Here is a 56,214-nt window from a genome sequence, read left to right on the forward strand (position 1 = left end):
GACGAGTCGACCTATCAGCAGGCCGACATCACCCGCAAGGAAGACCTGGAGCGCATCATGGCCGACCCGGGCGACCGCCTGGCCATGTACTTCGCGGTTCCGCCGGCGGTCGCGGCATCCGCGTGCGACGCCCTCGCGGACGTGAAGATCCCGGAAGGCACCGTCCTCGCGCTGGAGAAGCCCTTCGGCGTCGACCAGGCGGGCGCGCGCGACCTCAACGACCGCCTGGCCAGACTCGTCCCCGAGAGCCAGGTCTTCCGCGTCGACCACTTCCTCGGGCGCTCGACGACCCTCAACGTCCTCGGCGTGCGGTTCGCGAACCGCGTCATCGCGTCCGTCTGGAGCGCACAGGAGATCGAGTCGGTCGTCATCCGCTACGACGAGACGCTCGGCCTCGAAGGTCGCGCCGGTTACTACGACCACGCCGGCGCGCTCGTCGACATGATCCAAAGCCACCTGCTGCAGGTGATGGCGGTCGTCGCGATGGAGCCCCCGGCGACGTTGCACGAACGCGACTTCCCGCGACGCGACCACGGCCGTCCTGCGCGCGAACCCGCGTCTGGGAGGACGACCCTGCCACGGCATCGCGCCGTGCGCGGTACAACCGCGGGCGAGGTCGCCGGCCGCGCACTCCCGTCGTACGTGGACGAGCCGGGGCGTGGATCCCGCCCTCGACACCGAGACGCTCGCCGAGGTCGTCTGCGAGGTGCGCAACGAACGATGGGCCGGCGTGCTCTTCCGGCTGCGCTCGGGCAAGGCGCTCGGCGGCAAGGACGGGGAGATCGTGGTGACGTTCCGGAAGGCCAACCACGTTCCCGACGGCCTCGTGGGGGCCGGCTCCCGGTTCGGTGCTGCGCTTCTCACTGGGGCCCGGACCACATGGACGTCGAGCTGAACGTCAACGGCGGGGACGACCCGTTCGAGCTCGAAAGGGCGACGATCGCGCCGACCTCGGCGAAGGCGCGCTGAAGGCCTACGGCGAGGTGCTCTCGGGGATCCTCGACGCCGACGCGACGCTCGCGGTCCGCGGCGACGCGGCTGAGGAGTCCTGGCGCATCGTCGACCCGGTGCTCGCCTCGTGGCGCGCGGGCGAAGTGCCCCTGGACGAGTACCCGGCGGGGGTCGCTCGGTCCCGACCACTGGCCGGCGCTCCCCTGATCGTCCGGGACGCCGGTCGTCGCTGCGAGGGCGCGCAGGGTCGCGCGGCGTAGACGGCGAGCGCGAGCGTGGTGAAGAGGTAGATCACGATGGCCTGCAGCGCGTACGCCGGGTAGTCGATCACCCACAGCGGCGCGGAGGGGTCGCCGGCCGCCTGCGGGTTGTCACGCAACGTAGGGCACCGCCTCGCCCAGCGCGTAGCCGACGACCTGTCCGGTGACGTAGACCAGCGCGAAACAGGCCGAGCGCGAGCCAGGACTGCCCGGCCGCGTGCGCCAGACCCGCCGGGCTGAGCGCAGCGCCGTCCGAGGCTGCCACACGCCTTCCACCGGCGCAGCGAGCGCGCTCATGACCGGCGCGAGAGCCACCGCTGCGGCGAGCACCAGGAACAGCGCGAGCACAGCCGAGGCATCAGCAGCGGTCTCACTGCCGGCGCGACTGCGCATGAGCTGAGGCACGAGCAGCAGAGCGAGAAGCGGAAGGCAGCCCAGCACGACGGCTGCCCAGGTCCGGAGGAGCACGAGGGGGTCGCATGAGCCCAGCCAAGCGGTCCGCGGGCCGCGCCGGTATCGGGTCAGCCCCCGGACGAGGGCAGGGGTGTTCCGCCGGTCACTGCCCCATCATCTGGGGCGTCATCACGCCGACCGAGATGACGTTGCCCGCCGGGTCGCGGAACCACGCCATGTCGGGACCCGCCCATGAACCCGCGCGAGATGCCCTTCTCGTCGGTGCCGTAGTCGGGGTCGGTGTAGATCTTCGTCACGACGCCGCGCGCGTTGAGGTCGTCGACCGCCGCATCGATGTCGTCGACGCCGAAGTTCAGGATCGTGAAGACCGCCGGCTCATGGTCCTCCTTCGGATACACGAACACACTGCCTCCGCCGGGGAGCTTGAAGGTGAACCCTCCGCCCATCTCCTCCCAGACCGTGACCTCGAGTCCCAGGGTATCGCGATAGAAGGCCACGGCTTCGTCGACGTCGGGGACGGCGAAAGCTCGAATATGCCTGTTGTGTGGTGAACATCTCATCCTCCCAGTGATCGTTCCCGGATCCACGATCCTCTTGCGTCGGAGGCTGTCCAGAGGCCTCAGCGTTCGACGAGGATGCCGTCCGCGTCGGCCCACACGTGGCGACCGGGGGCGAAGGTCACGCCCGCGATCGTGACCGGCACATCGACCTCGCCGATGCCCGTCTTCGCGCTCTTGCGCGGGTTCGAGCCGAGCGCCTTGACGCCGAGGTCGAGGCCCGCGAGCGCCTCGCGGTCGCGGATCGCGCCGTGAACGATGAGCCCGGCCCAGCCGTTTGTCGACGGCGGAGCCCGCGATGAGGTCGCCCACGAGCGCGGACTCCAGCGATCCCCCGCCGTCGATCACGAGGACCGCGCCGCCGCCCGGCGTGGCGAGCACGTCTTTGACGAGCGCGTTGTCGCGATGGCATCGCACGGTGCGGATCGGGCCGTCGAAGGCGACGCGGCCGCCGAGGTCGTGGAACTGCAGCGCCGGCGAGTCGAGGTCGTCGCCGCGCTCGTCGTAGAGGTCAGCGGTGGCTGTGGTCATGCGCCCAGGCTACGGCGGGGCGCCACCGGCGCCGGTCCGGGCGGAGGCAGAAGTTCTCGCGACCTTCTGCGGCGGGCAGGTTCAGCGGGACGACGGCGGGTTGTGGTCGGGGTGGAGCGTGCTGAAGAACGAGTACGTGTCGCCGTCGGGGTCGGGGCCGCGCTCCTTGAACTCGTTGACGAGCCGGTAGAGCCGCTCCTGGAACTCCGACTTGTGCTCGGGGGTGAGCTTGAGGCCCAGCCAGGTCGAGTCGAGCTCATCGGGATCCACACCCTGGATCTGCTGCAGGAACGTCTCGATGAGCACCGGCGAGCCCTCGGGCATCGAGGTGCGCCACGACAGCCCGGTCGCGCGGTACGGGACCTCTCGCGCACCCTGGGCGCCGCTGCGCTCGGGCTCGGCCGCGAGATAGCCGGTCTGGACGAGGGTGCGCACGTGGTGCAGCATCGTGCCCGGGTTCACGCCGAGCAGCTCCGCGAGCTCTTTGTTCGTGCGGGACTCGAAGGCGCACAGCCGCAGCACGCGCAGGCGCAGCGGAGAGCTGAGGGCGCGCATGCGCGCCTCCGCCTCGGGGTCGCCGCGGTGCAGCTCGATGCGCTCCTGTCCATCCGTCACAATGTCAGCGTATGCCACTGATTGACAGATCTCAATCAGTGGCGCACACTGATTGACATGTCCCAATCAGACGAGCTCCGCGCCACCGACGCCGCGGGCGAGCTCGGTCCCGAAGCGCTGGCCGACCCCGAGGCGGAGGCGCGCATGCGCGCCCTCAGCTCTCCGCTGCGCCTGCGCGTGCTGCGGCTGTGCGCCTTCGAGTCCAGCACGAACAAAGAGCTCGCGGAGCTGCTCGGCGTGAACCCGGGCACGATTGCTGCACCACGTTGCGCACCCTCGTCCAGACCGGCTATCTCGTCGGCCGAGCCCGAGCGGGGGGGGGGCAGCGGCGCCCAGGGGTGCGCGGAGAGGTCCCGTCCCGCGCGACCGGGCTGTCGTGGCGCACCTCGATGCCCGAGGGACTCGCACGGTGCTCATCGAGACGTTCCTGCAGCAGATCCAGGGTGTGGATCCCGATGAGCTCGACTCGACCTGGCTGGGCCTCAAGCTCACCCCCGAGCCCAAGTCGGAGTTCCAGGAGCGGCTCTACCGGCTCGTCAACGAGTTCAGGAGCGCGGCCCACCCCGACGGCGACACGTACTCGTTCTTCAGCACGCTCCACCCCGACCACAACCGCCGTCGTCCCGCTGAAACCTGCCCGCCGCAGAAGTTCGCGAGAACTTCTGCCTCGCCCGGACCGGCGCCGGTGGCGCCCCGCCGTAGCCTGGGCGCATGACCACAGCCACCGCTGACCTCTACGACGAGCGCGGCGACGACCTCGACTCGCCGGCGCTGCAGTTCCACGACCTCGGCGGCCGCGTCGCCTTCGACGGCCCGATCCGCACCGTGCGATGCCATCGCGACAACGCGCTCGTCAAAGACGTGCTCGCCACGCCGGGCGGCGGCGCGGTCCTCGTGATCGACGGCGGGGGATCGCTGGAGTCCGCGCTCGTGGGCGACCTCATCGCGGGCTCCGCCGTCGACAACGGCTGGGCCGGGCTCATCGTTCACGGCGCGATCCGCGACCGCGAGGCGCTCGCGGGCCTCGACCTCGGCGTCAAGGCGCTCGGCTCGAACCCGCGCAAGAGCGCGAAGACGGGCATCGGCGAGGTCGATGTGCCGGTCACGATCGCGGGCGTGACCTTCGCCCCCGGTCGCCACGTGTGGGCCGACGCGGACGGCATCCTCGTCGAACGCTGAGGCCTCTGGACAGCCTCCCGACGCAAGAGGATCGTGGATCCGGGAACGATCACTGGGAGGATGAGATGTTCACCACACAACAGGCATATTCGAGCTTCGCCGTCCCCGACCGTCGACGAAGCCGTGGCCTTCTATCGCGATACCCTGGGACTCGAGGTCACGGTCTGGGAGGAGATGGGCGGAGGGTTCACCTTCAAGCTCCCCGGCGGAGGCAGTGTGTTCGTGTATCCGAAGGAGGACCATGAGCCGGCGGTCTTCACGATCCTGAACTTCGGCGTCGACGACATCGATGCGGCGGTCGACGACCTCAACGCGCGCGGCGTCGTGACGAAGATCTACACCGACCCCGACTACGGCACCGACGAGAAGGGCATCTCGCGCGGGTTCATGGGCGGTCCCGACATGGCGTGGTTCCGCGACCCGGCGGGCAACGTCATCTCGGTCGGCGTGATGACGCCCCAGATGATGGGGCAGTGACCGGCGGAACACCCCTGCCCTCGTCCGGGGGCTGACCCGATACCGGCGCGGCCCGCGGACCGCTTGGCTGGGCTCATGCGACCCCTCGTGCTCCTCCGGACCTGGGCAGCCGTCGTGCTGGGCTGCCTTCCGCTTCTCGCTCTGCTGCTCGTGCCTCAGCTCATGCGCAGTCGCGCCGGCAGTGAGACGCTGCTGATGCTCGGCGTGCTCGCGCTGTTCCTGGTGCTCGCCGCAGCGGTGGCTCTCGCGCCGGTCATGAGCGCGCTCGCTGCGCCGGTGGAAGGCGTGTGGCAGCCTCGGACGGCGCTGCGCTCAGCCCGGCGGGTCTGGCGCACGCGGCCGGGGCAGTCCTGGCTCGCGCTCGGCCTGTTCGCGCTGGTCTACGTCACCGGACAGGTCGTCGGCTACGCGCTGGGCGAGGCGGTGCCCTACGTGCGTGACAACCCGCAGGCGGCCGGCGACCCCTCCGCGCCGCTGTGGGTGATCGACTACCCGGCGTACGCGCTGCAGGCCATCGTGATCTACCTCTTCACCACGCTCGCGCTCGCCGTCTACGCCGCGCGACTGCGCGCCCTCGCAGCGACGACCGGCGTCCCGGACGATCAGGGGAGCGCCGGCCAGTGGTCGGGACCGAGCGACCCCGCCGGGTACTCGTCCAGGGGCACTTCGCCCGCGCGCCACGAGGCGAGCACCGGGTCGACGATGCGCCAGGACTCCTCAGCCGCGTCGCCGCGGACCGCGAGCGTCGCGTCGGCGTCGAGGATCCCCGAGAGCACCTCGCCGTAGGCCTTCAGCGCGCCTTCGCCGAGGTCGGCGCCGATCGTCGCCCTTTCGAGCTCGAACGGGTCGTCCCCGCCGTTGACGTTCAGCTCGACGTCCATGTGGTCCGGCCCCAGTGAGAAGCGCAGCACCGAACCGGGAGCCGGCCCCACGAGGCCGTCGGGAACGTGGTTGGCCTTCCGGAACGTCACCACGATCTCCCCGTCCTTGCCGCCGAGCGCCTTGCCCGAGCGCAGCCGGAAGAGCACGCCGGCCCATCGTTCGTTGCGCACCTCGCAGACGACCTCGGCGAGCGTCTCGGTGTCGAGGGCGGGATCCACGCCCGGCTCGTCCACGTACGACGGGAGTGCGCGGCCGGCGACCTCGCCCGCGGTGTACCGCGCACGGCGCGATGCCGTGGCAGGGTCGTCCTCCCAGACGCGGGTCGCGCGCAGGACGGCCGTGGTCGCGTCGCGGAAGTCGCGTTCGTGCAACGTCGCCGGGGGCTCCATCGCGACGACCGCCATCACCTGCAGCAGGTGGCTTTGGATCATGTCGACGAGCGCGCCGGCGTGGTCGTAGTAACCGGCGCGACCTTCGAGGCCGAGCGTCTCGTCGTAGCGGATGACGACCGACTCGATCTCCTGTGCGCTCCAGACGGACGCGATGACGCGGTTCGCGAACCGCACGCCGAGGACGTTGAGGGTCGTCGAGCGCCCGAGGAAGTGGTCGACGCGGAAGACCTGGCTCTCGGGGACGAGTCTGGCCAGGCGGTCGTTGAGGTCGCGCGCGCCCGCCTGGTCGACGCCGAAGGGCTTCTCCAGCGCGAGGACGGTGCCTTCCGGGATCTTCACGTCCGCGAGGGCGTCGCACGCGGATGCCGCGACCGCCGGCGGAACCGCGAAGTACATGGCCAGGCGGTCGCCCGGGTCGGCCATGATGCGCTCCAGGTCTTCCTTGCGGGTGATGTCGGCCTGCTGATAGGTCGACTCGTCGACGGCGTCGAACGCCTTCTCGAAGCCGCCGGACGCGAACGATTCGCGCACGACCTGCCGCCAGTGCTCGTCGTCCCAGTCCTCCATGCCGGCGCCGCGCAGCCGTACGCGTCGGTGCGGCTCGCGAGCCAGCAGCTGCCCGAGTGCCGGCAGCAGCAGCCGCGAGGTCAGGTCGCCGGTGGCGCCCAGGATCAGGAGAGTGGTCTCAGCAGCCATGCGGCCCAAGCTAGACCGGCGGGGTCGTGTGCGTGAGGGGCTGTCGCGCGGCGGTCGGGTTTGCGACAATCGGCCGATGCCCGCACCGATCGAGGACTACGCCCTCCTGAGCAGCTGTCGCACGGCGGCGCTCGTCTCTCGTGACGGGAGCATCGATTGGCTCTGCGTGCCGCGCTTCGACTCGCCCTCCGTCTTGGGTGCCCTCCTGGGCGACGAGGACCACGGATGCTGGAGCCTGCGGCCGACGGACCCCGGCGCGGTGGCGACACGCCGCTACGACGGCGACACCTTCGTCCTGGTCACCACATGGCGCTGCGCGACGGGCGTTGCCGAGGTACATGACTTCATGCCGATCGACGGGCACCGCGTCGACGTGGTGCGCCGCATCGTCGGCGTCTCGGGCGCGGTGGAGTTCCAGGACGAGCTGCGGGTGCGCCTGGACTACGCGAGGGCCCTGCCCTGGATGCGGAAGGTCGCGGCCGAGACCCCCACGATGCTCGCCGTCGCCGGGCCGGACGCGCTCGTGCTGCGCGGACTGGCGCGCGACGCGGCGGACCACGCGCACGTCGGCCGGATCGTGGTGGCCGCGGGTGACACGGCAGACCTGAGTCTCACCTGGTTCAAGTCGCACCACGATGTTCCCGCGCCACTGGATGTCGACGCCTCCTTCGAGGCGACGAGGGCGTGGTGGCAGGAGTGGGCCGACCGTATCGATCACCACGGGCCCCACCACGCGGCCGTCGTACGCTCGCTCCTCCTGCTGCGAGCCCTGACGCACGAGAGCACGGGAGGGATCGTCGCGGCGGCGACCACGTCGCTGCCCGAGGAGTTCGGCGGTTCGCGCAACTGGGACTACCGCTACGTCTGGCTCCGCGATGCGGCGTGGACGCTCGAGACGCTGCTGGAGCACGGCTTCACACGCACCGCCGAACGCTGGAGGGCGTGGCTGCTGCGCGCGATCGCGGGCGATCCGGCTGATGTGCAGATCATGTACGGAGCGGCAGGCGAGCGTGAACTCTCGGAGCGGGTGCTCGACAGTCTGCCCGGGTATCTCGGGGCCGCGCCGGTGCGCGTCGGCAACGGCGCCGTCTCGCAGTACCAGGCCGACGTCATCGGCGAGGTGCTCGTGGCGCTGGAGGCCACACGCGCTGCGGGCATCACCGAGGACGCGTTCTCGTGGCCGCTGCAACGCGCGCTCCTCGGCCAGATGCTGCAGTGGCGCGACCGGCCTGACCGGGGCATCTGGGAGATCCGCGCCGAGGAGCGGATGTTCACGCACTCGCGCGCGATGGTGTGGGCCGCGCTGGATCGCGGCGTGCGTGCGGTCCGCGAGTCCGGCCTCGACGGTGACGCCGACGCCTGGGAGCGGGCGCGCGACGAGATCCGGGATGAGGTCGACCGCCATGGCTTCGACGCCGGCCGCGGTCACTTCGTCCAGCATTACGGCTCTGTCGAGGTGGATGCCTCCCTGCTGCTGCTCGCGCAGGTCGGGTTCTGCGCCTACGACGATCCGCGCATGCTCGGCACGGTCGCCGAGATCGAGCGAACCCTGATGCGCGACGGCCTCGTACGCCGCTACCGCACCGAGACGGATGTCGATGGACTCGCCGGCGGTGAGCATCCGTTCCTCGCCTGCTCGTTCTGGCTGGTCGAGCAGTACGCGAACAGCGGCCGGAAGCAGGATGCCGCGGCGCTCATGGACCGGCTCTGCGGCCTGGCCAACGACGTCGGCATGCTGTCTGAGGAGTACGACGTCGAATCCGCCCGCCACGCCGGCAACACTCCTCAGGCGCTGACGCATCTCGCACTCGTGCGGGCCGCCGACGCCCTCGTCGGGCATCACGGCCGGGCCGCGCTCCGCCGCTGACGGCGCGCCTCCGCGGCGCCGGCGGGTACCGCGGCCCGGCCGATCCCGGACCTCGTCGCGATCAGCCGGCGAGGGCCTCGGCGAGCTTCACGCGGCCGCCCATGCGCAGCAGCGAGTTCTGGTAGATGCGCGCGGCGACGAGGATCGCGGCCACGCACGTGGCGACCAGGATCACGAGCGACACCAGCGGCTCCCACCACTGCGCTTGTCCCAGGAAGATGCGCATCGGCATCCCCACCGGGGCCGAGAACGGCACGTACGACATGATCGTCAGCACCAGCGGGTTGTCGTTGAAGAAGATGACCAGGAAGTACGGCGCCATGATCAGCATCGTGATCGGCATGGTCGTCGAGCCGATGTCCTCCTGACGCGAGACCATCGAGGCCGCGGCGGCGAACAGCGACGCCAGCAGGATGAACCCGAAGAGGAAGAAGATCGCGAACCAGGCGATCGGCGCCCCGAGCCCCTGCAGCAGGGCGGTCTGATCGGTGACGGTCAGACCGATGACGGCGATCGCCGCGAGCACCAGGATCTGACCCATCGCCAGGATGGTGTTGCCGATCACTTTGCCCGCCAGCAGCGCCCGCACGGGGATCGCCGAGATCAGCAGCTCCACCACACGCGTCTGCTTCTCTTCGACGACGCTCTGCGCGATGGTGCTCCCGAACAGCGACGCGGCCAGCAGGAACACGATGCCGAAGCCGATCGCGGCGATGTAGCCGAGCGCGGCGGCCTGGCCGCCTTCGGGGTTCAGCAGCTCGACCGGCGGAAGCTGCGCGAGCGACAGCAGCAGCTGCGTCGGCGCGGAGTCGTCGGCGATCACGACGAATCCCATCGGCGACGCACTGTCGCCGACGATCGCGGCGTCGACCGTGCCGTCCTCGACGAGCGCCTCGGCTGCGGGCTTGTCGGCCACGTCGGTGACGTCCAGGCCGGGCAGCCCACTCACGTACTCCTGCGCGTCCGCGGTGACGGCGACCGGCGTGCCGGTCTGGTTCGACGCCGCGAAGCCGGCCCAGATCACGCCGGCGAGTGCGACGATCAGCAGCACGGCGGTTGAGATCACAAACGCCTTGCTGCGCAGCTTGGAGGCGATCTCGCGCTCTGCGACGAGCCAGATCGCCTGCGGGTAGCCGAGTCCCTGCGTCGCGGGGTGCGGTGCGGTGCTCACTGGATGACCTCCTTGAAGATCTGGGCGAGGGAGGGATGCTGCGGCGCGAAGCTGGCGACATCCCCCTGGGCGACGGCTCGGCGCAGCACGCGCTGCGCGGTCTCGTCGCTGTCGGCGTCGAACACGGCGTACCCGCCGTCGAAGTCGAGCACCTCGACCCCCGGCTCGGAACGCAGCCAGCCGGCGTCGCCCGCCGAGACGAGCTCGAACCGGCGGGTGGAGTGCTGGGCGCGCAGCGCGTCACGGGCCCCCGCGGCCCGGATCGTCCCGCCGGCGATGATGACGAGGTCGTCGCACAGGCGCTCGACGACGTCGAGCTGGTGCGACGAGAACAGCACGGCCGCGCCGGCCTGGGCGCGCTCCTGCAGCACGCCGGCGACGACGTCGACCGCGAGGGGGTCCAGGCCCGAGAAGGGCTCATCGAGGATCAGCACCTCGGGGTCGTGCACGAGGGCGGCGGCGATCTGCGCACGCTGCTGATTGCCCAGCGACAGCGTCTCGACGTTGTCGTCCAGCCGCTCGCCGAGACCGAGCTGCTCCAGCAGCGCGCGGGCGCGGGCCGTGGCATCCGCCTTCGAGAAGCCGTGCAGCCGTGCGAGGTACACGATGTGCTCGAGCACCTTCATCTTCGGGTACAGCCCGCGCTCCTCGGGCATGTAGCCGAAACGGCGGCGATCGGATGCCGTCACGTCGGCGCCCTCCAGCGTCACGGTCCCGGCATCCTTCGCCAGCACACCCAGCACGATGCGCATGGTCGTGGTCTTGCCGGCGCCGTTCCCGCCGACGAAGCCCGTGAGCCGCCCCGGCCGGACGTCGAACGACACGCCGTCGAGCACGCGGCGACCGCCGTAGCTCTTGGTGACACCGCTCAGCTGCAGCATCTGATCCCCTTTCGTTGCCTCCTCAACCGAGGCTAGGCAAGCGCGAGGTCCACGTCCTCCCCCCTGCGGGGGATCCTGCACCGTCCGCCGTGCGGGGGATTGCATACGACGGAATAGATCCAAGGTTCATGTGCTTGCATGGATGTGGAACGTCCACGGTGGATCCGCCGCGGACGCCTTTTTTGTTGTGAAGGAGCAGGACACATGACCGACCGGAAAATCGGCTACATCGTCGGCAGCATCTCGTCGACCTCGATCAACCGCCGCCTCGCCAAGGCGCTGGAGCGTCTCGCCCCCGAAGGCACCGCGCTCGTGGAGATCCCCATCGAGGACCTGCCCTTCTACTCGCCCGACCACGACGCCGACTACCCGCAGGTCGCCCGCGACTTCAAGAAGGCGATCGAGGACGTCGACGGCGTCATCATCGTGACTCCGGAGTACAGCCGCTCCATCCCCGGCGTCCTCAAGAACGCGCTCGACTGGGCCGCCCGTCCGTGGGGCCAGGGGTCGTTCGACGGAAAGCCGACGGCCGTCATCGGCACGTCGGGCGGCGGGATCGCGACCGCGGCCGCGCAGCAGCACCTCAAGGCGATCCTCAGCCACTACAACGCCCCGACGCTCGGTCAGCCCGAGGGTTACGTGCAGACGACGCCCGGCCTGTTCACCGAGACCGGCGAGGTCACCAACGAGCAGACCGCCGAGTTCCTCACGGCCTACCTCGAGGCGTTCGGCGCCCTCATCGAGCGTTACGCCCCGGTCGCCGTCGCGGCCTGACCCCCTCGTGGCCGGCTGCGCGCCGGCCTCGTTCCAGCCGATGGATGCCTCGGCCCTGGAGTCCCCGCGGACTCGGGCCGAGGCATCCGTCGTTTCATCCCCTCCGCATCATGTGCTCTCGCCGAACGCACATGATCCAGGCGCGCACAACGTGGGTTCTCGGCGAGAGCACATGATCCGTACGGGGGTGCGGCGCGACCGGGGTCAGGCCAGGCCGTGGCGGTGCGCGTAGACCACGGCGGCGACGCGGTCGCGGGCGCCGAGCTTCTGGAGCACGTTCGAGACATGCGTCTTGACGGTCGCCTCGCCGATGTACAGGCGCTGGGCGATCTCGGCGTTGCTCATCGCCTGCGACACCAGGCGCAGCACCTCGGCCTCGCGGTCGGTGAGCTCGAGCGCAGCGCGCGCTTCGACGGGCTCAGCGACCGGCCGTGGCGCCGGAGCCCCCGGCCCCTGAGCCTGTCCATGCGATACGTGCGCCGAAGCCCCCGGCCCCTGCCCCGGAGCCCCCGGCGCCTGCGCCGGTGCCCCCGGCACCTGCCCCGAAGCCCCTGGCCCCTGCGCCGGAGCTCGCGGTCCCTCAGCCTGCCGATGGGCGGGCACTGCGGCGAAGCGCGCGATCACGCGGCGTGTCACCTCGGGCGCGAGCAGCGCGTCGCCGGCGGCGGCGACGCGCACGGCCGAGATGAGCTCCTCGGGTCCGGCGTTCTTGAGCAGGAACCCGCTGGCCCCCGCGGCGAGAGCGTCGAAGAGGTAGTCGTCGCGATCGAACGTCGTGACGACGACGACCGCCGCGTCGACACCGGCATCTGCGACGATCCGCCGCGTGGCCTCGAGGCCGTCCATGTCGGGCATCTGCACGTCCATGCAGATCACATCGGGGCGGAGAGTGGATGCCGCCACCACCGCCTCGACCCCGTTCGAGGCCTCGCCGACCACGGCGACATCACCCGCGGATTCGAGGATCATCCGGAAGCCCGCGCGCATCACGGCGTGATCGTCCACCAGCAGGACGCGGATCGGCGCGCTCACGCGACAGCCCCGACGTGCGTGTCGAGGGGCACGCGCAGCCGCACGAGGAACCCGCCGCGCGACCGCTGCCCGGTCTCGAGCTCGCCCCCCGATGCCGCGGCGCGTTCGCGCATGCCGACCAGGCCCAGTCCGGGCCGCATGGGCGCGGTCACCGCCCGGCCGGTGTTGACCACTTCGAGCTCGACCGCGTCGTCGCTGTAGCGCAGGCGCACATCGGCGGCGGCATCCGGTCCGCCGTGACGGCGGGCGTTCGTGAGCGCCTCCTGGGCGATGCGGTACACGTTCACCTGCACGAGGTCGGGGAGCGGCACCGGGTCGCCGACGACCGTCAGCGTCGTGCGAAGTCCGTTGCCGTTGGCGTGCGCGACGAGGTCGGGCAGGGCGGAAAGGTGCAGCGTGGACGCGCCGTCCGGGTCGCCGGCGGGCGTGCGCAGCGTCTCGAGCAGCTGCCGCAGCTCACCCAGCGCCGAGCGCGCGGACACCTCGACGCCGAGGAGCGCCGAGCGGGCGGCATCCGGATCCTGCTCGAGCACCGCGCGGGCAGCGCCCGCCTGCACGCCCATCGCCGAGACGTGGTGGGCGACGACGTCGTGCAACTCGCGCGCGATGCGCACGCGGTCGAGGGCCACCGCCTGCGCCGCGGTCACCTCGCGCTCGCGTTCGAGTTCGTGCGTGCGCTGCTCGAGGGCGCCGCGTTCCATCGCCGCGGCGTACGCGCGATCGCCCATGTAGTACGCGCCGCCGAAGAACGCCGCGTTGATCAGCAGCTGGATGAGCAGCATCGCCGCGAACGGGGAGAACAGCCCTGCCTTCGACAGGGCGTCGTCGGAAGGATCGATCGCCGCCTCGAACATCGTGACGATCAGCCAGATGAACATGCCCACGATGACCGCCGCGCGCACCCACATCGCGCGGCGTCGGTCGTCGACCCACGCGCCGACCGTGTACATCGCGATGAACATCGAGACGTTCGCGACGTACAGGTCGGGGATGCGGAAGGTCACTCCCACGAAGAAGACGACCGCGACGGCCACCACGACGATCTCGGGGTACCGGCGCCGGACGGCCAGGGGCGCGGTGAGGCCCGCCGAGTACAGCAGCGCCCACTGCGTGCCGTGTGCGGCGTCGTCGCCGTAAACGCCGGCGACCGATCCGAGGGCGGTGCTGAGCACCGCCGTGACGAACAGCGCGGCGGCGAGCCAGAGGTCTCCCCGAAGCTCGCGCGGGGTGGGCGGCGTGCGCCCGGGCGGGGTCGCGGGTGGCGGGACGGACATGACTCCACGGTACGGATCCCGCGAGGCCGCGGCATCCGCCTCACGGGGGAGACGGGCGACGCTACTTGCTATTGACAAGCAAGCTTGTTTTTTGCAACCATGGTTCGACAAGCTCACCAACCATGGTTCGACAAGCTCACCAACCGGGCGACAAGCTCACCAACCCGCCGGGGGACCCCGGCATCGCACACAAGGAGCACGGCAATGACGCACATCTTCGTCAACATCCCGACGAGCGACCTCGAGCGCTCCAAGGCCTTCTACACGGCCCTCGGCGCCAGCCTCAATCCGACGTTCACCGACGACAACGCCGCGTGCATCGTGTGGGACGACAATGTGTACTTCATGGCGGTGACGAACGAGTACTTCGCGACGTTCACCGACAAGAAGACCGTCGATCCGCGCACTCACGCGCAGGTGCTCATCGCGCTCAGCCGAGAATCGCGCGCCGCCGTCGACGAGATCATCGCCGCGGGCGTGGCCGCCGGCGGCAGCGAGCCCACCGAGCCCAAGGGACTACGGCTTCATGTACAGCCGCGACCTCGACGACCCCGACGGCAACGGCGTCGAGTTCTTCTTCATGGAGCCGGCGGCCGTCGACCAGGGTCCCGACGCCTACCTGGCGGAGCAGGCGAAGGCGTAAGTGGCGTCCCGCAGCTACGGGCAGTACTGCGGGGTCACGACCGCCGTCGAGCTGATCGGGGAGCGGTGGGGCGCTGCTCATCGTCCGCGATCTGCTCGTCGGCCCTCGCCGTTACACGACCTCAAGCAGGGACTGCCCAAGATCCCACCAACAACATCCTCTCGACGCGGCTGAAAGAGCTGCAAGAGAGCGGTGTCGTGCGCCGCGTGCCGCTGCTGCACTGCGGCCTCGTGTACGAGCTGACCCCGTACGGGCGCGAGCTTGAGCCGATCGTGCTGGCGCTCGGCCGGTGGGGGTTCGCGCAGATGGGAGACCCGCAGCCCGACGACGTGGTCACGGTCGACTCGCTGACGATCGCGCTGCGCACGGCTTTCCGGGTGGATGCCGCCACCAGCCGTCCCTCCGGCCGACTACGAGCTGCACGTCGGCGACATCGTGCTGCGTGTGCAGGTGTCGGCTGAGGGCCTGCGCGTCGCCCAGGTGCAGCCCGCAGGGCGGCCGGTGGACCCGCGGCTCGGAACCCAGGCCTACGACCGCCGGCGACCCCGACGTGGTGTTCGCCGCGGGTCCCGGCATCCGTCGCGTCATCTCGGGCGAGCTCACCCCTGCCGAGGCGATCGACCAGGATGTGCTGACGGTCGTCGCGGGTGACGCGACGCTTCTGGAGCGGTTCGCTCAGACGTTCCGCATCGAACCGGGGGTCGTGCTCGTCGCATAGCCCCCATGTGGAAGGGAGGCGGCCATGACGGGCCGCATCTACATCGATCCTGTTCACCACGCTCGACGGCGTCGCACAGGCGCCCGGCGGCCCCGAGGAGGACCCATCGGACGGGTTCCCGTTCGGCGGCTGGCAGGCGCCCTTCCCCGACGAAGAGATCGGCGAGGCGATCGGGCAGGGGATCGACGAGCTCGACGCGCTGCTGCTGGGCCGGCGCACCTACGACAATCTTCGCGGGGTACTAGGCCGCACCACACCGACGGCCCCCGAGGGCGGCATCGGGCGCAAGTTCGACGCCGTTCCCAAGTACGTCGCGTCGCGCGGGACGCCGGCGCTGGAGTGGCAGGGGTCGTCGCAGCTCGGACCGGATCTCGCCGCCGAGGTGCGCGCGCTGCGCGAGCGTCATGCCAGCATCCACGTGATCGGCAGCATCGACTTCGCGCAGACGCTGCTGCGCGAGCAGCTGTTCGACGTGCTCACGCTGTGGGTGTACCCGGTCGTGCTCGGCCAGGGCAAGAAGGTCTTCCCCGACGGCGCTGCGCCGGCGAACGTGACGCTGCTCGAGCCCGCGACGTCGGGTCCGCTCGGTGTCGTGCAGCTGCGCTACGGCCCCGCGGCCGGTCCGGTGCAGACCGGCACGATGGGCAGCTGAGCGGGAACGGATGCCGGTGGCCGGCGTGCTCGCGTCCTCGTTTGAGGTGGGTGGATGCCGGTAGCCGGCGTGCTCGCGTCCTCGTGTGAGGAGGGGAGCCGAGATGAGGAGCTGGAGGCCGCGTGGGGTCCGCATCTGGGCAACAGTCCTCAATTGAGGACCTACCATCGCCATGAAGCTTCCTCAATTGAGGACTGTTGCCCAGATGCGGACCCCACGCGGCCTCCAGCTCCTCATCTCGGCTCCCCTCCTCACACGAGGACGCGAGCACGCCGGCTACCGGCATCCACCCACCTCAAACGAGGACGCGAGCACGGCCGGCCACCGGCATCCGTTCCCGCTCAGCTGCCCATCGTGCCGGTCTGCACCGGACCGGCCGCGGGGCCGTAGCGCAGCTGCACGACACCGAGCGGACCCGACGTCGCGGGCTCGAGCAGCGTCACGTTCGCCGGCGCAGCGCCGTCGGGGAAGACCTTCTTGCCCTGGCCGAGCACGACCGGGTACACCCACAGCGTGAGCACGTCGAACAGCTGCTCGCGCAGCAGCGTCTGCGCGAAGTCGATGCTGCCGATCACGTGGATGCTGGCATGACGCTCGCGCAGCGCGCGCACCTCGGCGGCGAGATCCGGTCCGAGCTGCGACGACCCCTGCCACTCCAGCGCCGGCGTCCCGCGCGACGCGACGTACTTGGGAACGGCGTCGAACTTGCGCCCGATGCCGCCCTCGGGGCCGTCGGTGTGGTGCGGCCAGTACCCCGCGAAGATGTCGTAGGTGCGCCGGCCCAGCAGCAGCGCGTCGAGCTCGTCGATCCCCTGCCCGATCGCCTCGCCGATCTCTTCGTCGGGGAAGGGCGCCTGCCAGCCGCCGAACGGGAACCCGTCCGATGGGTCCTCCTCGGGGCCGCCGGGCGCCTGTGCGACGCCGTCGAGCGTGGTGAACAGATCGATGTAGATGCGGCCCGTCATGGCCGCCTCCCTTCCACATGGGGGCTATGCGACGAGCACGACCCCCGGTTCGATGCGGAACGTCTGAGCGAACCGCTCCAGAAGCGTCGCGTCACCCGCGACGACCGTCAGCACATCCTGGTCGATCGCCTCGGCAGGGGTGAGCTCGCCCGAGATGACGCGACGGATGCCGGGACCCGCGGCGAACACCACGTCGGGGTCGCCGGCGGTCGAGGCCTGGGTTCCGAGCCGCGGGTCCACCGGCCGCCCTGCGGGCTGCACCTGGGCGACGCGCAGGCCCTCAGCCGACACCTGCACACGCAGCACGATGTCGCCGACGTGCAGCTCGTAGTCGGCCGGAGGGACGGCGGTGGCGGCATCCACCCGGAAAGCCGTGCGCAGCGCGATCGTCAGCGAGTCGACCGTGACCACGTCGTCGGGCTGCGGGTCTCCCATCTGCGCGAACCCCCACCGGCCGAGCGCCAGCACGATCGGCTCCAGCTCGCGCCCGTACGGGGTCAGCTCGTACACGAGGCCGCAGTGCAGCAGCGGCACGCGGCGCACGACACCGCTCTCTTGCAGCTCTTTCAGCCGCGTCGAGAGGATGTTGGTGGGGATCTTGGGCAGTCCCTGCTTGAGGTCGGTGTAACGGCGAGGGCCGACGAGCAGATCGCGGACGATGAGCAGCGCCCACCGCTCCCCGATCAGCTCGACGGCGGTCGTGACCCCGCAGTACTGCCCGTAGCTGCGGGACGCCACTTACGCCTTCGCCTGCTCCGCCAGGTAGGCGTCGGGACCCTGGTCGACGGCCGCCGGCTCCATGAAGAAGAACTCGACGCCGTTGCCGTCGGGGTCGTCGAGGTCGCGGCTGTACATGAAGCCGTAGTCCTTGGGCTCGGTGGGCTCGCTGCCGCCGGCGGCCACGCCCGCGGCGATGATCTCGTCGACGGCGGCGCGCGATTCTCGGCTGAGCGCGATGAGCACCTGCGCGTGAGTGCGCGGATCGACGGTCTTCTTGTCGGTGAACGTCGCGAAGTACTCGTTCGTCACCGCCATGAAGTACACATTGTCGTCCCACACGATGCACGCGGCGTTGTCGTCGGTGAACGTCGGATTGAGGCTGGCGCCGAGGGCCGTGTAGAAGGCCTTGGAGCGCTCGAGGTCGCTCGTCGGGATGTTGACGAAGATGTGCGTCATTGCCGTGCTCCTTGTGTGCGATGCCGGGGTCCCCCGGCGGGTTGGTGAGCTTGTCGCCCGGTTGGTGAGCTTGTCGAACCATGGTTGGTGAGCTTGTCGAACCATGGTTGCAAAAAACAAGCTTGCTTGTCAATAGCAAGTAGCGTCGCCCGTCTCCCCCGTGAGGCGGATGCCGCGGCCTCGCGGGATCCGTACCGTGGAGTCATGTCCGTCCCGCCACCCGCGACCCCGCCCGGGCGCACGCCGCCCACCCCGCGCGAGCTTCGGGGAGACCTCTGGCTCGCCGCCGCGCTGTTCGTCACGGCGGTGCTCAGCACCGCCCTCGGATCGGTCGCCGGCGTTTACGGCGACGACGCCGCACACGGCACGCAGTGGGCGCTGCTGTACTCGGCGGGCCTCACCGCGCCCCTGGCCGTCCGGCGCCGGTACCCCGAGATCGTCGTGGTGGCCGTCGCGGTCGTCTTCTTCGTGGGAGTGACCTTCCGCATCCCCGACCTGTACGTCGCGAACGTCTCGATGTTCATCGCGATGTACACGGTCGGCGCGTGGGTCGACGACCGACGCCGCGCGATGTGGGTGCGCGCGGCGGTCATCGTGGGCATGTTCATCTGGCTGATCGTCACGATGTTCGAGGCGGCGATCGATCCTTCCGACGACGCCCTGTCGAAGGCAGGGCTGTTCTCCCCGTTCGCGGCGATGCTGCTCATCCAGCTGCTGATCAACGCGGCGTTCTTCGGCGGCGCGTACTACATGGGCGATCGCGCGTACGCCGCGGCGATGGAACGCGGCGCCCTCGAGCAGCGCACGCACGAACTCGAACGCGAGCGCGAGGTGACCGCGGCGCAGGCGGTGGCCCTCGACCGCGTGCGCATCGCGCGCGAGTTGCACGACGTCGTCGCCCACCACGTCTCGGCGATGGGCGTGCAGGCGGGCGCTGCCCGCGCGGTGCTCGAGCAGGATCCGGATGCCGCCCGCTCGGCGCTCCTCGGCGTCGAGGTGTCCGCGCGCTCGGCGCTGGGTGAGCTGCGGCAGCTGCTCGAGACGCTGCGCACGCCCGCCGGCGACCCGGACGGCGCGTCCACGCTGCACCTTTCCGCCCTGCCCGACCTCGTCGCGCACGCCAACGGCAACGGACTTCGCACGACGCTGACGGTCGTCGGCGACCCGGTGCCGCTCCCCGACCTCGTGCAGGTGAACGTGTACCGCATCGCCCAGGAGGCGCTCACGAACGCCCGCCGTCACGGCGGACCGGATGCCGCCGCCGATGTGCGCCTGCGCTACAGCGACGACGCGGTCGAGCTCGAAGTGGTCAACACCGGCCGGGCGGTGACCGCGCCCATGCGGCCCGGACTGGGCCTGGTCGGCATGCGCGAACGCGCCGCGGCATCGGGGGGCGAGCTCGAGACCGGGCAGCGGTCGCGCGGCGGGTTCCTCGTGCGGCTGCGCGTGCCCCTCGACACGCACGTCGGGGCTGTCGCGTGAGCGCGCCGATCCGCGTCCTGCTGGTGGACGATCACGCCGTGATGCGCGCGGGCTTCCGGATGATCCTCGAATCCGCGGGTGATGTCGCCGTGGTCGGCGAGGCCTCGAACGGGGTCGAGGCGGTGGTGGCGGCATCCACTCTCCGCCCCGATGTGATCTGCATGGACGTGCAGATGCCCGACATGGACGGCCTCGAGGCCACGCGGCGGATCGTCGCAGATGCCGGTGTCGACGCGGCGGTCGTCGTCGTCACGACGTTCGATCGCGACGACTACCTCTTCGACGCTCTCGCCGCGGGGGCCAGCGGGTTCCTGCTCAAGAACGCCGGACCCGAGGAGCTCATCTCGGCCGTGCGCGTCGCCGCCGCCGGCGACGCGCTGCTCGCGCCCGAGGTGACACGCCGCGTGATCGCGCGCTTCGCCGCAGTGCCCGCCCATCGGCAGGCTGAGGGACCGCGAGCTCCGGCGCAGGGGCCAGGGGCTTCGGGGCAGGTGCCGGGGGCACCGGCGCAGGCGCCGGGGGCTCCGGGGCAGGGGCCGGGGGCTTCGGCGCACGTATCGCATGGACAGGCTCAGGGGCCGGGGGCTCCGGCGCCACGGCCGGTCGCTGAGCCCGTCGAAGCGCGCGCTGCGCTCGAGCTCACCGACCGCGAGGCCGAGGTGCTGCGCCTGGTGTCGCAGGCGATGAGCAACGCCGAGATCGCCCAGCGCCTGTACATCGGCGAGGCGACCGTCAAGACGCATGTCTCGAACGTGCTCCAGAAGCTCGGCGCCCGCGACCGCGTCGCCGCCGTGGTCTACGCGCACCGCCACGGCCTGGCCTGACCCCGGTCGCGCCGCACCCCCGTACGGATCATGTGCTCTCGCCGAGAACCCACGTTGTGCGCGCCTGGATCATGTGCGTTCGGCGAGAGCACATGATGCGGAGGGGATGAAACGACGGATGCCTCGGCCCGAGTCCGCGGGGACTCCAGGGCCGAGGCATCCATCGGCTGGAACGAGGCCGGCGCGCAGCCGGCCACGAGGGGGTCAGGCCGCGACGGCGACCGGGGCGTAACGCTCGATGAGGGCGCCGAACGCCTCGAGGTAGGCCGTGAGGAACTCGGCGGTCTGCTCGTTGGTGACCTCGCCGGTCTCGGTGAACAGGCCGGGCGTCGTCTGCACGTAACCCTCGGGCTGACCGAGCGTCGGGGCGTTGTAGTGGCTGAGGATCGCCTTGAGGTGCTGCTGCGCGGCCGCGGTCGCGATCCCGCCGCCCGACGTGCCGATGACGGCCGTCGGCTTTCCGTCGAACGACCCCTGGCCCCACGGACGGGCGGCCCAGTCGAGCGCGTTCTTGAGGACGCCGGGGATGGAGCGGCTGTACTCCGGAGTCACGATGATGACGCCGTCGACGTCCTCGATCGCCTTCTTGAAGTCGCGGGCGACCTGCGGGTAGTCGGCGTCGTGGTCGGGCGAGTAGAAGGGCAGGTCCTCGATGGGGATCTCCACGAGCGCGGTGCCTTCGGGGGCGAGACGCTCCAGCGCCTTGGCGAGGCGGCGGTTGATCGAGGTCGACGAGATGCTGCCGACGATGTAGCCGATTTTCCGGTCGGTCATGTGTCCTGCTCCTTCACAACAAAAAAGGCGTCCGCGGCGGATCCACCGTGGACGTTCCACATCCATGCAAGCACATGAACCTTGGATCTATTCCGTCGTATGCAATCCCCCGCACGGCGGACGGTGCAGGATCCCCCGCAGGGGGGAGGACGTGGACCTCGCGCTTGCCTAGCCTCGGTTGAGGAGGCAACGAAAGGGGATCAGATGCTGCAGCTGAGCGGTGTCACCAAGAGCTACGGCGGTCGCCGCGTGCTCGACGGCGTGTCGTTCGACGTCCGGCCGGGGCGGCTCACGGGCTTCGTCGGCGGGAACGGCGCCGGCAAGACCACGACCATGCGCATCGTGCTGGGTGTGCTGGCGAAGGATGCCGGGACCGTGACGCTGGAGGGCGCCGACGTGACGGCATCCGATCGCCGCCGTTTCGGCTACATGCCCGAGGAGCGCGGGCTGTACCCGAAGATGAAGGTGCTCGAGCACATCGTGTACCTCGCACGGCTGCACGGCTTCTCGAAGGCGGATGCCACGGCCCGCGCCCGCGCGCTGCTGGAGCAGCTCGGTCTCGGCGAGCGGCTGGACGACAACGTCGAGACGCTGTCGCTGGGCAATCAGCAGCGTGCGCAGATCGCCGCCGCCCTCGTGCACGACCCCGAGGTGCTGATCCTCGATGAGCCCTTCTCGGGCCTGGACCCCCTCGCGGTCGACGTCGTCGCCGGCGTGCTGCAGGAGCGCGCCCAGGCCGGCGCGGCCGTGCTGTTCTCGTCGCACCAGCTCGACGTCGTCGAGCGCCTGTGCGACGACCTCGTCATCATCGCCGGCGGGACGATCCGGGCCGCGGGGGCCCGTGACGCGCTGCGCGCCCAGCACTCCACCCGCCGGTTCGAGCTCGTCTCGGCGGGCGACGCCGGCTGGCTGCGTTCCGAGCCGGGGGTCGAGGTGCTCGACTTCGACGGCGGGTACGCCGTGTTCGACGCCGACAGCGACGAGACCGCGCAGCGCGTGCTGCGCCGAGCCGTCGCCCAGGGGGATGTCGCCAGCTTCGCGCCGCAGCATCCCTCCCTCGCCCAGATCTTCAAGGAGGTCATCCAGTGAGCACCGCACCGCACCCCGCGACGCAGGGACTCGGCTACCCGCAGGCGATCTGGCTCGTCGCAGAGCGCGAGATCGCCTCCAAGCTGCGCAGCAAGGCGTTTGTGATCTCAACCGCCGTGCTGCTGATCGTCGCACTCGCCGGCGTGATCTGGGCCGGCTTCGCGGCGTCGAACCAGACCGGCACGCCGGTCGCCGTCACCGCGGACGCGCAGGAGTACGTGAGTGGGCTGCCCGGCCTGGACGTCACCGACGTGGCCGACAAGCCCGCAGCCGAGGCGCTCGTCGAGGACGGCACGGTCGACGCCGCGATCGTCGGCGACAGTGCGTCGCCGATGGGATTCGTCGTGATCGCCGACGACTCCGCGCCGACGCAGCTGCTGCTGTCGCTCGCGCAGCTTCCGCCGGTCGAGCTGCTGAACCCCGAAGGCGGCCAGGCCGCCGCGCTCGGCTACATCGCCGCGATCGGCTTCGGCATCGTGTTCCTGCTGGCCGCGTCGCTGTTCGGGAGCACCATCGCGCAGAGCGTCGTCGAAGAGAAGCAGACGCGTGTGGTGGAGCTGCTGATCTCGGCGATCCCCGTGCGGGCGCTGCTGGCGGGCAAAGTGATCGGCAACACCATCCTGGCGATGGGTCAGATCCTGGTGCTCGCGGCGATCGCCGTCATCGGTCTGACCGTCACCGATCAGACCGCCCTGCTGCAGGGGCTCGGGGCGCCGATCGCCTGGTTCGCGATCTTCTTCCTCTTCGGGTTCATCCTGCTGGCGTCGCTGTTCGCCGCCGCGGCCTCGATGGTCTCGCGTCAGGAGGACATCGGCTCGACGACCATGCCGATCACGATGCTGATCATGGCGCCGTACTTCCTGGTCATCTTCTTCAACGACAACCCGCTGGTGCTGACGATCATGTCGTACGTGCCGTTCTCGGCCCCGGTGGGGATGCCGATGCGCATCTTCCTGGGACAAGCGCAGTGGTGGGAGCCGCTGGTGTCGCTCGTGATCCTGGTCGCCACGTGCGTGGCCGCGATCCTCGTCGCCGCGCGCATCTACCAGAACTCGCTGCTGCGCATGGGCGGCCGCGTGAAGCTCGCCGAGGCCCTCGCCGGCTGATCGCGACGAGGTCCGGGATCGGCCGGGCCGCGGTACCCGCCGGCGCCGCGGAGGCGCGCCGTCAGCGGCGGAGCGCGGCCCGGCCGTGATGCCCGACGAGGGCGTCGGCGGCCCGCACGAGTGCGAGATGCGTCAGCGCCTGAGGAGTGTTGCCGGCGTGGCGGGCGGATTCGACGTCGTACTCCTCAGACAGCATGCCGACGTCGTTGGCCAGGCCGCAGAGCCGGTCCATGAGCGCCGCGGCATCCTGCTTCCGGCCGCTGTTCGCGTACTGCTCGACCAGCCAGAACGAGCAGGCGAGGAACGGATGCTCACCGCCGGCGAGTCCATCGACATCCGTCTCGGTGCGGTAGCGGCGTACGAGGCCGTCGCGCATCAGGGTTCGCTCGATCTCGGCGACCGTGCCGAGCATGCGCGGATCGTCGTAGGCGCAGAACCCGACCTGCGCGAGCAGCAGCAGGGAGGCATCCACCTCGACAGAGCCGTAATGCTGGACGAAGTGACCGCGGCCGGCGTCGAAGCCATGGCGGTCGACCTCATCCCGGATCTCGTCGCGCGCCCGCTCCCAGGCGTCGGCGTCACCGTCGAGGCCGGACTCGCGGACCGCACGCACGCCGCGATCCAGCGCGGCCCACACCATCGCGCGCGAGTGCGTGAACATCCGCTCCTCGGCGCGGATCTCCCAGATGCCCCGGTCAGGCCGGTCGCGCCACTGCAGCATCTGGCCGAGGAGCGCGCGTTGCAGCGGCCACGAGAACGCGTCCTCGGTGATGCCCGCAGCGCGTGTGGCCTCCAGCGCCACGAGCACCTCGCCGATGACGTCGGCCTGGTACTGCGAGACGGCGCCGTTGCCGACGCGCACCGGCGCGGCCCCGAGATACCCGGGCAGACTGTCGAGCACCCGCTCCGAGAGTTCACGCTCGCCTGCCGCTCCGTACATGATCTGCACATCAGCCGGATCGCCCGCGATCGCGCGCAGCAGCCACGCCCTCCAGCGTTCGGCGGTGCGTGTGAAGCCGTGCTCCAGCAGCGTCTCGAGCGTCCACGCCGCATCGCGGAGCCAGACGTAGCGGTAGTCCCAGTTGCGCGAACCGCCGAACTCCTCGGGCAGCGACGTGGTCGCCGCCGCGACGATCCCTCCCGTGCTCTCGTGCGTCAGGGCTCGCAGCAGGAGGAGCGAGCGTACGACGGCCGCGTGGTGGGGCCCGTGGTGATCGATACGGTCGGCCCACTCCTGCCACCACGCCCTCGTCGCCTCGAAGGAGGCGTCGACATCCAGTGGCGCGGGAACATCGTGGTGCGACTTGAACCAGGTGAGACTCAGGTCTGCCGTGTCACCCGCGGCCACCACGATCCGGCCGACGTGCGCGTGGTCCGCCGCGTCGCGCGCCAGTCCGCGCAGCACGAGCGCGTCCGGCCCGGCGACGGCGAGCATCGTGGGGGTCTCGGCCGCGACCTTCCGCATCCAGGGCAGGGCCCTCGCGTAGTCCAGGCGCACCCGCAGCTCGTCCTGGAACTCCACCGCGCCCGAGACGCCGACGATGCGGCGCACCACGTCGACGCGGTGCCCGTCGATCGGCATGAAGTCATGTACCTCGGCAACGCCCGTCGCGCAGCGCCATGTGGTGACCAGGACGAAGGTGTCGCCGTCGTAGCGGCGTGTCGCCACCGCGCCGGGGTCCGTCGGCCGCAGGCTCCAGCATCCGTGGTCCTCGTCGCCCAGGAGGGCACCCAAGACGGAGGGCGAGTCGAAGCGCGGCACGCAGAGCCAATCGATGCTCCCGTCACGAGAGACGAGCGCCGCCGTGCGACAGCTGCTCAGGAGGGCGTAGTCCTCGATCGGTGCGGGCATCGGCCGATTGTCGCAAACCCGACCGCCGCGCGACAGCCCCTCACGCACACGACCCCGCCGGTCTAGCTTGGGCCGCATGGCTGCTGAGACCACTCTCCTGATCCTGGGCGCCACCGGCGACCTGACCTCGCGGCTGCTGCTGCCGGCACTCGGGCAGCTGCTGGCTCGCGAGCCGCACCGACGCGTACGGCTGCGCGGCGCCGGCATGGAGGACTGGGACGACGAGCACTGGCGGCAGGTCGTGCGCGAATCGTTCGCGTCCGGCGGCTTCGAGAAGGCGTTCGACGCCGTCGACGAGTCGACCTATCAGCAGGCCGACATCACCCGCAAGGAAGACCTGGAGCGCATCATGGCCGACCCGGGCGACCGCCTGGCCATGTACTTCGCGGTTCCGCCGGCGGTCGCGGCATCCGCGTGCGACGCCCTCGCGGACGTGAAGATCCCGGAAGGCACCGTCCTCGCGCTGGAGAAGCCCTTCGGCGTCGACCAGGCGGGCGCGCGCGACCTCAACGACCGCCTGGCCAGACTCGTCCCCGAGAGCCAGGTCTTCCGCGTCGACCACTTCCTCGGGCGCTCGACGACCCTCAACGTCCTCGGCGTGCGGTTCGCGAACCGCGTCATCGCGTCCGTCTGGAGCGCACAGGAGATCGAGTCGGTCGTCATCCGCTACGACGAGACGCTCGGCCTCGAAGGTCGCGCCGGTTACTACGACCACGCCGGCGCGCTCGTCGACATGATCCAAAGCCACCTGCTGCAGGTGATGGCGGTCGTCGCGATGGAGCCCCCGGCGACGTTGCACGAACGCGACTTCCGCGACGCGACCACGGCCGTCCTGCGCGCGACCCGCGTCTGGGAGGACGACCCTGCCACGGCATCGCGCCGTGCGCGGTACACCGCGGGCGAGGTCGCCGGCCGCGCACTCCCGTCGTACGTGGACGAGCCGGGCGTGGATCCCGCCCTCGACACCGAGACGCTCGCCGAGGTCGTCTGCGAGGTGCGCAACGAACGATGGGCCGGCGTGCTCTTCCGGCTGCGCTCGGGCAAGGCGCTCGGCGGCAAGGACGGGGAGATCGTGGTGACGTTCCGGAAGGCCAACCACGTTCCCGACGGCCTCGTGGGGCCGGCTCCCGGTTCGGTGCTGCGCTTCTCACTGGGGCCGGACCACATGGACGTCGAGCTGAACGTCAACGGCGGGGACGACCCGTTCGAGCTCGAAAGGGCGACGATCGGCGCCGACCTCGGCGAAGGCGCGCTGAAGGCCTACGGCGAGGTGCTCTCGGGGATCCTCGACGCCGACGCGACGCTCGCGGTCCGCGGCGACGCGGCTGAGGAGTCCTGGCGCATCGTCGACCCGGTGCTCGCCTCGTGGCGCGCGGGCGAAGTGCCCCTGGACGAGTACCCGGCGGGGTCGCTCGGTCCCGACCACTGGCCGGCGCTCCCCTGATCGTCCGGGACGCCGGTCGTCGCTGCGAGGGCGCGCAGTCGCGCGGCGTAGACGGCGAGCGCGAGCGTGGTGAAGAGGTAGATCACGATGGCCTGCAGCGCGTACGCCGGGTAGTCGATCACCCACAGCGGCGCGGAGGGGTCGCCGGCCGCCTGCGGGTTGTCACGCACGTAGGGCACCGCCTCGCCCAGCGCGTAGCCGACGACCTGTCCGGTGACGTAGACCAGCGCGAACAGGCCGAGCGCGAGCCAGGACTGCCCCGGCCGCGTGCGCCAGACCCGCCGGGCTGAGCGCAGCGCCGTCCGAGGCTGCCACACGCCTTCCACCGGCGCAGCGAGCGCGCTCATGACCGGCGCGAGAGCCACCGCTGCGGCGAGCACCAGGAACAGCGCGAGCACGCCGAGCATCAGCAGCGTCTCACTGCCGGCGCGACTGCGCATGAGCTGAGGCACGAGCAGCAGAGCGAGAAGCGGAAGGCAGCCCAGCACGACGGCTGCCCAGGTCCGGAGGAGCACGAGGGGTCGCATGAGCCCAGCCAAGCGGTCCGCGGGCCGCGCCGGTATCGGGTCAGCCCCCGGACGAGGGCAGGGGTGTTCCGCCGGTCACTGCCCCATCATCTGGGGCGTCATCACGCCGACCGAGATGACGTTGCCCGCCGGGTCGCGGAACCACGCCATGTCGGGACCGCCCATGAACCCGCGCGAGATGCCCTTCTCGTCGGTGCCGTAGTCGGGGTCGGTGTAGATCTTCGTCACGACGCCGCGCGCGTTGAGGTCGTCGACCGCCGCATCGATGTCGTCGACGCCGAAGTTCAGGATCGTGAAGACCGCCGGCTCATGGTCCTCCTTCGGATACACGAACACACTGCCTCCGCCGGGGAGCTTGAAGGTGAACCCTCCGCCCATCTCCTCCCAGACCGTGACCTCGAGTCCCAGGGTATCGCGATAGAAGGCCACGGCTTCGTCGACGTCGGGGACGGCGAAGCTCGAATATGCCTGTTGTGTGGTGAACATCTCATCCTCCCAGTGATCGTTCCCGGATCCACGATCCTCTTGCGTCGGGAGGCTGTCCAGAGGCCTCAGCGTTCGACGAGGATGCCGTCCGCGTCGGCCCACACGTGGCGACCGGGGGCGAAGGTCACGCCCGCGATCGTGACCGGCACATCGACCTCGCCGATGCCCGTCTTCGCGCTCTTGCGCGGGTTCGAGCCGAGCGCCTTGACGCCGAGGTCGAGGCCCGCGAGCGCCTCGCGGTCGCGGATCGCGCCGTGAACGATGAGCCCGGCCCAGCCGTTGTCGACGGCGGAGCCCGCGATGAGGTCGCCCACGAGCGCGGACTCCAGCGATCCCCCGCCGTCGATCACGAGGACCGCGCCGCCGCCCGGCGTGGCGAGCACGTCTTTGACGAGCGCGTTGTCGCGATGGCATCGCACGGTGCGGATCGGGCCGTCGAAGGCGACGCGGCCGCCGAGGTCGTGGAACTGCAGCGCCGGCGAGTCGAGGTCGTCGCCGCGCTCGTCGTAGAGGTCAGCGGTGGCTGTGGTCATGCGCCCAGGCTACGGCGGGGCGCCACCGGCGCCGGTCCGGGCGGAGGCAGAAGTTCTCGCGACCTTCTGCGGCGGGCAGGTTCAGCGGGACGACGGCGGGTTGTGGTCGGGGTGGAGCGTGCTGAAGAACGAGTACGTGTCGCCGTCGGGGTCGGGGCCGCGCTCCTTGAACTCGTTGACGAGCCGGTAGAGCCGCTCCTGGAACTCCGACTTGTGCTCGGGGGTGAGCTTGAGGCCCAGCCAGGTCGAGTCGAGCTCATCGGGATCCACACCCTGGATCTGCTGCAGGAACGTCTCGATGAGCACCGGCGAGCCCTCGGGCATCGAGGTGCGCCACGACAGCCCGGTCGCGCGGTACGGGACCTCTCGCGCACCCTGGGCGCCGCTGCGCTCGGGCTCGGCCGCGAGATAGCCGGTCTGGACGAGGGTGCGCACGTGGTGCAGCATCGTGCCCGGGTTCACGCCGAGCAGCTCCGCGAGCTCTTTGTTCGTGCGGGACTCGAAGGCGCACAGCCGCAGCACGCGCAGGCGCAGCGGAGAGCTGAGGGCGCGCATGCGCGCCTCCGCCTCGGGGTCGCCGCGGTGCAGCTCGATGCGCTCCTGTCCATCCGTCACAATGTCAGCGTATGCCACTGATTGACAGATCTCAATCAGTGGCGCACACTGATTGACATGTCCCAATCAGACGAGCTCCGCGCCACCGACGCCGCGGGCGAGCTCGGTCCCGAAGCGCTGGCCGAAGCGCGCGCCGAGGCGACGACGCTCACCTCTCGCGCCGGCGCCGACGAGGCCGTGCAGGCGGATCAGGATGCCGCCACTGCCGGCCCGGCTGTCACCCCCGCGCCGAAGGGTTCGCTGTGGCGCGACCGCAACTTCATGACGCTGTGGAGCGGGCAGGCGCTCAGTCAGTTCGGCGCCCAGATCACCGAGCTCGCGATCCCGGTGCTCGCCGTGCTGGCGCTGAACGCGACGGAGTGGGAGGTGGGCGTCCTCAATGCCGCGCAGGTCGCCGCCTTCCTCATCGTCGGTCTCCCCGCGGGCGCATGGATCGACCGCATGCGCAAGCGGCACGTGATGATGGTGGCCGACGCGGTCCGCGCCGTGGCGCTCGCGACGCTGCCGGTGCTGGCCATGCTGGGCGTGCTGCAGATCTGGCACATGATCGTCGTCGCTCTCGTCATGGGCGTCGCGACCGTCTTCTTCGACGTGTCCAACCAGAGCATCGTGCCCTCGCTCGTGCGCACGAACCAGATCGCCGAGGCGAACGGCAAGCTGCAGTCGACCGAGCAGCTGGCGAATCTCGCCGGCCCCGCGGCCGGCGGCTGGCTGATCGGCGTGCTGGCGGCGCCGCTCGCGATCTTCATCACGGTGGGCACCTACCTCGCGTCGTTCGTCGCGCTGACGTTCACGCGCGACCACGAGAAGCTCCGCGCCCCCGAAGACCACAAGCCGCTGCTGCACGAGATCGGGGAGGGCCTGCGCTGGGTGTTCGGCAACCCGCTGCTGCGCCGCATCGTGCTGACCACCGGAACAGCCAACTTCTTCAGCACCATCTCGATGACGCTGCTGCCGATCTTCGTGCTGCGTGAGCTCGGCCTCACGCCGCAGATGCTGGGCGTGGTGTTCTCGCTCTCAGCGGTCGGCGGGCTGCTGGGAGCGATCGCGACGCCGAAGATCGTGGCCCGCATCGGCGAAGCCCGCGCGATCCCGCTGAGCGCCATCGCCTTCTCGGTCGTGCCGTTTTTCCTCCCGGCGATCTCGCTGGTGCCCGCTCTCGCGTTCCCGCTGCTCGTCGCGCAGTTCTTCCTCGGCAGCTTCACAGTGCTCCTGTACAACATCACCCAGGTCACGTTCCGCCAGCGCATCACGCCGCCCCGGCTGCTCGGACGCATGAACGCCTCGGTGCGCTTCGTGGTGTGGGGCGTCATGCCCATCGGCGCCCTGCTGGCCGGCGCCCTCGGCACATGGATCGGCACCGTGCCGACGCTGTGGATCGCGGCGACCTTCGAGCTCTTCGCCTGCCTCTTCGTCGTCATCGGCCCCTTCTGGACGATGCGCGACCTGCCCGATGCCCACGCCGAGCATGCGGACGGCGCGACCGGCTGAACCCGACCAGGATGCCTCGGCTCGCCGTGCAGGGTCGGGCCGAGGCATCCGCTCTCTCCGCCCGCGCCGTATCCCACACGCCGGATCACGGCAAGGCGGTGCGTCACGCGCGCCGGGCGTGCTTAGGTTGCTGCATGACGGCCCGCATCGTCTCGATCGGCACGGCGGTTCCTCGCACCGAGCTCCGGCAGGAGGACGTGCGAGATCTCTTCGCGGCGCAGGAGGGGCTCGACCGGCTCACGCGCCGCCGCATCCAAGCCGTCTTCGACGCGGCCGACATCCGGCGGCGCCACACGGTGCTCGCCGAGCTGGGGGCTGACGCGGCGGATCGGATGCCGGGTGCTCCGGCGTTCGTCGACGCGGGGCGCGGCATCCTCTCTCCGTCGACCGGCGAGCGCAACGACCTCTTCATCGCCGTGGCACCCGACCTGGCGGCCGACGCCGCGCGCACGGCCCTGGCGGAAGGCGCCGTCGACGCCGCTGCCGTCACGCATGTCGTCACGGTGTCGTGCACCGGCATGTTCGCGCCCGGCCTCGACCACCGGCTCGTGCGCGACCTCGGCCTGTCGCCGACCGTCGAGCGCTGCCACCTCGGGTTCATCGGGTGCGCCGCGGCGCTGCCAGCCCTCCGCGTGGCCTCGGCGCTGGCGGCGACCCGGCCCGGCGCCGTCGTCCTGGTGGTGTGCCTCGAGCTGTGCTCGCTGCACCTGCGACGGTCGAGCGACCCGCAGCAGATCGTGGCCGCGTCCGTCTTCGCCGACGGCGCGGCAGCTGCCGTCGTCACCTCCGACGAGGCGACGGGGAGGCCCGGCGGATTCGATCTGGACCGGTTCGGCTCGACCCTCACGAGCGAGGGTGAAACCGACATGGTCTGGACGATCGGCGACCACGGCTTCGAGATGGTGCTGTCGGCCGAGGTTCCGCGCATCATCGGCCGCGAGATCCGCGGTGCGGTCGGCCGCTTCCTGGGCGATGACGCCGTCCCCGAGGTCTGGGCCGTGCACCCGGGCGGGCGCAGCGTGCTCGACCGCGTCGAGTCGGGACTGGAGCTGCCACCCGAGGCGCTCGCGGCGTCGCGCGGCGTGCTGCGGAACTTCGGCAACATGTCGAGCGCGACGATCCTGTTCATCCTCGCGGCTCTGCTGCGCGACGACGCCGTCGCGGCAGGCGCGCGCGTCGCCGGCCTCGCGTTCGGTCCGGGGCTCACCGTCGAGTCCGCGCTGCTGACCCGGCGGCGCCCGGACGCCCGCGCCGAGTCCGACACCCGTGTCGCGCTGGCGGCGTCCGCGTGATCGCACCCGCAGGTCGCTGCCGCGAGGTTCGGCCATGAGCCTCGCCGTGCGCGACGACGCGCTCGTCGAGCTGATGGACGACCCGGCGTGCGATGCCGGGCGCCTGCACGCGACGCTGCAGCGGTTCGGCACGATCAACCGGCTGGTCTCGGGCTGGGGCCGGACGTACCGCACCTGGCTGCGACCGCACCTCGCCGCACTCGGACGGCCGGCGCGCGTGCTCGACATCGGCTCGGGCGGCGGCGACCTGGTCGCCCGCCTCGCCGTCGCCGCCCGCCGCGACGGGTTCGACGTCGCGTGGACGGGCATCGACCCCGACCCGCGCGCGCACGCCGTCGCGATGGCGCGCGAGGCTCTCCCCGGCGTGACCTTCCGCCGTGCGGACGCCGCTGCGCTCATCGCCGAGGGCGCGGTCTTCGACGCCGTCCTGTCGAATCACGTGCTCCATCACCTGGGAGCAGCGCTGCCGGCGTTCGCGGACGAGTCGCTCGCGCTGTCGCGCGGCATCGTGCTGCACAGCGACATCGAACGATCGCGGCTCGCCTACGGCCTGTACGCCGTCGGCATCACCCCGTTCGCGCCGGGCACGTTCCTGCGCACCGACGGTCTGCGCTCGATCCGCCGCAGCTACACGCGGACAGAGCTCGCAGCGACGCTGGACGAGGATCGCCCGGGGGTCTGGTCGGTGGTCGTGCCGGCGCCGTTCCGCGTCCTGGCCGTCGGGCGCGGCCGTGCGTGACGTCACGATCGTCGGCGCGGGTCCGGTCGGGATGCTGCTCGCCGGCGAACTCTTCCGCCGCGGCGTCGACGTCGAGCTGCTCGAGCGTCGCCCCCTCGCCGGCGAGGGCACCCGGGCCATCGGCATCCACTCTCCCGTCCTCGCCGCGCTGGAGCGGTCGGGCGTCACCGAGCAGCTGCTGGCCCACGCCGTGCAGGTGCGGCGGGGCGAGGCGCGGCGCCGAGGCCGGGTGCTCGGCATGGTGCGGTTCGACGCCCTGGCGGTGCGGTTCCCGTTGGTGGCGACACTGCCCCAGTCCCGCACCGAGCAGGTGCTCGGCGCCGGTGCGCCCGAGGCGCTCCGCGGAGCCCGCGTGCTCGCGGTGCTCCCGCGGCGGGATGCCGTCGTCGTGCGGGCCGCGCTGCAGGGCCGCATCATCGAGATCGAGAGCCGGCTCGTCGTCGTCGCGGCGGGCGCCGCGGGTCGCGAACTCGTCTTCCGGCCGGGCGCCGCGCGGTCGCGCGAGTATCCCGACCGCTATCTGATGTCGGATGCTTCCGCCCACGCGCGCAGCGACCCCGAGGTCGCCGTGGTCCATCTCGACCCCGACGGCGTGCTGGAGTCCTTTCCGCTCCCGGGCGGCCGGCGCCGGTTCGTCGCGTGGGACGCGCCCGGCGGCGACGACGGACCGGATGCCCGGCGGGAGCGTCTGCGGGGGGCGCTCGTGCGTCGCGGCGAGCCCGAGGCGGCCGCGGCGGTGTCGGCGGCGACATCGTTCGGCGTGCGACGGGTGGTGGCACCCCGCCTGCGCAACGGGCGGATCCTCGCGATCGGCGACACGGCCCACGAGGTCAGCCCGATCGGCGGCCAGGGCATGAACCTGGGCCTGCTCGACGCCGCGACGCTTGCGCCGCTGATCGCGGCGTGGATCCGCGAGGGTCGCGCGCCCGACGCAGCGCTTGCACGGTGGGAGCGGCGCCGCGTCGGCTCCGCCCGGCGCGCAGCCGCGCTGGCGTTCGCCAACACGGCGCTGGGCAGACCGCTCGGTGCAGCCGACGCCGTGCGACGCACGGCCGTACGCGCGATGCTGTCACCGCCCAGCGCCGGGCTGTTCGCCCGTGCGTACGCGATGGGCTTCGACCTCGACGCGTGACGCGGGAGCGGTCGCGGCCGTGGCGCCGGCGCCGCGTCAGGCCACCAGCGCGCTGCCCGACGCGACGAGCTGCGCCGCCAGCAGCAGCGCCGCGAGCATGACGAGCCGGAACAGTGAACGGGTCGGAGGCCGGACGATCGCGCGCCAGGCGGTGAGCGCTGCCACCGCCACGACCGCGGCGAAGAACACCCACGACACCGGCGACACCGCCGAGAGGTCGCCGCCCGCGGCGCCCACGAGCACCGCGACCGCTCCGGCGACGACGGCCGCGGCCGCCAGCACGGCCGACGCGCGCGGCCCGAGCCGGTGCGGAAGACCGCGGACCCCCGTGCGCTCGTCGTCGTCCAGATCGGGCAGCACGTTCGTCAGGTGCACCGCCGCGCCGAGGGCCGCGCCGGCGAGCCACGCCCATCCCGCGGCGAAGGCGGGGACGGGAGCCGACAGGGTCGCGAGCGACGGGAACAGTCCGAAGCTCACGAGGAAGGGAACGATCGACCAGCGCGTCGACTTGAGCCCGGCGTTGTACGCGAGCGCCGACCCCAGCGCGACAGCATGCGCTGCCAGCATCCGCCAGCCGACGAGCGCCGAGAGCAGCAGCGCGAGCGCGAGCAGCCCCGCCGAGACGCCCCATGCCACCCCGACGGCGACGTCTCCGCGCGCGATGGGCTTGTCGGCGCGTCCGACCTCGCGGTCGCGCGCGGCGTCGAACGCATCGTTCGAGACCCCGACCGAGAGCTGTCCGGCGAAGACCGCGACCGTCAGCAGGGCCAGACGCGCGGCATCCAGCCCCGTCGCGAGGCCGAGCGCGAACGCCAGCGCCGTCACCACGAGGGTCGGGCCCGGATGCGATGAGCCCCACAGGGCGCGGACGGTGCGCACGTGTCGATGCTCTCACGCGGGCTGCTCACGCCCGGGAAGTCGGACGCCGGGAATGCTCACCGCATTCATTCAGTTGCATGCACTCGGGCCGACGGCGTCCCGGCAGACCGCACGACAGCCGAGGAGGCTCTCCCATGTCCACCCTCACCGCCCGCACCGCCGAGACCGACGCGCCCATCATCGACGTCCTGGCCGAACGCTGGAGCACCCGGATCTTCGACCGCGACGCCGTCATCGACGAGGCGGCTCTCGCGAGCGCCCTCGAGGCCGCGCGCTGGGCGCCGACGGCCGCGAACACGCAGGCGTGGCGCGTCATCGTCGCGCGCCGCGGATCGGCCGCGCACGCCACCGTGCTGGCGTCGCTCGCCGGGTTCAACAGCGCATGGGCGGGCGACGCCTCGGTGCTCGTCGTGTTCGTCGCCGAGACCACGCGCGAGGGTCAGCCGATGCAGTGGGCCCAGTACGACACCGGCCAGGTCGCCGCCCACTTCACGGTGCAGGCGCACGCCGATGGGCTCTCGACCCACCAGATGGGCGGCTTCGACCGTGCCGCGATCTCAGCCGGCTTCGGTCTGAGCGAGGACTTCACGCCGGTCACCGTCATGGCCGTCGGCGAGCTCGGCGACATCCGCACCGCCTCCGAGGAGCTGCAGGCACGCGAGAACGCGCCGCGCCTGCGTCGCCCCGTCGCCGAGTCGGTCATCGTGAACGACTGATCACACCCGCAGCGCCAAGCACGGATGCCGCCGGCCCGACTCGGGGCGGCGGCATCCGTCTTCTGCGCAGAAGCGCACGCGTCAGTCGTCCAGCAGCTCGGCCTCGATCACGTCGTCCTCGTCCGGAGCGGACTCGGACGCGGCCGGCCCGTCGCTCGTGAGCACGAGGGAAGAGCCGTCGGCTGCGACATCCACCCGCACCACATCGCCGTCGCGCACGCCGCCCGACAGCAGCGCCATCGCGAGACGGTCCTGGATCTCGGACTGGATGAGCCGGCGCAGCGGACGCGCGCCGAACACCGGGTCGTAGCCGCGCTCGGCGAGCCAGGCCCGCGCGTCGGGCGTCACCGCGAGCGTCAGGCGACGGTCGTGCAGCCGGCGCTGCAGCGCGTCGACCGTGAGCTCGACGATCTGCGCGAGGTCGTCCTCGCTGAGCGCCGAGAACATCACGATGTCGTCGAGACGGTTGAGGAACTCGGGCTTGAACGCCTGCCGCACGATCGCCATGACGGACTCGCGCTTCTGCTCGGCCGACAGGGTCGGGTCGATCAGGATCGGCGAACCGAGGTTCGACGTGAGGATCAGGATCACGTTCGAGAAGTCGACCGTGCGGCCCTGACCGTCGGTGAGCCGGCCGTCGTCCATGACCTGGAGCAGCACGTCGAACACCTCGGGGTGCGCCTTCTCGACCTCGTCGAGCAGCACGACCGAGTACGGACGCCGGCGCACGGCCTCGGTGAGCTGGCCGCCCTGCTCGTATCCGATGTAGCCGGGAGGGGCGCCGACCAGGCGCGAGACCGAGTGCTTCTCGCCGTACTCCGACATGTCGATGCGCACCATGGCGTGCTCGTCGTCGAAGAGGAACTCCGCGAGCGCCTTGGCGAGCTCGGTCTTGCCGACGCCGGTCGGGCCAAGGAACAGGAACGAGCCGGTGGGACGGCCCGGGTCGCTGATGCCCGCGCGCGAGCGGCGCACGGCGTCGGACACCGCCTTGACGGCATCCTTCTGCCCGATCAGGCGCTTGCCCAGCTCGGACTCGAGGTGCAGCAGCTTCTCGGTCTCGCCCTGCATGAGACGGCCGACCGGGATTCCGGTCCACGCCGCGATCACCGCCGCGATGTCTTCGTCGGTGACCTGGTCGTTGACCATGCGGTCGCCCGCGGGCTCTTCGCGCTCGGCCTCGATCAGCTGTCGCTCCAGCGCCGGGATCTCGGCGTACAGCAGCCGCGACGCCTTCTCGAGGTTGCCCTCGCGCTGCGCGCGCTCGGCCTCCATGCGGGCGGCGTCGAGCTTCGTCTTGAGATCGCCGACGCGGTTGAGCGAGGCGCGCTCGCGCTCCCAGCGGCCCTGCAGCTCGCCCAGGCGCTCCTGCTCGGTCCGGAGGGTCTCGCGCAGTGCCGCGAGGCGCTCCTTCGAGGCGTCGTCCTTCTCTTTCTTGAGCGCGAGCTCTTCGAGCTTGAGGCGGTCGACGTGGCGGCGCAGCTCGTCGATCTCGAGCGGGGCCGAGTCGATCTCCATGCGCAGGCGCGACGCCGCCTCGTCGATCAGGTCGATGGCCTTGTCGGGCAGCTGCCGGCTCGGGATGTAGCGGTGACTGAGGGATGCCGCGGCCACGAGCGCGGCGTCGGCGATGGCCACCTTGTGGTGCGCCTCGTACCGCTCCTTCAGGCCGCGCAGGATCGCGACGGTGTCTTCGACCGACGGCTCGCCCACGTACACCTGCTGGAAGCGGCGCTCCAGCGCGGCATCCTTCTCGATGAACTCGCGGTACTCGTTGAGCGTGGTGGCGCCGATGAGGCGCAGCTCGCCGCGGGCGAGCATGGGCTTGAGCATGTTGGATGCCGCGACCGACCCCTCGCCGCCACCCGCGCCCATGAGCACGTGCAGCTCGTCGATGAACGTGATGATCTTGCCGTCGGACTCGGTGATCTCTTTGAGGACGCTCTTGAGGCGCTCCTCGAACTGGCCGCGGTACATCGCGCCGGCGACCAGGGCCGAGATGTCGAGCGTGACGAGCTCCTTGTCTTTGAGCGACTCGGCGACGTCCCCCGCGACGATGCGCTGGGCGAGACCTTCGACGACGGCGGTCTTGCCGACGCCGGGCTCGCCGATGAGCACGGGGTTGTTCTTCGTGCGGCGGGTCAGCACCTGGCTGACGCGCCGGATCTCGCTGTCGCGCCCGATGACCGGGTCGAGCTTGCCCTGGCGGGCGCGGTCGGTGAGGTTGATGCCGAACTGCTCGAGGGCGCTCTGCGCGTCCTCCTGTCCGGGCTGTTGTGTGGCGTTCATGTGTCTCCTGAAATCTGTGAGGCTCAAAGTTGAGCCGTCTTGACTCAAGTTTACCAAGAGAGGGATGCGGCGGCAAGACGCCTCAGTTCTCGCGCGGCTCTTCCCTCGGCTCGGCGCGCAGCTCTTCGCGCGCGTCGTCGTACGCACGCCGGAGCGCAGCCCCGACCCACTCCGAGCCGCGGTAGATGTTCGCCTCCCCCATCTCGCCGCGCAGCCCGCCGGCCTCCAGCTGCCGGATCACGCGCGCTTCGCTGACGACGAGCTTGAGACTCGAATCCGCCGCGCGCAGTTCGCGCGCGTAGCGGCGCAGCACCTCCACGAAGGCGAGACCGACCTCGTCGGCGCCGCGCAGACGCACGATGACGACCGAACGCGTCGACTCCGGCGTGACCGCCGGCAGCTGCCGCTCGAACGTGGGCGCACTCGCGAAGAAGAGGCTGCCGTACGGCTGCAGCACCACGATCTCGTGAGGCGGGACGCGCTCCGGCGGATCGATCTCGCGCATGCGCCCGTCGTCGGCGAACACGACGCGGCGCACCCGCACGCGGTTGGACTGCTGCGCGACGAACAGGATGATGCCGAGCCCCACACCGACGAGCACCGCGAACTGCAGCGGGATCAGCAGCGTGAGCGCGAACGTCACCGCCATCACCACCGTCTGCAGCGGGCCGCTGCGGATGACGGAGTACACGCGGGCCGGCTTGACCGCGGTCACCCCGACCACGATCAGCAAGCCGGCGAGCGCCGGCATCGCGATGTAGGCGACGAGACCCGACGCGAGCAGGATCACGAGCGCCATCACCGCGCCCGCGACGAAGTACACGAGCCGGGTGCGCGCCCCCGCCGCGGCGACCAGCGTCGAGCCCGACGAGGAGCCGCCGACGGGCATGCCCCGGAAGAGCCCCGACAGGATGTTGCCGGCACCCTGGCCGACGAAGTCGCGCGAGGTGTCCGCCGGCTTGCCGTTCGGCGCCGGGATGCCCGAAGAGACTCCCGCTCCCTGCACCATCGCCACGAACGCGAGCGACACGGCCGGCACCAGCAGGTACGCGACGTCGTCGAGGCTCGGGAGCACCGGCGCCGGCAGCGAGCCCGGGACCTCCACGAGATCGCGCAGGAGCGTCACGGGCGTCGCGACCCACAGGTCGAGCATGACCGCTGCGAGCGATCCGACGAACACCGCCACCACCAGCGCCATCGCGCCCACGCGCGTGTTCTGCAGCAGCACGATGATGAGGACGGTGATCGTGCCGACGACGACGGCGGCCAGGCTCCATCCGCCGATGTGCGCGACGAGGTCGATCGTCTTGACGATGCGGTTGCCGCCCTGGGCGGCGTAACCGGTGAAGTTCGAGAGCTGCCCGAGCACGATGTTGACCCCGACGGCGGTCACGAAGCCGGTCATGACGGCGGTGGGCACGAATCGCACGAGCCTGCCGGCGCCGAGCAGTCCCGCCGCGACGAGGATGACGCCGCTCATGACGGTCAGCGTGTAGAGCGCCCGATCGGGGTCGGCGAGCGTCTCGAGCCCCGCATCCGACACGATGAGGGCCATCGCGCCGGTGACCTGCACCGTCATCAGCGCGCTGCTGGTGAAGAGGGCGGCGCCGACCATGCCGAAGAGGTGTCCGTAGAGACCCGCCAGCGGGTTGAGCCCCGACAGCAGCCCCTGGGCCAGACCGTCCGGCACGCTCTCGACGCCGAGCGTCAGCCCCGCCACGAGGTCGCGGCGCAGCGTCTTGCGCGAGAACCACGATCGCGGATCGAACCCCACGGTGCCACGCTAGCGAACGAGTGCGAGCCTGTCGCGCAGCGGGAATCGGCGCGCGCTACGCGACGGACACGAGAGCGGATGCCTCGACCGCCGCGATCCCGGAGGGCGCGGCATCCATCAGCTCGTCCTCGCAGGTCTCGTCGTTGCAGGCGAACCGGGCGCGGTACGCGGTCGGCGTGGTGCCGAGCACGCGCGCGAAGTTCTGGCGCAGCACGGCGGCGGAGCCGAAGCCGCTCTCGTACGCGATGCGGTCGAGGCCGAGGTCGGTCTTCTCGAGCAGCCGCTGGGCATGGATGATCCGCTGCCGTGCGAGCCAGGCCGCCGGCGTCGCACCGTGGTCGGCCTTGAAGCGGCGCGCGAACGTCCGCGGCGACATGTGCGCCTTGGCGGCGAGCTGGTCGACGGTGAGGTCGAGGCGCAGATTGTCGAGCATCCAGTCCGTGACGGGGGCGAGCGAGAGCGACGTGGTCGCCGGCAGTGGGCTCGCGATGAACTGCGCCTGCCCGCCGTCGCGCTGCGGCGGCACCACCATGCGGCGGGCGATCTTGTTGGTGAGCTCGGCGCCGATCTCCTGCCGCAGCAGGTGCAGGCACGCGTCGATGCCGGCGGCGGTGCCCGCGCTCGTGATGATGCGGCCGTCCTGCACGTAGAGGACGTCGGGGTCGACCTCGATCGCGGGATACATCGATGCCATGACGTTGGCGTACATCCAGTGCGTCGTGGCCTTGCGCCCGTCGAGCACACCGGCCTCGGCGAGGATGAACGACCCGCTGCACACGCTCAGCACCCACGCGTCGCGGGCGACGGCGGCGCGCACCGCGTCCCGCACGCGGGGATCCGTGTGCCCCCAGTACTCACGCGGCGTGGGGCACACCACGACCAGGTCGGCCTCGTACGCGAAAGACAGGTCGTGCTCGACGTTGATCGAGAAGCCGAGCTTGGAGCGCACCACGCCGGGATCTGCCGTGACGACACGGAAGTCGAAGTTCGGCACGCCGTCGTCGGACCGGTCGAGACCGAAGGCCTCACAGGCGACACCGAACTCGAACGGCGCGAAGCCGTCCACGACGATGCAGGCGACGGTCTTCATCGGTCCTCCTCGGATGCCACGCTCCAAAGCGTGGCAGTATTCGTGCGGTCAGTGTCCATCCTGCCACTCGTGGCAGTTCTCTGGCAAGCGTAGCGTTTCTGCCATGTTCCTGATCCTCGTCATCACCGCACTGTCGGTCTGGGCGTTCACCTCGACGATCACCGCCGTGCGCAGCGACGGCTACCGTCAAGTGCCCACCGACCGCACCCGCCTTCCCTGACGCGGAACGCTCCCGCGCCCGTCGCCGGCACCTGCCGCGCCGTCGCCGCCGCCCCTATGCTCGGGCACGTGACGACTCCCCCGAACACCCCTCCGCTCCCCGACCCCTCCGCCGTTCCGCCGCAGGACCAGGCCTTCACGGCCGACGCCGCGCCGGCCTACGCCGCGACACCGGCCTACGCGAGCGCACCGGCCCACGCCGCCGCTCCGGCCCCTGGCGCGGTCGGCCCCAAGAACACCATCGGCCTCATCGCGCTGATCGTCGCCGTCGCGACGCTCGTGCTGTCGACGGTGACACTCGTCTCGCAGGCCGTGCTGATGATGCAGTCCGACTACGACTACGTGCTGATCAACCTGGTGACGACCGTCTTGACGAGCATCGGAGGCCTGCTCTCGCTGGCCGCGGTCGTGCTCGGCGCGATCGGACTGGCGAAGAAGGGCGCACCGAAGGGTGCGGCGGGGGTCGGTCTGGGCATCGGCATCGCCACCGTGTGGGCGATCCTCGGCAACCTGATCTTCAGCGCCCTGGTGAGCCTCGTCTACTGAGCGCCCGCCTCAGGACGACACGCGCTCGTAGATCTCGACCATCGCCGCGGTCCGCGACGACTGGCGGAACCGCTCGCGCACCGTCGGATCGGGCGTGGCCGGCGTACCGCCGGCGATGTCGGATGCCGCCGCCCGCAGGGCATCGGCGAGCGCGGCGGCAGACGGGTCGGGGTGCCGGCCGTCGCCGACGGCCCAGTATCCGCTGCCCAGCTCCTGCGCGAGGTCGGGGTCGCTCACGATCGCGGGGGTGCCGAGCGAGGCGGCTTCGAAGATCGTCATGCCCTGCGTCTCGAAGCCGATCGAGGTCTGCACGACGGCGTCGGCGGCGGCGATGCGCCGCAGCGTCTCGGCGTAGGGCAGGCGCCCCGCGAAGGTCACGGTCGCCCGGGGGCCGAGCCGGTCGATCAGGCGCCGCGCCGCGGCGAGCTGACCGCCACCGCCGATGAGCTCCACGTCGGCCTCGATGCCCGACAGGGCGAGGGCCTCGAGGAAGGGCAGCAGCCGCTTCTCGGGGCTCATGCGCCCGAGCCACACGAGGCGGGGCACGCCCGGCGTGCGTCCGGCCGGCGACGCGACCAGCGCCGCCTCGAGCAGGTCGTCGTCGATGCCGTTCCAGATCACGTCGACCTTCGGCTCCGTCGGCGGTGGGTCCAGATGAGGGAGGATGCCACGGCGGCCCTGCGGCACGACGCCGTGCGCCTCCAGGCGGCGGGCGAAGTGCGTCGACGGCGCGGTCACCGCATCCGACCGGCTCGCGAGCCGGCGCAGGTAGGCCCACCCGTCACGCCCGACCGGCTTGGCCTCGGCCCGCACGCCGAGCGCGCGCCGCTGCCACGCGTTGAGCGCCCGCAGCACGAGCTTCGGGAACGGCGCCGTCGCCTCGATCCCGACGTCGACGCGGTTGTGCATCGTGTGGACGACGGGCAGGTCGTGCCGCCGCGCGAAGCGGTGGCCGATGAACGCGCCCCAGAAGTCCGCCTGCACGTGCACGACGTCGACGGGCGGACGTCCCGTGTCTTCGAGCAGGCGCCGCAGGGCGGCATCCAGTCGTCGATCCGTGCGGGCTCCCGGCCAGGTCAGGGAGTACTCGCGGTCGAACGTGATGGGGATCGACGGCAGGTCGAGGTACGACGGATCGGATGCCGCGGCCCGCGCCCGCGCGCCGTGCATCGCGGGCGCGACCACCGTGACCGTGTGCCCTGCCTTCTCGAGGAACCGGCGCTGCAGGCGCATCGACACCTGAGCCCCGCCCAGCGTCTCGGCATGCTGGTCGCCGAACATCACGACATGCACGGGGGCCTACTCGGGCAGCGGCTCGTCGCGGTACAGCGCCTCGAAGGTGTCGAGCGTGCGCTGGATGTCGTGCACCTTGACGCCCTCGAGCGACGCCTGCTGCATCCGCACGCGCTCGTCCTGCGGCAGCGTGAGCACGGTCGTGAGCTTCGCGGCCAGATCGTCCACGTCGCCCGGACGGAAGAGGTACCCGTTCTCGCCGTCGTGCACGAGGTGCGGGAGGGCGACGGCGTCGGCCGCCACGATCGGAAGCCCCGAGGCCATGGCCTCCATCGTGGCGATCGACTGCAGCTCGGCGATCGAGGCGATCACGAACGCACTCGCGTTGGTGAGCAGCGAGCGGATCTCTTCGTCGCTGGTGTGACCGTGGAAGTGCACGCGCTGCGACAGGCCGAGCTCGGTGGAGAGGTTCTCGAGGTTGCGACGCTGGTCTCCGCTGCCCACGATGTCGAAGCGCACGTCGAGCGCGGGGTCGAGCTTCGCCAGCGCCCGCAGGACGACGTCGATCTGCTTCTCGGTGGTGAGACGGCCGACGAACACGAGGCGGTTGGCGTCCCGCGGCTGCAGGCCGGGCGTGTAGTTGCCGGCGTCGATGCCGCAGCTGATCGGGATGACGTCCTCGATGTCGATCGTCGACTCCAGGAAGTCGGCGGCCCTGCGGGTCGGCGTCGTCACGGCGCGGGTGAGGTCGAAGGTGCGCTTGGCGTCCGCCCACGCGATCTTGACGAAGATGCGGTCCAGCCAGTCCGGCAGCGTCGTGAAGTCGAGGATGTTCTCGGCCATCACGTGGTTGGTCGCGACGATCGGGATGCCGCGCTTGTGCGCCTCGCGCGACAGGCCGCGGCCGATCACGATGTGGGACTGGATGTGCACGACGTCCGGCCGCACCTCGTCGAGCGTGCGGCGCGCGTAGTGCTTCGACATCCACGGCAGCACGAACGTCAGCCAGTCGTGCGGCAGGAACCGCCACGCGGGGAGCCGGTGCATCGTCATGGGCTCGCCCTCGATCACTTCCGTGAACGTGCCGTGCTGGCGGTGCGTCTTGCTGGGCGCCATCACGTGGACGTCGTGGCCGCGCGCGACGAGGCCGGCCGCGAGGCGCTCGGCGAACCGGGCGGCGCCGTTGACGTGCGGCAGGAACGTGTCTGCGCCGATCAGGATCGTCAGCGGGCGCGCGTCAGCGGCGTGGTCATCGTCGGGCGTCGCAGGATCGGTCACGGATCAGGGGCCTTCTGTGCGGCGGACGTGCATCGGGGGGATGGTCGATGCGCGGCATCCACCTTACTGGACGTGCTTCACCCGCCTCCTCAGGAACGCGCCAGAGACGCCCCGTACCCTGGGGGCATGCCCCGACTGCAGGCCGACGCCGACCCGAACCTCTGGGTCCCCGTGACCGAGTCCCTCGGCCTGCGCGGCCGCCGGCACCGCAAAGCGGCGATCCGGATGCTGCTGACCCAGGCCAACGGCGCGCTCGGCGCCTCGACGGGCTCAGCGACCGGCGGCCCGCGCCCGGGCAGCGGGGTGGCCGCCTGGGCGATGAGTCAGGCCGCGCCGTTCCTCATGCGCAAGGCCGCCGGACGCGTGCTGGTGTGGGTCTGGAAGTCCGACCCCGAGCTCGTCGTCATCATGGCGCAGATCCAGCAGGCGACGAACGACCTGCGCGCCGCGCGCGCCATGATGCCGATGGAGTACGACGACACCGAGTCGTTCCGCAATCCGTATCTGGGCGTCGGCGAGAAGCTCGAGATGGCGCTGCCGAGCGACCCGCGCACGCCGCCGTTCGCCACCTACACGTGGGACACGGGATCGCACTTCGTGACCGTCACGGCGGTGTGCTCGGACCGCGAGCGCTTCGGCACCGTCGTCGGCAGCATCGACGACGTCGTCCGCACGCTGCGGGTCGTCGACGACGTCGCCATCGGCGAGGCGCCCGGGGTGCTGCGCATCGACCCCAAGAACTGATACGGCGCAACCCGCTGCGCGCCCCTCGCGCCGCTAGCCTGGGCACGTGAAGCGCGAAACACCGCCCGCCGTGCCCGCTGCACCCGTGCTGTCGCCGAGTCTGCGCGTGCTGCTGACGCTCGCCGCCGCGGCGGTGGTGCTGGCCGGTGTGTACGTCGCACGCGGGGTGTTCGGCCCCCTGGCGCTCGCGATCGTGCTCGTCATCATCTGCGAACCGGCCCGCCGCCCGCTGCAGCGGCTGGGCTGGCCCCGCTGGGCCGGCACGACGGCGGTCATCGTCGTCGCCTACCTGGTGCTGCTGGGGATGGCCGCGCTGCTGTGGGTCGCCGGAACCCAGTTCGCGGTCCTCGTCGCCGACTACGCCGACAAGCTCCGCGCGAGCGCCGACGACGTGATCGCGTGGCTGCAGTCCGTCGGACTCGACCAGCAGGCGGCCGATGCCACGGCCTCCGCGCTGGACCCGACGGCGATCGTCGGCGTGGTGTCGAGTCTCGGTGGCACGGTCATCAGCATCGCGACCGCACTGTTCTTCGTGTTCGCGTACGTGATCTTCATGGCCGCCGACGCCGCGCGCTACGGCGAGGCGGAGCGCGTGTTCGGCGCCGAGCGCCGGCCGGTCATCCAGCGGGCACGCGGCTTCAACACCGGCGTGCGCCGGTACTACGTCGTCAACGCCACCTTCGGGGCGATCGTCGCGATCATCGACGGCCTCGCACTGTGGGCGCTGGGCGTTCCGGCGCCGGTCACGTGGGCGATCCTCGCGTTCGTCACCAACTTCATCCCCAACATCGGCTTCGTGATCGGGCTCATCCCACCCGCCGTGCTCGCGTTCGTCGTCGGCGGCTGGCCGATGCTGCTCGCCGTGATCGCGATCTACTGCGTCGTCAACGTGGTCCTGCAGGTGCTCGTCCAGCCGAAGTTCGTGAGCGACGCCGTCGACCTCAGCCTCACGCTGAGCTTCTTCTCGGTGATCTTCTGGACGCTGGTCATCGGCCCCCTCGGTGCGATCCTGTCCATTCCGCTGACCTTGTTCGTACGCGCTCTCGTGCTCGAGGGCGATCCCGGATCCACGTGGCTGCGGTGGCTCTCGGGCGACCGCGGCGCGACCCCTCAAGCGGCCGCGCGCGCCGCTCAGACCGCAGGGAGGCGGCCATGACCCAGACCCCGATCGAGAAGGTGGATGCCGGCGGCCCGGCGCCCTCGGTGCAGCCGCAGGAGGACACCCGGCGCGAGGCGGCGGCAGCGCGCCTGCTCGATTCCTCCACGGAGCGGGGTCTGGAGTCCCTGGCACTCGGCGTCGGCACGATCGCGTTCGTCGTCGCGGCACTGGTGGCGCTCGTGGTCTTCGGACTGCAGTCGGCGCCCATCGCCGGCCCGGGGTCGATCGGGCAGTACGCCGCCGTCGCCTCCGGCGTCGCCGCGCTGCTCGCCGTCGTCGCCGGCCGGTTCGTGCTGCGCCAGAGCGGACGCCACCGAACCCCCCTGCGATTCGTCGACTACGTCGACATCGCCGCCCTCGCGTTCGCGCACGCGGTGATCGCCGTCCTCGGCTGGACGCTGCTGGCCGTCATCCTCGAGCAGTCGTTCCTCGGCGCCGAGGTGTTCGCCCTCCCCGTCCTGGTGCTCGCCGGCGCGACCGCCGCGCTGAGCGCCTACGTCGCGTTCTACTCGGCCACCCACATGGACCTGCAGCTGCTCGCGGTCGTGCTGGCCGTCTTCCTCGTGCTCGGCGTCGTGGCCAGCATGATGACGGCGAGCGATGCGGACTGGTGGAAAGACAACCTCAGCGCTCTCGGCATGTCGTCGAACGCCTCGTCGTGGGCGTTCAACATCACGATCATCGTCGCCGGCGTGCTGGTGACCACGCTCGCCCGCTACGCGACGCGAGGCATCCCGACAGCGGACGAGAAGGGCATGCGGTGGGTGCGGACGCTGCTCGTCGTGGTCGGCGTCTTCCTCGCCTGCGTCGGCATCTTCCACGTCGACGACTTCTTCCTCGTCCACAACACCGTGGCGACGGGAATGGTGGTCGCCTATGCCGCGCTCGTGGTCATGCTGCCGCGATGGATCCCAGGGATGCCGCGAGCCTTCTACGCGGTCGGCTGGGTGTTCCTGGCGGTCACCGTGGTGCTCGGCATCCTGTTCGGCGTCGGCTACTACACGCTGACCGCGGTGGAGCTCGTCGCCGGCATCCTCATCTTCTCGTGGATCGTGCTGTTCATCCGCAACGCGGCGGCACTCGAGCAGGACGCGCGCCGGGCCTGAGCATGAACGAGCAGACGTGGCATCGGCGCACCGAGGTGCCGCTGATGATCGCGGGGTTCGCGTACCTCGTCGCCTTCTCGTGGCGCGTGATCGCCGACCTGCAGGGACCGCCGCGCGTGATCGCCGACGTGGTCATCGCCGTCACGTGGGCGATGTTCATCGCGGACTACCTGACGCGGCTGTTCCTCGCGAAGCAGCGCTGGATCTGGTTCCGCACGCACCTGTTCGCGCTGGTCTTCGCGCTCATCCCGGTGCTGCGCCTGGTGCGCCTGCTGCAGGTGCTGACGAAGCTGCCCGGCATGAAGCCCACGCGCGGCGCGCTGCTGCGCACCCAGATCATCGTCTACGGCGCGGGTGCCTCGGTGCTGCTCGTGTTCGTCGCCTCGCTCGCCGTGCTCGAAGCCGAGCGCGAGTCCCCCGAGGCCACCATCACGACGTTCGGCATCGCCCTGTGGTGGTCGTGCGTGACGGTCACGACGACCGGATTCGGCGACTACACGCCGGTCACAGCAGCCGGCCGCTGGGTCGGCGTCGGCCTGATGCTCGGCGGCGTCGCCTTGGCGGGTGTCATCACCGCGACCCTGGCGTCGTGGGTGGTCGAGCGGGGCACCCGCAACAACGACGCCGACGAACCCGCCACCCGTGCCCAGATGCGCGAGCTCATGGCGCGCATCGACCAGCTGACGGCCGCGCGCGACGGCGACGTCCCGTCCGCCGGGGCTGACGGGAATCGTCCCTCGGGAGGCGCGACCGCACCGGATGCCGCCGACGGGCCGCCCGAGCGGCGGCCCTGACCCGGGCTACTGGACCGGGATCTCGACGCCCTGCTCGGCATCCACGACCACGCCGACGAACGACGGGATGACCTTCGACAGCGACTCGCGGAGGTCGTCGACCGGCGGCGTCGTGCCGCCACTGGTGCGGACGCCCACGGTCGCCGTCGTCCCCGACCACGTGACGCCCGACACGACCGCCCCCTCGTCGCCCGCGACCCATTGCGCCGCCGTCTGCTGGATCGCCACCGACCATCGGGCCAGCGCGACCGAGGCCGCGGAGTTGAAGGCGAGGGGGATCGACACGATGACGGTCAGCACGGTCACGATCACGTAGGCGCGGCGGCGGTTCGCCACGCGGGACGACCCCGGGTCGCGTGCGTAGCCGGCGAGGGTGAAGACGATGCTGCCCGCGATCACGAGGGCGAACACGTTGGACAGGAACAGCCACAGCGCGCCGAGCGCGTCCGCCCACAGGCCCTGCCCCGCGCAGACGCCGACCACGCCCAGCGGCGGCACGAGCGAGATCGCGATCGCGACACCGGGCAGCACCGCGCTGAGGTCGCGGCGGCACATCGCGAAGCCGCCCGCGAAGCCGGTCGCCAGTGCGGCGACGAGGTCCATGAAGCTCGGCGAGGTGCGGCCGAGCACCTGCGAGTTCGTCTCCAGGCTCTCGGGTGTCGCGACGAAGAGCGAGAACGCGAGGCCGAGGACGATCACGATGCCCAGCCCGAGCAGCACCCACAGGATCGACCGCACGACGAGGCTCAGATGGCCGGTGACGATGCCGAGCGCGATGCCGAGGATGGGCGTCCCCAGCGGGGCGATGATCATCGCCCCGATGACGGTCGCCGTCGAGTCGGTCAGCACGCCGGCGATCGCGACGATGCCCGCCAGCACCAGCATGATGAGGAATCCGCTGCGCTTGCCCGCCCGGTCTCCCGAGCCGAGGTCGAGCGCCTCCGTGACCTCGGCGGCGGTCTGACGCTGCGACGGCGGAATGAGGTTCCGCAGCATCTCTGAAGGCGTTGCCATGGGCACATCATGGCGCAGAACGCGCGCTCGAGCGGGGCCATTCGAGTCGCGCCGCGACGACGGAGGCCGCACCCGTCGGGTGCGGCCTCCGCGTGTTCGGTCAGGCGGATGTCAGGACAGCAGCTTCGCCTTCGCGGCGGCGAACTCCTCATCCGACAGGATGCCCTGTGCGTGGAGCTGAGCCAGCTGATTGATCTTCGCCATCAGGTCGTCTCCGCCCGCGGCCGGCGCTGCCGGAGCCGGAGCGGGGGCGGCGTACTGGGCGTTCGCGACGGCCTGGGCCGCCGCGGCATCCATGGCGGCCTGCTGCTGCTGGGCCTCGTAGGCCTGCTGCTCCTGTCGCTCGTACGCCTTCTGCTGCTGGTGACCGGCGACGGCGCCCGAGACGGCGGTCGCCGTTCCCGCAACGACGGCGGTGCGAGCGGCCATGCCGATCAGGCCGGGACGGCCGAATCTTCCGAGTGGCATGTCTTCCTCCTTCAGTCGGCGTTCTCAGCGAGGAACGCGTTGACGATGGGCGCCGGAACGCCCTCGCGGGCGATCACGGCGCCGCCGGCCTCGTACAGCCGGGATGCGAACGCCTTCGCCCAGAGCAGCTCGATGACGAGGATCGCCGCCGACGTGCCCGGCTCAAGGCCGTCCGCGAGTGCCAGGATGTCCTCCTCGCCGGCGAGTCCTTCGAGGTCGAGCGAGGGCACGTCGCTCTCGATCGTGTCGGACAGCTCGAGGATCTCCAGCTCGCCCTCGGGCGAACGTCGCACGAACACGAGGTCGAGGACGTTCACGGTGCCCGCGGCGACGAGGTCGTCGATGGCCTGCAGCACAGCCGGGCCCGGGCGGTCGCCTTCGAACCCGATCGCGTAGAACTCGATGGGCCCGTAGTCGAAGTCAGTCATGTCTTCTCCGTTCCGATCAGGGCTCTCAGGCCGAGAGCGCCTTCGCCTTCAGTGAGTCGAACTCGGCCTGCGTGATCGTGCCTGCGTCCAGCAGCGCCTTGGCCTTCGCGACCTCGTCGGCCGGGCTGGCCGCGGTGCCCGCCGTCTGGCGGATGTAGTCCTGCTGCGCCGCCTGCAGCGCACGCGCCTGCGCGATCGAGCGCTCCTGCATGCCCTTGCCGCGGGCGATGAGGTACACCAGCGCCGTGAGGAACGGAACGAAGATGAGGAAGAGGATCCACACCGCCTTCCACCACCCGTTCAGCTTCTCGTCGCGGAACAGGTCGCCGATGATCGAGAAGATGACCATCAGGTAGGCGACGAAGACGAAGACCCAGAAGATCCACGCGAGAAGGTCCCAGAAACCCATAAGCGGTACGCCAATCTGTCGGACGGGCCCCACAGCCCGTCGCTGCAACGAAGGGAACAGCGCATCGCGCGCCGTTCTTGTCGCGACACTACTCCCAACGTGTCGCGGAGGGCATCACTCGAAAAGGGCGATTATCCGGATGCCCCGAGCGTTCCCGTTCCGGATACCAGGCGTTCCGCGGCGCCGGGGCCGCCGGCATCCACCTCTCTCAGGACTCCCGCAGGACCATGGCTTCTTCGAGGGTCGGCGCGACCTCGTCGACGGCGGCGGGGATGCCGCCGAGCGCCTCGCGCACACGGTCGGGCGCGACGCCGGCGACGCGCACCGTGCGGCCCGCCAGCATCGTCGGGAGCCCGGCTTCTCCGAGCGCCGTGAACGCCCGCTGCCACTCGGGCGTCGTCACCACGACGGCCGTCACCCCCGCGGTGAGCTCGGCCGCCGAGCCGAGCCCCAGCAGCCGCCCCTGCGACAGGAGAGCGAGGCGCGTGCACTGCTCGGCCTCTTGCATGTAGTGCGTCGTGACGATCACACCGCGTCCGGCCTCGGCCTGCGCGTGGATGGTGTCCCACAGCCGTGCGCGCGAGAGCGGGTCCACGCCCGACGTGGGCTCGTCCAGCACGAGCAGCTCGGGCTCATGGGCGAGCGCCAGCGTGAACGCCAGCTGACGCTGCCGCCCGAGCCCGATCGAGCCCACGGTCTCGCGCTCGACCTCGGCGAGCGACGCCGGCAGGTGCGGCCGCGGCATCCGGTACACGCGCGCGAAGAACTCGGCGTTCTCGTCGACGCTGATGGTGCGGTACAGCCCGAGGCCCTGCGGCACGTACCCGAGGCGTTCCCGCGAGGCCGCGTCCGGTGCCCGCCCGAAGAGCTCGACCGTGCCGGCGTCGGGGGCATCGAGCCCGATGAGGGCGCGCAGGAACGTCGTCTTGCCGGCGCCGTTCGCACCGATGAGGCCCACGATCTCGCCGGTGGACACGTCGAGGCTGACGTCGTCGACGGCCAGCTGCGACCCGAACCGCCGAGTGACGCCGCGTCCGGCCGCCACGACCGCCCCGGCGACGGGACCGTCGTGGCGGGTGGCCGAGGGACCGGGCTCGCGCTCGTGCGCGGGGCCGGACCGCTCACCGGGGTCGCGCGCGAGCGTGTAGGCGATGAGCGCGTCCTCGAGGTCGGGAGTGACCGCGCGCGGGGCGGGAGGCTCTGCCGGGGTGGGGGTGACGGCTGGGGTGCGGACGGCGGCGTCATCGGACGCGGCGGCGATCCACTCGTGCCGGACGCGCCCGCGTCGCCACGAGTTCCACGACGGCGTGTCGCCCGGGTCCAGGGCGATGCGGCCCGGCAGCGCTGCGACGATGCGGTCGGCCGTTCCCGCGGCGATCACGGCGCCGCGATCGAGGGCGGTCACCGACGCTGCGCGCGCGGCCTCGTCGAGGTACGTGGTGGCCATGAGCACCGCCCTGTCGGCCGCGGCCGTCGCCGCGATGAGGCGCCACAGCTCGACCCGGCTCACCGGGTCGACGCCGGTGCTGGGCTCGTCGAGCAGCACGAGCCGCGGCTCGTGCAGGATCGCGAGGACGAACCCGAGCTTCTGCCGCATGCCGCCCGACAGGTCCCAGCCGAGGCGGTCGCGCGCCGCCGTGAGCCCGGCGCGCTGGAGCAGCTCGTCCGAGCGCCGGCGGACGCGCGACGCCGACATGCGGAACGACTGGCCGACGAACGCGATGTTCTCGGCGACGCTCAGGCTGTTCCACACGCCCGAGGTGGACGGCTGATATCCGATCTCGGCCTTCGACAGCGTGCGCACGGCGCCGGCCGACGGGGTGATCCGCCGGGCCAGCACCCGCAGGAGCGTCGACTTGCCCGCGCCGTCGCCGCCGACGACGGCGGTGACCTGCCCGGCCGGCACGTCCAGGGTGACCTCGTCGAGCGCCACGGTGTCGCCGAAGGCGACCCGGATGCCCTCCACGCCGACGTCGATCGCCGTCGCAGCGCTCGCGCCCGCGCCGGCGGCGCGCGTGCGCCGCGTGGCGCCTGCGCCGCTCATCGATGCGCTCCGTGGCGGCGAGGCTTCGCGGGCGTGATGCCCGCGTGCAGCCGCAGCACCGCGAGGCCGAAGAGCACGATCGCCATCACCAGGAGGATCGTGAGAGGCAGCCACAGCGAGTCCCACCCGGCCCCGCGCAGCATGACGCCCTGCGACACCATCGTGAAGTAGGTGAGGGGCAGCAGGTAGCCGATCCACCGCACACCGGCGGCCATCGCGTCGAGCGGGAAGATCATGCCCGAGAGCAGGATCTGCGGCAGCAGCAGCATCATGGCGCCCTGGATCGCCTGCCCCGAGGTCTTCGCGACCGTCGAGATGAGCACACCCATCCCGAGCACCGCGAACAGGAACAGCGCCGCCCCGACGGCGAAGATCCACACGCTGCCGACGAACGGCACGCCGAACAGCCAGATGCCGAGCACGGTGATCAGCACCATGTCGAGCGATGCGAGCAGGAAGTACGGGCTGATCTTGCCGAGGATGACGCTGGTGGCCTTGAGCGGCATGACCGCGAGCTGCTCGAAGGTGCCCGCCTCGCGCTCGCGCACCAGCCCGATGCTCGTGATGATCGTGCCGATGAACGTCAGGATGAGGCCGATGATCGCGGGCACCATCACCCACGACGTCTTCAGGTCGGGGTTGAACAGCATCTCGATGTCGAGCTGGGGGCCCTGCGGGTTCTGCGCGAGCTGCGCGCTGAGCTGGGTGAACACGACCTGGGCGGACTGTGCGGCGAAGAGGTTCGACCCGTCGATGTAGACCGTGAACGAGGTGTCGTCCTCGGCGTAGATCGCGACGTTCGCGGTGCGATCCACCAGGGCCTCCTGCGCGTCGGCGGCGTCGCCGTCGACGTCGGTCGACACGACGTCGAGGTGATCGCTCAGCTCGTCGTTGTCGTCGATGAGGTCCTCGATCTGCTCCGCCTGCGCGCCGACCACGGTCACGCGGAGCGTCTCGACGGTGAAGTTCGCGGCGTAGCCGAAGATCACCAGCAGCAGGAGCGGCATGACGACGAGCATCCCGAGGGTGAGACGGTCCCGCCGCAGCTCCTGGAACTCCTTGAGGAAGATGGCGCGCATACGCGCATTATTCACCGTGCGACGAATTACTGGCAAGGGGTTCGTCGAGCCCCTACGCTGGGCCCATGGCCGACCGCGATGCCACGGCTCCGCGCCGTCGCCGCGGCCGCCCCCGTGGCGGCCGGACCGAGGCGCGCGAGCAGATCCTCGCGGCGGCGGCGACGGAGTTCGGCGACCGCGGCTACGACGGCGCGACGATCCGCACGATCGCCGAACGTGCCGGCGTCGACTCGGCGCTCGTGCACCACTACTTCGGCACCAAGGCCGATCTGTTCGCGGCCGCCATCGACATCCCGATCAACCCGGCGAGCGCCATCCCCGAGGTGATCGGCACCGATCTCGACACCGCCGGCGAGCGCCTCGTCCGCTTCGTCCTCGAACTGTGGGACCGCCCGGCGTTCCGCGACCGCGGTGTCGCGATGCTGCGCTCGGTGATCGGCAACCGCCGGACGGCCTCGCTCATGGTCGGCTTCGTCTCGCGGGAGCTCATCCGCCACATCGGCGAGCGCATCGCCCCGGGCGACGAAGGACGCACCCGCGCCTCGCTCGTCGCGAGCCAGGTCGTCGGCCTCATGGTCACGCGCTACGTGCTGGAGCTCGAGCCGATCGCCTCGACGCCCGTCGACGACCTCGTCGCCGCCATGGGCCCCAACCTCCAGCGCTACCTGACCGGCCCCCTGACCCCCGCCGCCTCCGCGTGACCCGATGCCTGGCCCTGCTGCACGCTGCGGGGCGGACGGGGGCGCTCGGCTCGGGCGGTCCGCGCTCACACATTCGTCCTCAATTGAGGACCGGCACCGAACTGCGGAGCGAACCCGCTGATCGGATCCGCATCCCGGCACTCGTCCTCAACTGAGGACGGTTCCAGAAGACGCTGGTGCGATTGCTGTCAGCGCGAACGGTGCAGGTTCTGTGCGACAGCCTCCATGATGAGCTTCTGCACGGCCGGCCAGTCCCCGATGATCATCTGGTAGCTCACGCGGATCACGTGATAGCCGTGGAGCAGGAGCTTCGCGTCGTGTCGAATGTCCTCATCACGCTGCGCACCGACGTGGTGCCCGCCATCGATCTGCAGGACGAGCCGATCACCGATGAGGAAGTCGACGCGGTGTCCGAGCACCCATGCCTGCGGCACGATCCGCAAGCGGAGCCACCTCAGCCGTCTGGGGACGATGGTCTCGAGACCTGAGTCCGCGAACGGCGTCGCTTCCGCCAGAACAGCACGCGCCGAGGCCGGCAAGGGGAGTCGGGCGAGCACGTCCCGGTCCACGAGTCTCTTGTTGAGGGCGGAGTCCCAGATGACCAGTGCATTATCGAACGGCACGCATTGGGCGACGGCGACCAACGTGTTCTCGATGCCGTCCTCGAGCGTGTGCGGCGGCCGTGGCATCACCGGCGCGAACCAGTGCACCACCGCTCTTGGCGCGTCGGTCTCGCCGTCACGGGCGACGCGCACGCCACCAGAGGCCGGCGGAGCGCACACGTGGGGCAGGTCGCCCTCATCGAGCACCCACAAGCCCAGTCGTCGCGCGCGCGTCACGCATCCGATGACGACGCCCGCTCGCGCCGCAGCCACCAGCAGCGGATCGGTTGCAGGCAGCGCCAGCCAAGAGCGACGAACCCGTTCCAGCTGACCGGCGGCGACGGCTTCCGCGAGCTCCCGCTTGGTGCACGTTCGACCGACGAGTGTTGACTGCCGGGCGATGCCGCTGCTCGCCTGCAGCGTCTGCCTCCAGGTGGGTTCTGCCGCCATGAGACGAGCATGAAGGCGAAGTGGAGATCCTCGCCGAGGGCCCCCACGATCTGGGGAGAACGGCACCTGGCCGCCGCCTGTGGAGGAGACGGCACTCCCCGGCCGCCGGCATCCTGCTTCCTCAATTGAGGAAGAGCGCCGAGGTGCCGACGCGAAGGCGGAATCTCGCCCGCAGGTGAGCCCGCGTCCTCAAACGAGGATCGCGAGCCTGGACGGACGCCCGGCCAAGACTCCTCAGTCGAGGAGCAGTGCCCGGATGCGGACCGGATCGTGATACGTCGGCCGCCACCCGGCGCTCGTCCTCAAATGAGGACGCGGAGCGGCCAAGCGGCCGGTGTGCAGAAGATTCAGTGGATGCCGCGACCCCGGCATGCCGGCTGCCGTCAGTTCAGGGCGGACGTCAGGCGTGCGACGCCGTCGAGGAACGTCGCCTTCGCGGGCTCGCGGCGCCACTCGTCGAGCGTCAGCTCGCGGCCGGCGTCGCGGTACGCCTGCTCGACCTCGCGCATCTGGGCGACGAACGACGCTCCGAGCACCAGCATCGAGACCTCCATGTTGAGGCTGAAGGAGCGGATGTCCATGTTGCTCGAGCCGATGACGGCGATGTCGTCGTCGATCGAGAAGTGCTTGGAGTGCAGGATGAACGGCGCCGGATACATGAAGATGCGCACCCCCGCCTGCAGCAGCGCCTCGTAGTACGAGCGCTGTGCGTGGTAGACCATGCCCTGGTCGCCGATCTCGGACACGAACAGCTGCACATCCAGGCCCCGCTCGCAGGCGGTCGTGATCGCGTAGACCATCGCCTCATCGGGCACGAAGTAGGGGCTCGTGAGGATCACGCGCTCGGTCGCACCGTGGATGAGCGAGAGGAACAGTCGCAGGTTGTTCTCGGTCTCGTACGCCGGCCCGCTCGGCACGAGCTGGCAGACGAGGTCTCCGGCGGCGGCGAGCTGTGCGGCCGGGACCTGCTCGTCGTCGAGCATCACGCCGGTCTCGACGAGCCAGTCCGACAGGAACACGGCATCGATCTCGGCGACCGCGGGCCCCTCCACCCGCGACACGAGCTCCTGCCACTTGAGTCCGCGCTTCAGGTTCTTGGGCGTGTTGTAGCTGCGGTCGATCAGGTTCTGCGAGCCGACGAAGGCGGTGCGGCCGTCGACGACGACGATCTTGCGGTGGTTGCGCAGGTCGGGGCGCTGGTACTTGCCCTGGAACGGCTGGACCGGCAGCATCCAGGACCAGATGACGCCGATGCGGTCGAGTTCGGCGAACGTCCTCTTCTGGCCGACGGCCTTGCGCGAGGCGACGTGGTCGGCGAGCAGGCGGACGGTGACGCCGCGCTTGACCGCGTTCTCCATGGCGGTGAAGAACACCTCGGTCGTCTTGTCCCACGAGACGATGAAGAACTCGACGTGGACGTACTTCTGGGCGGTGTCGATCGCCGCCGCCATGGCGATGATGGATGCCTCGTAGTCGCCGATCAGGTCGGCCCGGTTCCCACCCACCGGCGGCAGGCTCGTCAGCTTCTCGTTCTGCGTGGTGACCCTCGTGAACCACGTCGGCCACGACGAGGGATCCGCCTTCTCGTCCGCGACCGCCGCCACGCGGTCACGGATGATCCCGTCGATGCGGGCCTGCTCGGACCGCCGCTTCTTGGGCAGCTTGACGTTGCCGATGAGGAGGAACAGCACGATGCCGA

The 56,214-nt window shown here is 70.9% G+C and carries 54 protein-coding genes and 4 pseudogenes (1 of these 58 only partly in view); 27 read left to right on the forward strand and 31 right to left on the reverse strand.

What is annotated here, in order from left to right:
- Nucleotides 1–84 precede the first annotated feature (84 nt).
- The 3 genes and pseudogenes from FB391_RS20215 to FB391_RS20035 all read left to right on the forward strand — a co-directional run.
- Nucleotides 85–591, forward strand: a pseudogene (locus FB391_RS20215) (hypothetical protein); the annotation flags it as partial.
- Nucleotides 592–658: 67 nt separating this feature from the next.
- Nucleotides 659–895 carry a hypothetical protein gene (locus FB391_RS20135; protein ID WP_281286461.1) on the forward strand — a complete coding sequence of 79 codons (237 nt, stop codon included), beginning with the start codon at nucleotides 659–661 and terminating at the stop codon, nucleotides 893–895.
- Nucleotides 896–983: 88 nt separating this feature from the next.
- On the forward strand, nucleotides 984–1,211 hold the full coding sequence (locus FB391_RS20035; protein WP_246093626.1) for a hypothetical protein: 228 nt from the start codon (nucleotides 984–986) through the stop codon (nucleotides 1,209–1,211).
- A 111-nt stretch (nucleotides 1,212–1,322) separates the two neighbouring features.
- Here FB391_RS20035 and FB391_RS19160 read toward each other — a convergent pair whose 3' ends face one another.
- From FB391_RS19160 to FB391_RS19175, 4 genes and pseudogenes are all read right to left on the reverse strand, one after another.
- Nucleotides 1,323–1,679, reverse strand: a complete 357-nt coding sequence (locus tag FB391_RS19160) for a hypothetical protein (RefSeq protein WP_141896806.1) — start codon at nucleotides 1,677–1,679, stop codon at nucleotides 1,323–1,325.
- A gap of 88 nt (nucleotides 1,680–1,767) precedes the next feature.
- Nucleotides 1,768–2,180, reverse strand: a pseudogene (locus FB391_RS19165) (VOC family protein).
- A gap of 64 nt (nucleotides 2,181–2,244) precedes the next feature.
- A pseudogene (gene rraA, locus FB391_RS19170) lies at nucleotides 2,245–2,713 on the reverse strand (ribonuclease E activity regulator RraA).
- A gap of 81 nt (nucleotides 2,714–2,794) precedes the next feature.
- On the reverse strand, nucleotides 2,795–3,328 hold the full coding sequence (locus tag FB391_RS19175; protein WP_141896807.1) for a winged helix-turn-helix domain-containing protein: 534 nt from the start codon (nucleotides 3,326–3,328) through the stop codon (nucleotides 2,795–2,797).
- A gap of 376 nt (nucleotides 3,329–3,704) precedes the next feature.
- Here FB391_RS19175 and FB391_RS19785 point away from each other — a divergent pair, with 376 nt between their 5' ends.
- From FB391_RS19785 to FB391_RS19190, 3 genes and pseudogenes are all read left to right on the forward strand, one after another.
- Nucleotides 3,705–4,043 carry a hypothetical protein gene (locus FB391_RS19785; RefSeq protein ID WP_185843175.1) on the forward strand — a complete coding sequence of 113 codons (339 nt, stop codon included), beginning with the start codon at nucleotides 3,705–3,707 and terminating at the stop codon, nucleotides 4,041–4,043.
- Nucleotides 4,040–4,507: a ribonuclease E activity regulator RraA gene (gene rraA, locus FB391_RS19185; protein ID WP_141896808.1), complete on the forward strand. Its 468-nt coding sequence runs from the start codon at nucleotides 4,040–4,042 to the stop codon at nucleotides 4,505–4,507. The genes FB391_RS19785 and rraA (FB391_RS19185) overlap by 4 nt, the downstream gene beginning before the upstream one ends.
- Before the next feature lie 65 nt (nucleotides 4,508–4,572).
- A pseudogene (locus FB391_RS19190) lies at nucleotides 4,573–4,984 on the forward strand (VOC family protein).
- Between the two features lie 602 nt (nucleotides 4,985–5,586).
- On the opposite strand, the gene FB391_RS19200 reads toward FB391_RS19190, so the two are convergent.
- Nucleotides 5,587–6,954, reverse strand: coding sequence for a glucose-6-phosphate dehydrogenase (locus tag FB391_RS19200; protein ID WP_141896809.1), 1,368 nt, complete (start codon nucleotides 6,952–6,954; stop codon nucleotides 5,587–5,589).
- 76 nt (nucleotides 6,955–7,030) lie between these two features.
- Between FB391_RS19200 and FB391_RS19205 the strand changes: the two genes are divergently transcribed.
- Nucleotides 7,031–8,821, forward strand: a complete 1,791-nt coding sequence (locus FB391_RS19205) for a glycoside hydrolase family 15 protein (protein WP_141896033.1) — start codon at nucleotides 7,031–7,033, stop codon at nucleotides 8,819–8,821.
- Between the two features lie 61 nt (nucleotides 8,822–8,882).
- On the opposite strand, the gene FB391_RS19210 is transcribed toward FB391_RS19205, so the two are convergent.
- Complete coding sequence (locus FB391_RS19210; protein ID WP_141896031.1) at nucleotides 8,883–9,992, reverse strand: ABC transporter permease; 1,110 nt, start codon at nucleotides 9,990–9,992, stop codon at nucleotides 8,883–8,885.
- Nucleotides 9,989–10,873 carry an ABC transporter ATP-binding protein gene (locus FB391_RS19215; RefSeq protein WP_141896029.1) on the reverse strand — a complete coding sequence of 295 codons (885 nt, stop codon included), beginning with the start codon at nucleotides 10,871–10,873 and terminating at the stop codon, nucleotides 9,989–9,991. Before FB391_RS19215 ends, FB391_RS19210 begins: the two co-directional genes overlap by 4 nt.
- Nucleotides 10,874–11,077: 204 nt before the next feature.
- Between FB391_RS19215 and FB391_RS19220 the strand changes: the two genes are divergently transcribed.
- Nucleotides 11,078–11,647 carry an NADPH-dependent FMN reductase gene (locus tag FB391_RS19220; protein WP_141896027.1) on the forward strand — a complete coding sequence of 190 codons (570 nt, stop codon included), beginning with the start codon at nucleotides 11,078–11,080 and terminating at the stop codon, nucleotides 11,645–11,647.
- Between the two features lie 204 nt (nucleotides 11,648–11,851).
- On the opposite strand, the gene FB391_RS19225 is transcribed toward FB391_RS19220, so the two are convergent.
- A complete protein-coding gene (locus FB391_RS19225; protein WP_141896025.1) occupies nucleotides 11,852–12,679 on the reverse strand; it encodes a response regulator in 828 nt (275 codons plus the stop codon).
- On the reverse strand, nucleotides 12,676–13,953 hold the full coding sequence (locus FB391_RS19230) for a sensor histidine kinase (RefSeq protein ID WP_141896023.1): 1,278 nt from the start codon (nucleotides 13,951–13,953) through the stop codon (nucleotides 12,676–12,678). The genes FB391_RS19225 and FB391_RS19230 overlap by 4 nt, the downstream gene beginning before the upstream one ends.
- 204 nt (nucleotides 13,954–14,157) lie before the next feature.
- On the opposite strand from FB391_RS19230, the gene FB391_RS20220 reads away from it, so the two are divergent.
- The 3 genes from FB391_RS20220 (at nucleotide 14,158) to FB391_RS19245 (ending at nucleotide 15,966) form a co-directional block, all read left to right on the forward strand.
- Complete coding sequence (locus FB391_RS20220) at nucleotides 14,158–15,057, forward strand: winged helix-turn-helix transcriptional regulator (RefSeq protein ID WP_425462968.1); 900 nt, start codon at nucleotides 14,158–14,160, stop codon at nucleotides 15,055–15,057.
- A gap of 89 nt (nucleotides 15,058–15,146) precedes the next feature.
- Complete coding sequence (locus FB391_RS20225; protein WP_425462969.1) at nucleotides 15,147–15,314, forward strand: hypothetical protein; 168 nt, start codon at nucleotides 15,147–15,149, stop codon at nucleotides 15,312–15,314.
- Between the two features lie 49 nt (nucleotides 15,315–15,363).
- Nucleotides 15,364–15,966 (forward strand): dihydrofolate reductase family protein, encoded by a 603-nt coding sequence (locus tag FB391_RS19245; RefSeq protein ID WP_342778227.1) that lies wholly within the window; start codon nucleotides 15,364–15,366, stop codon nucleotides 15,964–15,966.
- 341 nt (nucleotides 15,967–16,307) lie between these two features.
- Here the strand turns inward: FB391_RS19245 and FB391_RS19250 are convergent, their stop codons facing one another.
- From FB391_RS19250 to FB391_RS19260, 3 genes are read right to left on the reverse strand one after another with little or no spacing between them, the layout of a single operon-like run.
- Complete coding sequence (locus tag FB391_RS19250) at nucleotides 16,308–16,931, reverse strand: dihydrofolate reductase family protein (RefSeq protein WP_141896018.1); 624 nt, start codon at nucleotides 16,929–16,931, stop codon at nucleotides 16,308–16,310.
- Between the two features lie 24 nt (nucleotides 16,932–16,955).
- The gene (locus FB391_RS19255) at nucleotides 16,956–17,669 is read right to left on the reverse strand and encodes a winged helix-turn-helix transcriptional regulator (RefSeq protein WP_141896020.1); all 714 of its coding nucleotides are present in this window, start codon (nucleotides 17,667–17,669) and stop codon (nucleotides 16,956–16,958) included.
- Nucleotides 17,670–18,107 (reverse strand): VOC family protein, encoded by a 438-nt coding sequence (locus FB391_RS19260; protein ID WP_141896022.1) that lies wholly within the window; start codon nucleotides 18,105–18,107, stop codon nucleotides 17,670–17,672. It lies immediately after the preceding gene.
- Nucleotides 18,108–18,311: 204 nt separating this feature from the next.
- On the opposite strand from FB391_RS19260, the gene FB391_RS19265 reads away from it, so the two are divergent.
- Both FB391_RS19265 and FB391_RS19270 read left to right on the forward strand, forming a co-directional pair.
- Nucleotides 18,312–19,589: a sensor histidine kinase gene (locus FB391_RS19265; protein ID WP_141896023.1), complete on the forward strand. Its 1,278-nt coding sequence runs from the start codon at nucleotides 18,312–18,314 to the stop codon at nucleotides 19,587–19,589.
- Nucleotides 19,586–20,413, forward strand: coding sequence for a response regulator (locus tag FB391_RS19270; RefSeq protein WP_141896025.1), 828 nt, complete (start codon nucleotides 19,586–19,588; stop codon nucleotides 20,411–20,413). The genes FB391_RS19265 and FB391_RS19270 overlap by 4 nt, the downstream gene beginning before the upstream one ends.
- A 204-nt stretch (nucleotides 20,414–20,617) precedes the next feature.
- Here the strand turns inward: FB391_RS19270 and FB391_RS19275 are convergent, their stop codons facing one another.
- Nucleotides 20,618–21,187, reverse strand: coding sequence for an NADPH-dependent FMN reductase (locus tag FB391_RS19275; RefSeq protein WP_141896027.1), 570 nt, complete (start codon nucleotides 21,185–21,187; stop codon nucleotides 20,618–20,620).
- 204 nt (nucleotides 21,188–21,391) lie between these two features.
- Here FB391_RS19275 and FB391_RS19280 point away from each other — a divergent pair, with 204 nt between their 5' ends.
- Nucleotides 21,392–22,276 (forward strand): ABC transporter ATP-binding protein, encoded by an 885-nt coding sequence (locus FB391_RS19280; protein ID WP_141896029.1) that lies wholly within the window; start codon nucleotides 21,392–21,394, stop codon nucleotides 22,274–22,276.
- Nucleotides 22,273–23,382, forward strand: a complete 1,110-nt coding sequence (locus FB391_RS19285) for an ABC transporter permease (RefSeq protein WP_141896031.1) — start codon at nucleotides 22,273–22,275, stop codon at nucleotides 23,380–23,382. The genes FB391_RS19280 and FB391_RS19285 overlap by 4 nt, the downstream gene beginning before the upstream one ends.
- A 61-nt stretch (nucleotides 23,383–23,443) precedes the next feature.
- On the opposite strand, the gene FB391_RS19290 is transcribed toward FB391_RS19285, so the two are convergent.
- Nucleotides 23,444–25,234, reverse strand: coding sequence for a glycoside hydrolase family 15 protein (locus tag FB391_RS19290; RefSeq protein WP_141896033.1), 1,791 nt, complete (start codon nucleotides 25,232–25,234; stop codon nucleotides 23,444–23,446).
- 76 nt (nucleotides 25,235–25,310) lie between these two features.
- On the opposite strand from FB391_RS19290, the gene FB391_RS19295 reads away from it, so the two are divergent.
- Nucleotides 25,311–26,678 (forward strand): glucose-6-phosphate dehydrogenase, encoded by a 1,368-nt coding sequence (locus FB391_RS19295; RefSeq protein ID WP_141896809.1) that lies wholly within the window; start codon nucleotides 25,311–25,313, stop codon nucleotides 26,676–26,678.
- Nucleotides 26,679–27,280: 602 nt separating this feature from the next.
- Here FB391_RS19295 and FB391_RS19305 read toward each other — a convergent pair.
- The 3 genes from FB391_RS19305 to FB391_RS19315 form a co-directional block, all read right to left on the reverse strand.
- The gene (locus tag FB391_RS19305; protein ID WP_141896811.1) at nucleotides 27,281–27,691 is read right to left on the reverse strand and encodes a VOC family protein; all 411 of its coding nucleotides are present in this window, start codon (nucleotides 27,689–27,691) and stop codon (nucleotides 27,281–27,283) included.
- A gap of 65 nt (nucleotides 27,692–27,756) precedes the next feature.
- Complete coding sequence (gene rraA / locus FB391_RS19310; RefSeq protein ID WP_141896808.1) at nucleotides 27,757–28,224, reverse strand: ribonuclease E activity regulator RraA; 468 nt, start codon at nucleotides 28,222–28,224, stop codon at nucleotides 27,757–27,759.
- Between the two features lie 81 nt (nucleotides 28,225–28,305).
- Nucleotides 28,306–28,839, reverse strand: coding sequence for a winged helix-turn-helix domain-containing protein (locus FB391_RS19315; RefSeq protein WP_141896807.1), 534 nt, complete (start codon nucleotides 28,837–28,839; stop codon nucleotides 28,306–28,308).
- Nucleotides 28,840–28,896: 57 nt separating this feature from the next.
- On the opposite strand from FB391_RS19315, the gene FB391_RS19320 reads away from it, so the two are divergent.
- The 4 genes from FB391_RS19320 (at nucleotide 28,897) to FB391_RS19335 (ending at nucleotide 33,493) form a co-directional block, all read left to right on the forward strand.
- Nucleotides 28,897–30,330, forward strand: a complete 1,434-nt coding sequence (locus tag FB391_RS19320) for an MFS transporter (protein WP_141896812.1) — start codon at nucleotides 28,897–28,899, stop codon at nucleotides 30,328–30,330.
- A gap of 134 nt (nucleotides 30,331–30,464) precedes the next feature.
- Nucleotides 30,465–31,622: a type III polyketide synthase gene (locus tag FB391_RS19325; RefSeq protein WP_141896813.1), complete on the forward strand. Its 1,158-nt coding sequence runs from the start codon at nucleotides 30,465–30,467 to the stop codon at nucleotides 31,620–31,622.
- Between the two features lie 34 nt (nucleotides 31,623–31,656).
- Nucleotides 31,657–32,361: a methyltransferase domain-containing protein gene (locus tag FB391_RS19330; RefSeq protein ID WP_141896814.1), complete on the forward strand. Its 705-nt coding sequence runs from the start codon at nucleotides 31,657–31,659 to the stop codon at nucleotides 32,359–32,361.
- Nucleotides 32,354–33,493, forward strand: a complete 1,140-nt coding sequence (locus FB391_RS19335; protein WP_141896815.1) for an FAD-dependent oxidoreductase — start codon at nucleotides 32,354–32,356, stop codon at nucleotides 33,491–33,493. Before FB391_RS19330 ends, FB391_RS19335 begins: the two co-directional genes overlap by 8 nt.
- Before the next feature lie 36 nt (nucleotides 33,494–33,529).
- Here the strand turns inward: FB391_RS19335 and FB391_RS19340 are convergent, their stop codons facing one another.
- Nucleotides 33,530–34,372 (reverse strand): UbiA family prenyltransferase, encoded by an 843-nt coding sequence (locus tag FB391_RS19340; RefSeq protein ID WP_141896816.1) that lies wholly within the window; start codon nucleotides 34,370–34,372, stop codon nucleotides 33,530–33,532.
- Nucleotides 34,373–34,506: 134 nt separating this feature from the next.
- Between FB391_RS19340 and FB391_RS19345 the strand changes: the two genes are divergently transcribed.
- A complete protein-coding gene (locus tag FB391_RS19345; RefSeq protein WP_141896817.1) occupies nucleotides 34,507–35,088 on the forward strand; it encodes a nitroreductase family protein in 582 nt (193 codons plus the stop codon).
- 81 nt (nucleotides 35,089–35,169) lie between these two features.
- Here the strand turns inward: FB391_RS19345 and FB391_RS19350 are convergent, their stop codons facing one another.
- From FB391_RS19350 to FB391_RS19360, 3 genes are all read right to left on the reverse strand, one after another.
- Entirely contained in the window at nucleotides 35,170–37,377 is a 2,208-nt protein-coding gene (locus FB391_RS19350) for an ATP-dependent Clp protease ATP-binding subunit (protein ID WP_141896818.1), read from the reverse strand.
- A gap of 82 nt (nucleotides 37,378–37,459) precedes the next feature.
- Nucleotides 37,460–39,151 carry a SulP family inorganic anion transporter gene (locus FB391_RS19355; protein WP_141896819.1) on the reverse strand — a complete coding sequence of 564 codons (1,692 nt, stop codon included), beginning with the start codon at nucleotides 39,149–39,151 and terminating at the stop codon, nucleotides 37,460–37,462.
- 55 nt (nucleotides 39,152–39,206) lie between these two features.
- Nucleotides 39,207–40,241 (reverse strand): GlxA family transcriptional regulator, encoded by a 1,035-nt coding sequence (locus tag FB391_RS19360; RefSeq protein ID WP_141896820.1) that lies wholly within the window; start codon nucleotides 40,239–40,241, stop codon nucleotides 39,207–39,209.
- A gap of 288 nt (nucleotides 40,242–40,529) precedes the next feature.
- Between FB391_RS19360 and FB391_RS19790 the strand changes: the two genes are divergently transcribed.
- Nucleotides 40,530–41,006, forward strand: coding sequence for a hypothetical protein (locus FB391_RS19790; RefSeq protein WP_185843176.1), 477 nt, complete (start codon nucleotides 40,530–40,532; stop codon nucleotides 41,004–41,006).
- Nucleotides 41,007–41,015: 9 nt separating this feature from the next.
- Here the strand turns inward: FB391_RS19790 and FB391_RS19370 are convergent, their stop codons facing one another.
- Complete coding sequence (locus tag FB391_RS19370; protein WP_141896821.1) at nucleotides 41,016–42,299, reverse strand: glycosyltransferase; 1,284 nt, start codon at nucleotides 42,297–42,299, stop codon at nucleotides 41,016–41,018.
- Nucleotides 42,300–42,305: 6 nt separating this feature from the next.
- The gene (locus FB391_RS19375; RefSeq protein WP_141896822.1) at nucleotides 42,306–43,517 is read right to left on the reverse strand and encodes a glycosyltransferase; all 1,212 of its coding nucleotides are present in this window, start codon (nucleotides 43,515–43,517) and stop codon (nucleotides 42,306–42,308) included.
- Between the two features lie 126 nt (nucleotides 43,518–43,643).
- On the opposite strand from FB391_RS19375, the gene FB391_RS19380 reads away from it, so the two are divergent.
- The 4 genes from FB391_RS19380 to FB391_RS19395 are packed head-to-tail and all read left to right on the forward strand — an operon-like array spanning nucleotide 43,644 to nucleotide 47,320.
- Nucleotides 43,644–44,261 (forward strand): hypothetical protein, encoded by a 618-nt coding sequence (locus FB391_RS19380; protein WP_141896823.1) that lies wholly within the window; start codon nucleotides 43,644–43,646, stop codon nucleotides 44,259–44,261.
- A gap of 46 nt (nucleotides 44,262–44,307) precedes the next feature.
- Complete coding sequence (locus tag FB391_RS19385; protein WP_246093627.1) at nucleotides 44,308–45,417, forward strand: AI-2E family transporter; 1,110 nt, start codon at nucleotides 44,308–44,310, stop codon at nucleotides 45,415–45,417.
- Nucleotides 45,414–46,526, forward strand: coding sequence for a DUF998 domain-containing protein (locus FB391_RS19390; RefSeq protein WP_141896824.1), 1,113 nt, complete (start codon nucleotides 45,414–45,416; stop codon nucleotides 46,524–46,526). The genes FB391_RS19385 and FB391_RS19390 overlap by 4 nt, the downstream gene beginning before the upstream one ends.
- A gap of 2 nt (nucleotides 46,527–46,528) precedes the next feature.
- Entirely contained in the window at nucleotides 46,529–47,320 is a 792-nt protein-coding gene (locus FB391_RS19395) for a potassium channel family protein (RefSeq protein WP_141896825.1), read from the forward strand.
- A gap of 6 nt (nucleotides 47,321–47,326) precedes the next feature.
- Here the strand turns inward: FB391_RS19395 and FB391_RS19400 are convergent, their stop codons facing one another.
- From FB391_RS19400 to FB391_RS19425, 6 genes are all read right to left on the reverse strand, one after another.
- On the reverse strand, nucleotides 47,327–48,334 hold the full coding sequence (locus FB391_RS19400; RefSeq protein ID WP_141896826.1) for a TIGR00341 family protein: 1,008 nt from the start codon (nucleotides 48,332–48,334) through the stop codon (nucleotides 47,327–47,329).
- Between the two features lie 111 nt (nucleotides 48,335–48,445).
- Nucleotides 48,446–48,802, reverse strand: a complete 357-nt coding sequence (locus FB391_RS19405; protein WP_141896827.1) for an SHOCT domain-containing protein — start codon at nucleotides 48,800–48,802, stop codon at nucleotides 48,446–48,448.
- An 11-nt stretch (nucleotides 48,803–48,813) separates the two neighbouring features.
- Nucleotides 48,814–49,230 (reverse strand): DUF6325 family protein, encoded by a 417-nt coding sequence (locus tag FB391_RS19410; RefSeq protein WP_141896828.1) that lies wholly within the window; start codon nucleotides 49,228–49,230, stop codon nucleotides 48,814–48,816.
- A 25-nt stretch (nucleotides 49,231–49,255) separates the two neighbouring features.
- The gene (locus tag FB391_RS19415) at nucleotides 49,256–49,639 is read right to left on the reverse strand and encodes an SHOCT domain-containing protein (protein WP_141896829.1); all 384 of its coding nucleotides are present in this window, start codon (nucleotides 49,637–49,639) and stop codon (nucleotides 49,256–49,258) included.
- Nucleotides 49,640–49,847: 208 nt separating this feature from the next.
- Nucleotides 49,848–51,683, reverse strand: coding sequence for an ATP-binding cassette domain-containing protein (locus tag FB391_RS20040; RefSeq protein ID WP_141896830.1), 1,836 nt, complete (start codon nucleotides 51,681–51,683; stop codon nucleotides 49,848–49,850).
- Nucleotides 51,680–52,762, reverse strand: a complete 1,083-nt coding sequence (locus tag FB391_RS19425; protein ID WP_185843177.1) for an ABC transporter permease — start codon at nucleotides 52,760–52,762, stop codon at nucleotides 51,680–51,682. Before FB391_RS19425 ends, FB391_RS20040 begins: the two co-directional genes overlap by 4 nt.
- Before the next feature lie 65 nt (nucleotides 52,763–52,827).
- Between FB391_RS19425 and FB391_RS19430 the strand changes: the two genes are divergently transcribed.
- Entirely contained in the window at nucleotides 52,828–53,463 is a 636-nt protein-coding gene (locus tag FB391_RS19430) for a TetR/AcrR family transcriptional regulator (RefSeq protein ID WP_141896831.1), read from the forward strand.
- 188 nt (nucleotides 53,464–53,651) lie between these two features.
- On the opposite strand, the gene FB391_RS19435 is transcribed toward FB391_RS19430, so the two are convergent.
- Together FB391_RS19435 and cls are read right to left on the reverse strand one after the other, a co-directional pair.
- Nucleotides 53,652–54,515, reverse strand: a complete 864-nt coding sequence (locus FB391_RS19435; RefSeq protein WP_141896832.1) for an endonuclease domain-containing protein — start codon at nucleotides 54,513–54,515, stop codon at nucleotides 53,652–53,654.
- 383 nt (nucleotides 54,516–54,898) lie between these two features.
- Nucleotides 54,899–56,214 carry the 3' portion of a cardiolipin synthase gene (gene cls, locus FB391_RS19440; protein WP_141896833.1) on the reverse strand. It continues 151 nt past the right edge of the window, so 1,316 of the gene's 1,467 nt are visible here — the last part of the coding sequence; the start codon falls outside the window, past its right edge; the stop codon is at nucleotides 54,899–54,901.

The organism is Microbacterium kyungheense (assembly GCF_006783905.1).
GTDB classification, from domain to species: Bacteria; Actinomycetota; Actinomycetes; order Actinomycetales; family Microbacteriaceae; genus Microbacterium; species Microbacterium kyungheense.

Coding starts and splice junctions, on each gene's coding strand:
- rraA (WP_141896808.1), bottom strand. CDS start 28,224: ATGACCACAGCCACCGCTGACCTCTACGACGAGCGCGGCGACGACCTC.
- FB391_RS19380 (WP_141896823.1), top strand. CDS start 43,644: ATGCCCCGACTGCAGGCCGACGCCGACCCGAACCTCTGGGTCCCCGTG.
- FB391_RS19275 (WP_141896027.1), bottom strand. CDS start 21,187: ATGACCGACCGGAAAATCGGCTACATCGTCGGCAGCATCTCGTCGACC.
- FB391_RS19360 (WP_141896820.1), bottom strand. CDS start 40,241: ATGAAGACCGTCGCCTGCATCGTCGTGGACGGCTTCGCGCCGTTCGAG.
- FB391_RS19220 (WP_141896027.1), top strand. CDS start 11,078: ATGACCGACCGGAAAATCGGCTACATCGTCGGCAGCATCTCGTCGACC.
- FB391_RS19430 (WP_141896831.1), top strand. CDS start 52,828: ATGGCCGACCGCGATGCCACGGCTCCGCGCCGTCGCCGCGGCCGCCCC.
- FB391_RS19230 (WP_141896023.1), bottom strand. CDS start 13,953: ATGTCCGTCCCGCCACCCGCGACCCCGCCCGGGCGCACGCCGCCCACC.
- FB391_RS19415 (WP_141896829.1), bottom strand. CDS start 49,639: ATGGGTTTCTGGGACCTTCTCGCGTGGATCTTCTGGGTCTTCGTCTTC.
- FB391_RS19250 (WP_141896018.1), bottom strand. CDS start 16,931: ATGACGGGCCGCATCTACATCGATCTGTTCACCACGCTCGACGGCGTC.
- FB391_RS19400 (WP_141896826.1), bottom strand. CDS start 48,334: ATGGCAACGCCTTCAGAGATGCTGCGGAACCTCATTCCGCCGTCGCAG.
- FB391_RS19405 (WP_141896827.1), bottom strand. CDS start 48,802: ATGCCACTCGGAAGATTCGGCCGTCCCGGCCTGATCGGCATGGCCGCT.
- FB391_RS20040 (WP_141896830.1), bottom strand. CDS start 51,683: ATGAGCGGCGCAGGCGCCACGCGGCGCACGCGCGCCGCCGGCGCGGGC.
- FB391_RS19205 (WP_141896033.1), top strand. CDS start 7,031: ATGCCCGCACCGATCGAGGACTACGCCCTCCTGAGCAGCTGTCGCACG.
- FB391_RS19410 (WP_141896828.1), bottom strand. CDS start 49,230: ATGACTGACTTCGACTACGGGCCCATCGAGTTCTACGCGATCGGGTTC.
- FB391_RS19290 (WP_141896033.1), bottom strand. CDS start 25,234: ATGCCCGCACCGATCGAGGACTACGCCCTCCTGAGCAGCTGTCGCACG.
- FB391_RS19435 (WP_141896832.1), bottom strand. CDS start 54,515: ATGGCGGCAGAACCCACCTGGAGGCAGACGCTGCAGGCGAGCAGCGGC.
- FB391_RS19295 (WP_141896809.1), top strand. CDS start 25,311: ATGGCTGCTGAGACCACTCTCCTGATCCTGGGCGCCACCGGCGACCTG.
- FB391_RS19395 (WP_141896825.1), top strand. CDS start 46,529: ATGAACGAGCAGACGTGGCATCGGCGCACCGAGGTGCCGCTGATGATC.
- FB391_RS19425 (WP_185843177.1), bottom strand. CDS start 52,762: ATGCGCGCCATCTTCCTCAAGGAGTTCCAGGAGCTGCGGCGGGACCGT.
- FB391_RS19350 (WP_141896818.1), bottom strand. CDS start 37,377: ATGAACGCCACACAACAGCCCGGACAGGAGGACGCGCAGAGCGCCCTC.
- FB391_RS19330 (WP_141896814.1), top strand. CDS start 31,657: ATGAGCCTCGCCGTGCGCGACGACGCGCTCGTCGAGCTGATGGACGAC.
- FB391_RS19200 (WP_141896809.1), bottom strand. CDS start 6,954: ATGGCTGCTGAGACCACTCTCCTGATCCTGGGCGCCACCGGCGACCTG.
- FB391_RS19345 (WP_141896817.1), top strand. CDS start 34,507: ATGTCCACCCTCACCGCCCGCACCGCCGAGACCGACGCGCCCATCATC.
- FB391_RS19305 (WP_141896811.1), bottom strand. CDS start 27,691: ATGTTCACCACACAACAGGCATATTCGAGCTTCGCCGTCCCCGACGTC.
- FB391_RS19260 (WP_141896022.1), bottom strand. CDS start 18,107: ATGACGCACATCTTCGTCAACATCCCGACGAGCGACCTCGAGCGCTCC.
- FB391_RS19265 (WP_141896023.1), top strand. CDS start 18,312: ATGTCCGTCCCGCCACCCGCGACCCCGCCCGGGCGCACGCCGCCCACC.
- FB391_RS19320 (WP_141896812.1), top strand. CDS start 28,897: ATGTCCCAATCAGACGAGCTCCGCGCCACCGACGCCGCGGGCGAGCTC.
- FB391_RS19280 (WP_141896029.1), top strand. CDS start 21,392: ATGCTGCAGCTGAGCGGTGTCACCAAGAGCTACGGCGGTCGCCGCGTG.
- FB391_RS20220 (WP_425462968.1), top strand. CDS start 14,158: ATGACGCACATCTTCGTCAACATCCCGACGAGCGACCTCGAGCGCTCC.
- FB391_RS19215 (WP_141896029.1), bottom strand. CDS start 10,873: ATGCTGCAGCTGAGCGGTGTCACCAAGAGCTACGGCGGTCGCCGCGTG.
- FB391_RS19325 (WP_141896813.1), top strand. CDS start 30,465: ATGACGGCCCGCATCGTCTCGATCGGCACGGCGGTTCCTCGCACCGAG.
- rraA (WP_141896808.1), top strand. CDS start 4,040: ATGACCACAGCCACCGCTGACCTCTACGACGAGCGCGGCGACGACCTC.
- FB391_RS19390 (WP_141896824.1), top strand. CDS start 45,414: ATGACCCAGACCCCGATCGAGAAGGTGGATGCCGGCGGCCCGGCGCCC.